Genomic DNA, 57,671 nt, shown 5'->3' with positions numbered 1-57,671 from the left:
CCGTTGTGGTAGACTGCAAGAATTATAGGACTTACGCAGTTGGACGATTTCTCGCGGGCTGCGCCCGCGAGAAATCGTCCGAAACCCAGCAAACTTATCGCAAGTGCGTAAGACCTAAGTTCCTTGGCTTCAGAAAAAATGAAATTCTGGCAGAAGAATGGCTGCCCTAATTGGAACCCAGCGCTGCTTCTATCTGGGGAATCAGGTTGTCCTGTCCAACGATATTAAACTTCCAAACCGCACTGAGCTGCTCAGTTTCATCAGGATCGAAGTCAAGAATCACTAGAAAAGCTCTCTCCGGTGAAATAGAGAGACGTTTTCGACGATCGGAAAACTTCTGATAAGCATCTCGATCTCTTCCTGTTTTGCACTCAATCAGCAATGGCTTGCCTTCAACCACATAGAATAAATCCAGTTCAAAACTGTCCCCGTTTGAGAATTGAATCAGCCGATTCATTAGACGAGAATAGGATAAATTTGAACGTTGCAGAAAATCAGAAACTTTGTATTCTATAAATCTCTCAAACCAGCCCCCTGTGAAAAAGCTCCGCGTATCTGGTCTATTCCGCACACTTGCACGAATGATCTTTTCGCCCGGAAAATACTTGTATCGAGAAAAGAATAGGGTGTCTTTGTCCAAGTCTTTACCAAATTGGGTGATCGTTCCAATTTGCTTTTGGGAGGCTCTACTGAGGTGACAGGTCAGATTTCTCTCATTTGTAATTGACCACTTGATTTGTCCTAATAAGCGAGATAGCTGGGGCTGACCATCTTCGTCCTTATACTTATTGCCTAATCTAACGGCGTGCTTATTAAAAATTTCTTCTGTGTGAGGGTCAAGCTCAGGTTGATCCATGACAGAAACGCCTCTATTCGCCAGCCATTTGATGGCAACCTCTTCACTTAAGCGTCCATCCAAAAGCTGAAGATTTTCAGCCTCTTCGGACGTGTCTTCTGTAGAAGGATTTGTAGAAGGATTTTCTATTAGGCTTGCTTTTGAGTTCTTATCTAAGACGGGTTCGCTAAAGGGCGTATGTTCTGCTGAATCTGATTCCTCTAGTACGTCTGAAACGTGTTTTTCTGACAATTCAGGCAACTGAGGATAGGCATTTTCTTCCGGCTCCTCTGATTTAGGTAAGAGGCGAGTTCTACGCCGAGCAAGAACCATTGAACTGGAGACTGCTCCCAAACTGCTGCTGGCGATGCTGGCAATAGAGTTTCTGGGGAATAGGGCTGAGGCTGTGCTACCCAGAACAATTGTTGCTAGCCCAACAAGCAGTCCATCGGCTACCCATTTCTGCATGAGCTACGTAAACCTTGCGCGACAGCAGTCTCTAATGTTGTATATCAATCAGGGATGTTCAGCAACTTATGATTTTTTTCGGAGATTAATTGAACGCCTTGCTCAAGCTTTTTAGTGACACTGCCTCAGGGGATCAATGACTTTTCATTAAGTCCTTACAAAACTTATTAAATAGAACTCCAAAGGATATGCCTAGAGAGAGGCGATCGCGCTCGATACTACAACCGAACAATCGGTTTAGGCACGTTTCCACTAAGCGCTTTTTCGCTCGGTCTGCTCTTTTTGCAATAGAAAATCTGGATCATCTTCTAAGAGGATGTTTGAAAAGTCCTACTGTTTGTAGCAAAGCGTGCAAGATCCGCCTAAATCCCCTTAAAAAGGGGGACTTTAAGGCGGTTTCCCCCCTTTTTAAGGGGGGCTAGGGGGGATCTCTGAGTGCTTAACATTACAGGCGATACCTTTTCAAACACCCTCTAATCAACTGGCTCTGCGGGCTAGTTGTTCAAAGTGTAACCTTGTGCCAGGAACTTTGACTTTCCATCTCTGGGTAAAGGCATTAGCGAGTAACGGGTTAGCTTTTCTTCTGCGATGATGGCATCTTGTGGCAGCAGCGCTCTTTAGCAATCTTTGAGCCTTCAACGCTCAGTCCTAAATATTTAGCCGCTGGTAGATCACGTCCAGATTTCTCAGGTGGTGGTTGGGATCAAAGCAGGCTTCGATTTCTTCTGGGGACAGGTGGGATTTGACCGTGGCATCGGCGGCAATTAGCGCATGAAAATCCCCATCGGGTGTATTCCAGGCTTGGTGGGCGCAGCTTTGCACGACGGCGTAGGCGGCTTCGCGGGCCAGCCCCTTTTCTACCAGCGTCAGCATCACCCGCTGGCTAAAGACCACGCCACCGTAGACGTTCATGTTGCGCTGCATGTTTTCGGGATAGACCTGGAGATTTTTCACCAAGTCGGTGATTTCCACCAGCATGAAGTGGGTGAGGATGCAGGCATCGGGCAGCGCGACGCGCTCGACGGAACTGTGGGAAATGTCGCGTTCGTGCCAGAGAGCCACGTTTTCTAGACCCGTCATGGCGTAGCCGCGAATCAGGCGGGCCATCCCCGTCAGCCGTTCCGAGCGAATCGGGTTGCGCTTGTGGGGCATGGCGGAGGAGCCTTTTTGCCCTTTGGAGAAGAATTCTTCCACTTCCAGTACGTCGGTGCGCTGGAGGTTGCGGATTTCTACTGCAAAGCGCTCGATGGAGGCGGCGAGGAGTGCCAGTACGTTGAAGAACTGGGCATGGCGATCGCGCGAAATGACCTGCGTTGAGGCAGTATCCGGCTGCAAACCGAGCTTCTGGCAGGCGATCGCCTCGATTTGCGGATCGAGATTGGCGTAGGTGCCCACTGCGCCAGAGATCTTGCCGACGGCGATTTCTTGATGCAACTGACAGAGGCGATCGCGCCCACGCAGCACCTCCGCCAGCCAGCCCGCCAGCTTAAAGCCGAAGGTAATGGGTTCTGCATGAATGCCGTGCGATCGCCCAATCATCACCGTTTCCCGATGCTGCTGCGCCTGAAAGCGAATGGCCTGGGCCAGCTTGTCTACGTGGGATTGCAGCACCTCTAGACTGGCGACCAGTTGCAGCGCCAGCGCCGTATCCAGCACGTCGGAACTGGTCATGCCCAGGTGAATGTAGCGCCCTGCGTCGCCGACGGACTCATTCACGTTGGTCAGAAACGCAATCACGTCGTGCCGCACTTCTGCTTCGATTTCCAGAATTCGCTTTGGATCAAACTGCGCCTTGGCCTTGATCGTCTCCACCGCGTCTGCCGGAATATAGCCCAATTCCGCCTGCGCCTCGCAGACTGCAATCTCCACCTGGAGCCACGTCTTGAATTTATATTCGTCCGTCCAAAGACTGCCCATTTCGGGCAAAGTATAGCGCTCGATCAAGGCTCTGCCGCTGAATACAACCCATTTATTGTATTGGAAAGCGCTAGTCTTTCGTGCGTCCTGCGCGAAAAATCCACGTCCCTCCTTCAACCCATTTGCCAGTCGCTAGAATGGTCATCTAGCCCCACGTCGCGCTCCACGAAGGCAAGGACGGCGGCGCGATATTCCCGCAGGGTTTCATCCACCCAGCCGCGATCCACGCTGTCGGCGTAGAGATGCACCAGCGGTTCGCCCGCATCGGGCAGCACCAAGATCCAGCTATCGTGCTGCGGGTTAAAGATTTTTACACCATCAATTAGCTCAAGCTGCTGCGCCGGGTGCGTTTCTACCAAATGGCGCATGAGAGACCCTTTGGCCGTCCAGGGACAGCGGACGGTAATCATTTTGTGGCAGACGCGGGGCAGGTCGAGGCGAATCTGGCCGAGGGTGCGGGGGGCGCTGCTGGCCAGGTCTTGCGATCGCAAACTCAGCATCTCGATCATCTTGGCAATGCAGAACATCGCGTCGAACCCCGGATGCAGTTGCGGAAAGATAAAGCCCATCTCGCCGCTGCCGCCCAGCACCACATTGGGATTGGTGTAGCAGGCTTCCATCAGGGCGGTGGGGTTGGCGCGGGTGCGGAGGATCTGGCCGCCGTGGCGACGGGCGATTTGTTCGGCAGCGCTGGAGGCATTCACGGGCACCACCACGGAGCCACGCGGATGCTGCGTCAGCACCATGTGAATCATCAGCGCCGTCAGCAACTCGCCGCGAATCGGGCTGCCTGCTTCGTCTACCAAAATCAACTGCTCGCCATTGGCAGACACCTGCACGCCGAAGTTGGCTTTCAGCGCCTCGACTACATGACCCAACTGGCTCAGCAGCGCTTCTCGGTCTTGGGCGCTGGGCACGGTGGGATTGAGGCTGGCGTTTAGCACCACCGCGTCGCAGCCAAATTTGGACAGCATTTGCGGCAGCACCGCGCCTGACACGGCATAGGCGTAGTCGATCACTACCTTGGAGCTGTGGCTGCGAATCGCATCTAGCCGCAGGTGTCGCTCAAAGCTGTCGCAATAGATATCGCTGGCTTGATGCACCGTCACTACGTTGCCGATTTCCTGAATTTGGGCGCGGCGAAAGTCTTCTTTGAAATAGGCTCCCTCGATCTTTTTTTCCTGGGCTTTGGACAGATTGATGCCCTTGTGGTTGAAGAATTCGATCAGGATGTGATCCGAGCGCTCTGGGTGAACGCGGACGTGGATTCCGGCGGCGACGTTGCGGCTGGGGGCGACGGCGCGGGCCACGGGAATCGCGGTGGCCTCCAGGTTTTGCACATGCACGCCGACGGACATTAGACCGGCAATGAGCGATCGCGACACCATGCGAGAGATATTGCGCTGGTCGCGAGATACCGTGACTTGGCTTCCTGGCTTTAGCGTCGAGCCAAAGGCCGCCCCCAGCCGCACGGCAAATTCTGGCGTGATGTCTACATTCGCCAGACCCGACACGCCCCGCTGCCCAAACAGGTTGCGGTGGGCGGCGTGGCCCCAGATCAGGTTCATGTTGAGAATGGCCCCCGGCTCGATGCGCTTGCTGGGCCAGATCCGCACGTCTGGGTTCACCAGCGCCTCTTCGCCAATCACCGAGAGGGAGCCGATAACTGCGCCCTCCAGCACATGGGCGCGGCGATCGACCCGCGTGCCTCTGGCGGCTACGCAGGCCCGCAGGTGGGCCTCGTCGCCGATGGTAACGCCATTCCAGAGGATGGGGCGCTTCAGGTCGGCATCGGCTCCGACGGTCACGTTGTCGCCAATAATCGTGCCTGCGGCGATCGCCGCTCTGGGGCCAATCCGGCAATTGCTGCCGATGATGGCAGGGGTGTCGATTTGGGCGGTGGGGTCGATGTGGGTGTTTTGCCCTACCCAGAGATTGGGCGATCGCTCTTCACTGGCAAACTCCAGCTTTACGCGCCGATAGAGCGCCGCATACTGTGCCTCGCGGTAGGCATCCAGATGCCCCACATCGCACCAATAGCCCTCCGCTGCATAGCCATACAGGGGCAAATCCTTTTCCAGCAGCAGCGGAAACAGATCCTTGGAAAAGTCTGATTCCTCATTGGCGGGCAAGTAGTCCAGCACCTCCGGCTCCAGGATATAAGTGCCCGTGTTCACTGTGTCGGAGAAAATTTCGCTGCTGGAGGGCTTTTCCAAAAATCGGCGGATGCGCCCGTCTTCGTCCGTAATCACCACGCCAAACTCTAGCGGGTTGGCAATGTGGGCCAGCACCAGCGTCGCCTTTGCGCCCTTTTTCTTGTGAAAGGCGATCGCCTCGCTCAGGTTAATATCCGTAATGCTGTCGCCGCTGATCACCAGAAAAGTTTCATCCAGCAGATCTGCCACGTTTTTGACGCAGCCCGCCGTTCCCAGCGGCTCGTCTTCCTCCACGGCATAGGTCATCTGCACGCCAAAATCGCTGCCGTCCTGAAAGTAATCCCGCATCACGTCAGGCAGATAGTGTAGCGTGGCGATGATTTCCGTAATCCCGTGCCGCCGCAGCAGGTTAATAATATGCTCGGCGATTGGGCGATTCAAAATGGGCACCATTGGTTTGGGCAAATCGCAGGTCAGCGGCCGCAGCCGTGTGCCCGAACCCCCTGCCATTAGCACTGCTCGCATAACGCCTCCATCAGCCCCTTATTTCAGCGATTCTAAGTCGCAGGCTATAGCTCTTACTGTGACAGATCAAGATGATGAGAGGGCAGCCGAAAAAGATTTCGTTTTGTTAAATTCCCGGCGCGGCGATTCCTGAATCCCTAGGGGACAGGCGTAGAGTCAGCCAATTGGCTCTCCCACTCGCGATTCGCCCGCTATTCACCTGCTACTCGATCAACACCTCGCCCTGCCCCGCAATGACTTCGCCCAAAGGCCACGCTGCGACGCTCTGGGCTTGGAAAAAGCGACAGGTTGCTTCAGCGCGATCGCCCGGAACCAGCACCACAAAGCCAACCCCCATGTTGAACGTGTTGAACATCTCAGCGCGGGCGACTGCTCCCGCCGATTCTAGCCAGGTGAATATCGGTGGAATCGTCCAGCTTGTGGGGTCAACGCGCACGCTCTGGCCACTGCCCAGACCACGGGGCAGGTTTTCGGGCAGCCCGCCGCCCGTGATGTGGGCCATGCCGTGGATGGGCAGACCGGAGCGCAGCGCCGCCAGCACGGGTGCAACGTAAATGCGGGTTGGTGTCAGCAAGACCTCACCGAGGGATGCCTTTCCCAGTTCCGGCAGGGATTCGCTCAATTCCAGACCGGCCTGGTCTACGATTTTGCGAACCAGGCTGAACCCGTTGCTGTGAATGCCACTGCTGGGGAGGGCGATCGCCACATCGCCGATTTGCACCTGCGACCCGTCGAGGATCTGGCTCTTTTCCACAATGCCCACGCAAAAGCCCGCCAGGTCGTATTCTCCCGGCAGGTAAAACCCCGGCATCTCCGCCGTTTCGCCGCCCAGCAGCGCACAGCCCGCCTGCTTGCAGCCGTCTGTGATGCTCGCCACCACGGCCGCGAGTTGGTCTTCATCCAGCTTGCCCGTCGCCAGGTAGTCCAGAAAAAACAGCGGTTCCGCGCCGCAGGTCAGCACGTCATTCACGCACATGGCCACCAGATCAATGCCTACGGTGTCATGGCGATCGCACTGGTGCGCCAGCTTTAGCTTTGTGCCCACGCCGTCTGTCCCCGACACCAGCACGGGTTCTCGATAGCCCGTCGGCAATTGAAACAGCCCGCTAAATCCGCCAATGCCGCCCATCACCTCTGGGCGATGCGTACTGGCAACCATTTCCCTGATCCGCCGCACGAAGGCGCGTCCCGCCTCTACGTCTACCCCTGCTTGCCGATAGTCCATGAGTTCCCGCGTGTGGAGTGCAAGGGAGTATTTTACAGGGATTGGGGGTCAGGAGGCAGGAGTCGGGAAGCCGACGCGCAAGCCCTCTTCCGGCTATCCCCGTATCATATTCCCGCATTCATATTCCCGCATTAACAATACGGCGTGACATCCTCGCCGCAGTCGTCTGCCAGATAAGATAGCGCCCGAAACCGCAGCCCGACCAACTGCTCATACAGCGGATTGAGCTTGCACATGGCGGGAATGTGGACGATCTTACGACCGAACAGCACCACGTCGCGCTCGAAGGGGCACTGCGGCGGGATCATTTTGCACAGGAAGCGGGCCAGTCGCGGATCTTGCACTTCCAGCCCGTCCAGCCACTCTTGCATCGGGGCCAGCACGGGGAGATAGTGGTCATTGCCCAGGCCAGCGAACCGATCCACCGGGCCGCCCTCGCTCATCTCGGTCAACGTGTGGCGCAGCGAGTCTAGCACGGCGGGCTGGAGATTCAGCGCGGTGCAATATTCTTGAAGCAGGCGGTCTTCGGCGGCAGAGTAGGTGCCATCGGCGATCGCCACCATCACGGCAGTCCGCAAAAAGTTTTCGGCCGTTTTGGGATCGTCTCCCAGACCTTCGGCGACGGCTTCTGGCATGATGTGGGCTGCGCCTTCTAGCTCGGTTTTGGGCGCAAGCTCGAGTTCCGTCAGGTCAGAAATCAGCGCCTTTTCCTGCTCGTCGAAATTGCCGTCAGCCCAGGCCAGGGCGAGCAGGCCGCGCAGCCAGACCGAAATCTGCTGATTGCTATAGGGGGATGGCACAGCGCCAGTCATACGAAGAGAAAATGGAAGGGAAAGCGTGAGGGTCATGGGGCGAAATCCATCACATTAGCTCCATGCTAGCGGGGCGATCGCCCGTGTAAGGCTGCCTCCTCGATGGGAAATCCCGAACCTGCATGGTAGAAATGACAGACTTGCAATCTGTCGCCTACGTAGCCAATATGATCCATTCCGCACGGCATCACTTTACCAAATTTCGAGAACCTGGCCCTGATGCCTGTTACGCTGACCTAGTTCGCCCAGGGCCTGCCCTTCCCCTGCGCGATCGCCAATCGACCGGGCGATCGCCAGTGCCTGTTCATACTGCTGACGAGCCGCCCGTAGATTGCCCATTGCGGCGTAAGCACTGCCCAAGACCTGCCGCAGGGCGCTCTCATTGGGACGATCTTCCAGTTGCGCGGTGATTTCAATCGCCGATTGCAGCAGCGGCACGGCCCGATCGGGTTCTGTGGTGCGGGCGTAGACGGTGCCCAGGCTGCCCAGCGTGTAGGCTTGCAGGCGGCGATCGCCCAGACCTCGCGCCAGCGCCAGCCCCTCCTCCAGCACGGCCACCGCCCGCGATAGATTGCCCAACCGAGTATACAATTGCCCCAATCGCTGCAAGACGCCGGCCTGCATTCCCCGATCTTGTGCCTGCTGAGCCAGTTCCAGCGTTTTTTGATAGCTCTCTAGAGCGGCCGGATAGTTGCCCTGCTCGGTGTAGGTGTTGCCCAGATTGCCCAGCACATTCGCCTGACCCCGACTGCTCTGCTCTGCTCTGCCTGGGCGATCGCCAAACTTTGCTGAAAGGCGGCGATCGCCTCGTCGTAGCGTCCCTGCGCCCGATGCACAATGCCCAACTGGTTCAACACGTCATACTCACCCTCGCGATCGCCCATTTGCTGCACCAGCGGCAGGGCTACCTGAAGACGGGCGATCGCTTCGTCATATTGCCCCAGCCGCGTGTGCAGGAACCCCAAATTAGACAGCGCAAAACTGATACCCCGGCGATCGCCCATTTCTTCTGCCACTGCCAGACTTTGCTGAAACAAACGCAGCGCCGCCTGCGGCCGCCCAATTGCCTCCTGAATTGCCGCCAAGTTGCCCAGCACACGCCCCTCGCCTACCCGATTGCCGGCCTGCCGATAGAGCCGCAGCGCCTCCTGCCACAGGTGTTCGGCCGTATCCCATTGGCGGCGCTGAAACTGACTTGCACCCTGTTGCAACTGTTCATCTGCTTGTTCTGTCAAACGGGCCTGAGCAGATGGATACACTTGGGCCAGCCGGGGCGGCGGCTCCGCAGCAGCACGGGACGGCAGCGCCGCCAGCGGCAACACCAGCAGCAGGCTCAGCCATAGATTTCGGGTTGAGCTAGACGAGCAGCGTGTAAATAATCGGCGTGGCATAGGGCGGCGTGGCATAGGGCGGCGTGGCATAGGGCAAAGTTTTCGTAGGAAGGGCTGTAGCAGATTACAGCGGTTGAACCTGCTATCCAGCAGGATTCCCAAAATCTGCCCAATGCTCAAAAGCTCCCAGAAGAGGCGTTTGCTACCACCTTACCTTTTGCCCTCAACCCATACGGGCACTCGCTTATAGCCCGGTGTGCCGCAGCGCTTGTCCGTTTTGGCGTGAAAAATTGCGTTCACTTCGGGATAAAACATCAGCGCCGCGCCGGGACGCACCGCACCGAAAATCACTTCCACGCCGTCTAGCTGGCCTGCCTCGCCCCGCACGGTGACTCTCTGGTGTTCCGCAAGTCCAGCACGGGACGCATCCAGCGGATTCAGCAAAATGCAGTGGCGATGAGGCATCCCTCGATAGCGATCGCCCTCCTTGTACACCACCGTATTGTGCTGCGAATAGCTGCGGGCCGTGATCAGCGCCAGCACCAGCCCGTTTGCGCCATTGGCCGCGCCAAAGTGACTGGGGTCGGGCAGCGACAGATCGGGCAGCGGTGTCAGCTTCATCTGCGCTTTGCCAGAGGGCGTTTTGAACTGCGGCTGGGTGAGGATGCGCCCTGAAATGGTGAACTCTTCACCGCCGTCGTCCAAAGCAGCAATCTTTTCGTAGCCAGGAATCGTTTTGGCAATCAACTGGCGAACATAGCGCGTATCTTGCAGCTTGCGCCAGTCCACCGGGTCGTCGCCCAGCAGCCGATGCGCCAGTTCCGTGAGAAACGTAATTTCGGCAATCAGGTCTGCCTGCTTCAGATGGGTCTGGCCCGGATCATTCATTCGCACAAAGTTGTTGCCCGATTCCACCGTGGTTTTATGCGGATTTTCAAAGCGGTTGAAGACCGGAATCACAATCGTATTCGTTTTGGCCAGCCCGTGAAAGTGTCCCGGATTGGGCTTGGTCGCCAGATAAATAATCGTGTCGATGTTGCCAAGGGCGCGTTTTGCCTGGGCGGTGTCGGGGTTTGCGCCGTAGAGGTTGCCGCCCAGCGCCAGCAGCGTGTCTACCTGACCTGCCTCTGCCGCGTCGATCAGGTCGCGAGTATGATAACCCGGTGGCAGGTTGAGCGATCGCCCCAGCAGTTTCTCTAGCGCCTGCTGAATCTCCTGCTTCAGCTTCACCGTCACGCCCATCGAGCCAAAGCCCTGCACGTTGGAATGCCCGCGAATCGGCATCACGCCTGCGCCGGGTTTGCCCAGGTTGCCCGTCATCAGAGCCGTGTTCACAATATTCCACACGTTGTCCACACTGTTTGCGTGGTGCGTAATGCCCATTGCCCAGGCAAATACGACGCGCTTTGCATTGCCGATGATCTCTGCCGCCGCCTCGATCTCCGGCTGAGACACGCCGCATCCCTGGGCGATCGCCTCCCAGCTTGTGCTGCGGGCCTGTTCCACCACTGCTTCCCAGCCTTCGGTGTGCGCTTTGAGAAAGTCCCAGTCCACCTGATTGCACTCCAGCAGCGCCTTTTGGATGCCTGTCAGCAGCGTCACGTCGCTACCGGGAATCGGTTGCAAATAGTGGGAGGAAATGTCTGAGCCGGGAATGAGAGACTTCAGCGGAAAGGCCGGCGAACCGAACTTGACCAGACCCACTTCCATGATGGGATTGATCACAATTACAGAACCGCCGCGATCGCGCAATTTGATTAGCTCATTCATCAAGCGCGGATGGTTATAGGGCGCATTGGAACCCATCAGCACGACGCAATCTGCCTGCTTCAGTCCCTCCAGGCTGACGGTCGAGGTACTGGTTCCCAGCACTTCTTTTAACCCCACGGTGGAAGGGGCGTGACACAGATTGGAACAGTCGGCGAGATTATTTGATCCCAGCGTCCGCAGCAGCAGTTGCAGCAGAAATGCAGCTTCGTTGGAACTGCGCCCCGAACTGTAGGACGCAATCCGTTCCGATGGCTTTTGGAAGGCAGCAGTGGCGATCGCGTACACCTCATCCCAACTGATGCGCTCATAGTGCGATCGCCCCGCCCTCCGGATCATCGGCACACTCAGCCGCCCCAGCCGATCGGCCGCCATCGAGGACAACTGCTGGAGTTCTGCCACGCTGTGGGTCTCAAAAAACTGCGGCGGCACGGCTGGCATTAGCTCCGCCATGATCGACTCGACGCTTTTCATGCAGCGCTGCATCGACTCGTCTAGCTCGTTGCGAAAACCGCCTTTTTGCCCCCCTGTGCCCCATGCACAAGATAAACAGGCGCTCTTGTGCATTAGCGTTTGCCAAAGCTGCGGCCCTGCTGGTGCCAGCGTTTGCTCTGCCCAATATTGCACCACGGAAAGCCCACCACCCTGGTCGGGCGTGTCGGCATTGGTCTGGCTGTGGGGCGGCTTGGGCTGGGGAGTTGGAGACATGAGCAGTTGTAAGGAGCGTGATAAAGAATTGCAATGGAACGGGATTTCTAACCCTTAACAAAAGGCTACCGCAGGACTGATTGCAGAGGATGTCTCTACAGAAGGAGTCATCAGAGGAGTCACCAGAAGGAGGCATCCGTCCTGGCTAAAAAGTTTAGGGCGAACCTCGCTCCAGATGGCTGAACTGCTATCTTGCGGCTACACCCTGCTGCCATACTCCACCGCCATGCTCCACTGCTATACAATGTGAGGGAACAATGTGAAGGGAATGATACAACCCGCAAGGTCTTGTAAGTTCCAATTGTGCACAAGGTGTTCACAAGACGGTTAGATAGTTACGAGATTACACACAGGACGAGAAACGATGTCAGTCAAAAAGGGCGATGTGGTGCGCGTGGTGCGCGAAAAGCTGGAAAACAGTCTGGAAGCAGCGGCGAGCGACACGCGCTTTCCGTCCTACATTTTTGAGACCAAAGGCGAAGTGCTGGATGCACGAGGCGACTACCTGCTGGTGCAGTTTGGCCATGTGCCGACACCAAATATGTGGCTGCGGGCCGATCAATTGGAAAAATTTGAGTAGATTCGCAGGATTCGCGGAGGGGATCGCGTACCCTACGCAATAGAACCCCAGCGGAACCGGGCGATTCTCTACGAGACGGCAAAGCCGAACGCACTTCACCAGTCTCGCTCGTGCCGCTCTCTCAGCGAGTCCTACAGCAATGTCTACAACGTCCCACGCACCCAACGCCTGCACCCCCACCCGTGTTGCCATCATCGGCTCTGGCAACGTTGGCAGTACGCTAGCCCAGCGAATTGCAGAGCGAAACTTGGCTAATGTGGTGCTGCTGGATATTGTGGATGGGCGACCCCAGGGCGTGGCGCTGGATTTGTTGGAGGCTCGCGGCATCGAGGGACACGATCGCCAGATTGTGGGCACGACGGATTACGCGATGACGGCGGGTTCTGATGTGGTGGTGATTACCGCTGGGCTGCCCCGTCGCCCTGGCATGAGCCGCGACGACCTGCTAAAGACCAATGCCGCGATCGTGATGGAGGCGGCCCAAAAGGCGATCGCCCACTCGCCCAATGCCATTTTCATCGTCGTCACAAACCCGCTGGATGTGATGACCTATCTGGCGTGGAAGGCAACCGGGCTGCCGCCAGAGCGGGTCATGGGCATGGCGGGGATTTTGGATTCGGCGCGGTTTCAGACCTTTATTGCGCTGGAACTGGGCGTGTCCACTGCCGACGTGAGCGCAATGGTGATGGGCAGTCACGGTGACCTGATGGTGCCGCTGCCGCGCTATTCCACGGTGAACGGCATTCCCATCACAGAACTGCTGGACGCAGACACCATCGCCCGTCTGGTTCACCGCACGCGCAACGGCGGCGCAGAAATCGTGGAGCTAATGCAGACGGGTGGCGCATACTATGCGCCTGCGTCTTCGACCTGCGTCATGGTGGAAACGATTTTGCTGAACAAGTCGCGTCTGCTGCCGATTGCCTCCTATCTGCGGGGCGAATATCGGCTCAGCGATATCTTTATCGGTGTGCCTACGCGGCTCGGCTGCGGCGGCGCAGAGAGCGTGCTGGAGCTACAGTTGAGCGACTCGGAACTGAAAGAACTGCACAGTTCAGCGGCGGTGGTGCGCCAAGGCATCGACCGGGCAATGGCCTTGCTTTAGCCGTGCTAATGTTGCAGCAGGCTAAGGCGTGCTTTAAAGCCCTTTGATCCCCCCTAACCCTCCTTAACAAGGGGGGAACTGGGCCAAGTCGCTCCGGAAGTCCCCCTTTTCAAGGGGGATTTAGGGGGATCGACTCAGGGCAATCAACGACGTAGAAAATCTAAAGTCCCCCTTTTCAAGGGGGATTTAGGGGGATCGACTCAGGGCAATCAACGACGTAGAAAATCTAAAGTCCCCCTTTTCAAGGGGGATTTAGGGGGATCGACTCAGGGCAATCAACGACGTAGAAAGTTTTAAAACAATGCCTAGCTTTGCAACAGGCTAGCTTTGCAACACATTGTCCTGCATCAGGCGGGCGACCATCGCGGCGCGAGATGACACGCCCAGCTTGCCAAAAATGCGGCGTAAATAAGTAGAAACGGTGCAGGGGCTAATTTCAAGCGTGCTGCTGATGGTTTTGTTGGGTAAGCCTTGGGCAATTAGGCGGGCGATCGCCAGTTCTCGCGGGCTAAGACAAACCGCCTTGGCATCTGTTGGTGTGCGACGAACCAGATAGAACTCGGTTTCGTCAATTTTTAGTTCAAAAATGACTTCATTAATCGTTTCCTTTGCATCCTGAAAGACCTTGATGGGCTTCCAAAATACGGCGGCTTGGCTGAGCAGGCGAATCAATACGTCCCGCTCAAGTCGATTCAGGTCGAGGGAGCCTGAAACGGGTTTATTACTGTTCTGGGTATTCATTATGTTCATTTAAGGACTGGAAAAAATTTCAGAACTGATGCTACTTTCCTGAAACTTAGAGCTAATTTGTAAAGGAGCCTGAAAGCCTTGTTAATCAAGGATTTCCGAGAAACCGCTTTTCCTGGGCAAACATGACCTCAAAGCCACACATGCCAAGAGTTTCAGGCTTCTTAAGATTTGCTTCATAAATTAGCTCTTAGCCTCCATACTTTGAGATAGGTTAACCGAGATTGAACGATTAAAGTTGCTCGGCGTGAATGAAATCTTTGGTCGAATAGCAGAAGTGTTGAATTGAGACATAAAACTTTACATTCAACCCTACGAAGCTCCTACGAGTGTCTCTGGCAGCAGATCGTAGCTCCAATGGACAATCGAACAACGACGACTCAATTCAAGTTGCAAATAGCGCAACTTATCTAGTAATTGATGACCATAAAACTCTGGAATTTCTATCAATTGCAGAATCAGATAGGCAATCAACACCATGTAGATTTGAATGGTGACTCCATTGACACTCTTAGAGATTAGTTTATCTAGCTTCAAGTGCATCTTTAGAAACTTCCACAGCACTTCTATCTGCCACCGATGGCGATAGACTTCACTAATCTCTTCATTCGTCATCAGTTCTACATTGGTCGCCAGCCGAAACTCCGTTTGGCTCTCTAAGTCACAAAACCAAACCACTCGATATCGCTCATGCTCAAACTCGGTCTTCATCGTGTTCTTAAGGCGGACAACAAAGCGAGTCTGATCCTGGCTTAATTGGTCAAGGAAATCCCAACTGGCAAAGCCTCTATCCATGACGCCGATGGCATCTTCAGGAATCATTCCTGTCACTCTGTCAGCAAATTTTGCGTCATGTCCTTGACCAAAATGAATCAGGCATTCACTGGGATTACCTTGCGTTAAGTTGACTCCATTAAGCAATTTGACTTGATGATAGCCTTGCATCCAGAACAACTTGCTTGTCAATGTGATGACCGTTGAATCAATGGAAAACAGCATCTGTGCTGTCGCTGGATTTTTTTGTTTTAGCTGTCTTATGAGCTCAGCGTAGATGCGACAAAAGTGTTCATCCTGTCGAGTCTTGCAGGCTTTAGAAAAGGTGGAAATATCAACCTTGATTCCTGCTTTGTTGAGACGATAAAACAGGCTTCTCATGCTCGTTAAACCCTGGTCTAAAACGAAGGTCAACCAGATTTCAAAGAATAAGCGAGAGTTCAAAACAGGATAGTTATGTGGGCACAACTGCTTGAGTATCGGTTTGACAAGCGCAGGAAATGACACTAGCATCTTAAACATTGTTTTTGTTTGCTGGGGGCTAGAATACAATATTCTGCCCCTATTTTTTGTATGTTGAGCTATCTTTCAACACTTCTGGTCGAATAGCTTTTATTTAAGCGGCCCTAGAGGGCGATCGCTATTCCCCCATTGGGTACTGACAGATCCGACCTGACAGAGCTGAAAGTACAAAGCCCAGGGACTCTCTCTGCCGCCATACTTCTAAATTCTAAAGTTTTGTTCAGAATTGCGTAACGCTTAACTGCATTCAAAATGTCATTCAAATCGATGACATCTATTTCCATGACCCTGCATGGATGTCATCAAAACGTGTGACTGCTCAAGCAATCTTTCTCAAGCTATAGCTAGAGATGAACTGCATTTCGATTGGAGTGATGCAATGTTGGACGGTGAAACTCTGCAACAGGAACTCACGAATGAGTTTGAAAGCGAATTTGAATATGAGCTGCAAAATGAATACGAAGTTCAGCATGAATACGAAGGTGAAGAATTTTTGGGTGGACTCATCGGCGGCGCAATGAACGCCCTCGGACTGGGCGAAGGTGAATACGAAGGTGAATACGAAGGCGAGTACGAAAGTGAGTATGAAAGCGAAGCCTTTTTGAGTACGGTGCGTCGTCTCGCTGGACGGCTCAAACCGATTCTGCCGAAAGTGATTCCTCATGCCACTCGTCTGATCGGCAATGCCATTGGTGGGCCGCAGCTTGGCGCAGCGCTGGGGCAGATGATGCGCGAAAGCGAGTACGAATTTGAGTACGAAACGGCTGGACAAATGGAATTTGAAGGAGGGTGGGCAGGAGAATTTGAATCCGCTGCTACGCCGCAAACAGAAGCCGTTGCTGAAGCCCTAGCGGGGGCTGCGGCCAAGGCCCAAAACGAAGCCGAGGCTGAGGCGTTCGCAGGGGCGGCCGTCACTCGCGTACTGCCGACCAAAGCGGCTGCGGTGCAAAAGCAGATTCCGGCGATTGTCAAAGCCAGCGCCCAACTGACACGGGGACTACGCCAAAACCCGACGACCCGCCCGCTGGTGCGAATTTTGCCGACGGTGGCGATGCGGACGGGGCAAGTGCTGACCCAGAAAGCCGCGCAGGGTCAGCAGATTACCCGCCCGGTCGTAGCCCAGGTGATGGCCGCCCAGACCCGCAAAGCGCTCAAAAATCCCATGACTGCTGCTCGAATTGTGGCTAATTCTGCCAAAGTCGCGCAGAAAGTGACCCAGCCTGCTCCAGTTGCCCGCAAGAAAGTGCGGGGCTAGTTCTGCTGGAGTCTCGCTTTGTTTTCAACCCAATACCTCAACTAAACATCGCTGAAAAAGGAGACCAAGACTCAATGTATCAGTACGAATTTGAAACCCTGGATCGGGAACTGGAATCGGAATTTGAATCGGCCATGCTGGGTGAAAGCGATCGCGCCTATGAGTACGAATACGAAAGTGAAGAGTTTCTGCCCCTGCTGGCTCCCATTCTCAAGGCGGCTGCACCGATGGCGATTCAGGCTATCGGTGGGCTGTTCCGTCGTCGCCGTCGCCGGGGCCAGCGCGAATTTGAGATGGAGTATGAAACACCCCTGAATGAGTTTGAACTGGAAGGCGAATATGAAGGCGATCCGTTTATCGGCAATCTGCTGCGGGGATTGGGCAGCGCCTTTGGGGGCGATGGCGAGTTTGAGTATGAGTTTGAGCAGCATCCTGAAGCGCTGCCCGAATTTGAAACCGCGCCAGCCAGCGAGTATGAGGTGATGGCCGAACACCTGGCCCACATGGCGGCTAACAGCCAGAGCGAAGCCGAAGCAGAAGCCTTCATTGGCGCATTGATTCCAATGGTGGCGCGGGGCCTCAGCGCAGCCGCACCCGTCATCTCTCGCGTGGTTCCCCAGGTCATCCGTCCCCTGGCCCAAGCTGGTCGGGCGCTGCTCCAGAACCCCCAGACCCGTCCGCTGGTTCGTACCTTCCCCACGATCGCCCGCAGCAGCATGGCAACCCTGGCGCAGCGCGTCGCTAAAGGACAGCCCGTAAACGCTCGCGTGGCAGCGCGGACGGTGGCTGGCAACGTGGCGCAGGTGTTGGGTAATCCGCGCCGGGCCTCTGCTGTGATGAAGCGATCGCGCCAGATTCACAGCCGCCAATGCACCTGCGGCGCACGCAAGCGGGCCCGCGTATAGGCAAAGGCATTGCAGCATCAGGGATGTCAGCGAAAAGTTGATGGGAATGCAATCGGGAGCTTTGGTATGAACGGGTTTACGAACGGATCGAAGAACGGGATAGACCCGTGTCGGGCAACGCGGCAGGCCCTCGCCGAGCTATATCAGGAGACTACGCCTGAATATTCAACCGCTCGCGCTGTGGAGCCGCCCAACCTCGACCCCTGGCTGCGGGCGCAGGCGGTGAACGTGGTGCGCCATGTGGAGGCGCTGCGTCCGTTTCGCCAGGGCGAGTTTGGCACCGATGCGGCCAGTCCCAGCGATGCCCATATCGACGCGGTGAACCAGCTTATTGCCAGGCTGCGATCGCACCTCCAGGGCGTGTCCAAAACGGTCTCTGGCAGCGCTCAGGCGGCGATCGCCCAGCCCGCAACGGCGCAGTTGCAGCAGATGATCGCTCGCAAAGACCAAGCCCACGACCTGGTTCGCAAAATCGAGCAAATCTGGGACTTTTACTTTGAGCTGTTTGGGCAGCGGCAGAGCCAGTTTGCGCCGTGGCTATTGGGGTGCGATCGCATCGCCCTCGACTGCTACCAGGACGTGTATATGGGCTTGGGCAAGGCAAAGTCGATTCCCGCACCGCCGCCGTTCTCCTACGTCAAAACCGGGTTTTCGCCTGCCACTTTCCGGCGCGGCATTCCCCTCACCAAGCTGAGCCAGCAGTTGAATCCGTTTCCGCTGATCCAACTGCCCTACCATCGTTTGGTGAATCCCTGGACCCTGGGGGCGATTTTGCACGAAGTCGCCCACAACCTGCAAACCGACCTGGGCCTGCGGCAAACCTTGCCCAAGGCGATCGCCCACCGTCTGCTGAAAGCGGGGTTCTCCCCGGACGTGGCGGCCGTGTGGACAAAATGGCACAGCGAAACCTTTGCGGATATGTCGGGGCTGCTGCTGGGTGGCCCCTACATCGTCGCCTCGCTGATGGACATTGCTTCGCGATCGCCCCAAAGCACCCTCTTCTTTCACCCCGGTGCGCCCCACCCCACCCCCTACTTGCGCGTGTTCATCAGCACGGAACTACTGCGGCGGATGGGCTTTCCGCAAATGGCGGACGACTACAACCGCATCTGGAAGCGTCTGTATCCCAATCCCCATGCAGGCACGATTCCGCCAGCCGTGCTGCAAACCTTCGACCGGGCCCACAAGCTCGTGGTCGATACGATTTGCTACACGCCCTATAGCGAACTGGGCGGGCGATCGCTGGCAGAAGTCACCGGCTTCAAACCGCACCACCAGCAAATTATCGAAGAAGCCGGACAGCGGCTGGCCAAAGGCAACGATCCGGGCATCGTTCCCGAACGCTTCCTAATCTGTGCCAGCCGCCACGCGCTGGATCGGCGGCTCGCCGCACCGGGACTTATTACTGAAAACTTCTATAAAGCTTTAGCAAGGAGATAGCGCAGCATGAAACGAGACAGGTACACGCTTCGCGGGCGTGTGGTCAAAAACCAAAGCCAATCCGAAGCTGGCATCCGCGTAGAACTCCACGACAAAGACCGACAATATGATGACCTGATCGGCGTTTCCCGGACGGATACCCAGGGCTACTTTGAAATCTCCTTTACCAAGGAAGACTTTCGCCAAGATCCCGGAGAAACAGAACCAACACCCGATGTGTATTTCAAACTCTTTCGGGATAGCGAATTTTTGGGAGAAACAGAGATTCGTCCCGATTTCTCCTTGGAGCCACTGAGAACCCCTGTCACTCCACCAGACCCCAGACAAGGCCCGCATCAGGTCAAGCTAGAGGGTCAGGCAACGTCCTACAGCATAGAATTAGTGGCGTTAGAGGTGCCGAGTCTTGAGCAATCCAAACGTCCGCCCGCCCAGCCTTCCAAAGACAAACCCGGCCAGTTGCAGGTGGTGGACGTACTGCCCAGCCTGGATCAAATCCACCGGACGGGCAGAATGGCATCTGTTTCGGCTCCGGCCAGCCCTGGCGGCGACCTGCAAGGCATTGTGGAAAGCGCCCTAGGCGGCATTTTGGGCCACATCCAGCGCACGGACAACCCAAAAACTCTGGTAGACACGCTGACGCAGACCTTCACCGCTCGTCAGGTCGATGGCCGCACGATCTACGACTGGAATCCGCAATCCGTCAGCGTCCGCGCCTCCGACCTGGGGGGCGGCATCACCGGGGCACAGGCCAGCCTCTATCACCGGGCAAAAACGGCGATTCAGGACGGTATTCGATTGCTAAATGCCCTCACACCGCTGAAGCCCTCTGCCGACCGCGAAAACATGGAAGCCACCCGCTCCATCATCCGCACGGAAATGCAGGAACTCTTGGTGGAACTGGGCGCACGGGGTGGCCCACGAATTTTGCGGGTGGATAACCTGTTTCAACTGCTGCTGGGTGAAGACGCGGACAGTGGCAATCAGCGCCCCGGTGGCCAACTCAAGAAACTGGCGGAATATTTTGGCCTGGTGCGTGGGCAAATCAACACGGTCGAAGAGGAGCAAAACTACAGCAACTTCCTGACGCTGAAAGACTATTTGCAATCGCTGCGGCGGAGCTGGGTAGACTACAAGCGCACTCAGGATTCCAGCGCTGGAGCCTACATTGGTACGCAGTTGGTGCGGCTGTCGCAGGCGCTGGCGGTGGTGGCCGAGTCGGTGCAGGAGGTCTACCGGATTATGGAGCTATTCTTCCTGGGGCCAGAGGAACGGCTGTCGGTCTATATCGACTTCACCCGCGCTGAGGCTGATGAAGAGGACATAGAGCTTTCCTACGGTGTTCCCCGCCCTGCATTTCCGCTGCCGGACGGCACTGGATATTCATTCGAGGACACCGCACAACTGCGCGACTCGATGAGCATAGAGGGGCTGCTGAATTGGGTCTGGCGATTTGCCTCTGAAGAGGGGCCGCTGCTGGCGAAATCGGGCGGCAAGCTGGGCATTCGGGTAATTTCCGAGACGAGCGATCGCCTCATGGTGCTAACCCAGGCCACTACCTATACGCCCATTCCCAACGCCGCCTTCCGCCGCGAAGGGGTGATTCGGGCGCTGCGCGATCTGGCTTATCAGCTTTATCAGGTGCGTCAACTGGCAGAGCAAGTAACATTGCCCTCTGGCGACACGCCCGACGATCTCGATTGATCTCCGATGACAGCAAACGCAATGGTGAATCGCTCGGTAAGCATGAATCGCAGCCAAGTCGATAGCCACAGCCAAAACCTGCGAAATCTAGGCTGGCAACAAGCCATCCTTAATCCACTCTACTCATCCCTGACTAAGCCCTTGTTCGAGGAGAAATTCCCATGACCACCACCGGAGAAAACCAAAGTTTACTCGACCGCATTGCCGCGCTAAAGGAAACGCTCGTCGATCAGCTCGGGCCGCAGTTGATCCAAAATCCCCAGCTTGCGGACGCACTGACTCAGCGCATCGAAGATATGTTAGCGCAGGCGATCGCCGCTAATGCTGCTGCGCCGATTCCTGCTGATGGCGGACTCGCTGATCTGATCGGCATTGGTAAGGATGCTGCCAAGGGCATCGACGAAACCCGCCTGCCCCAAGGCGTGGAAGATTATGACGAACAAGTTGCGAGCGATCGCATCTTATCTGTCGCCGATTTATATTATCTGTATCAGATGGAAACCGTCGGCGTGTTTCGTGCCATCCGCAAGCTGCAAGAGCTATTCGATGCCGGGGCAGTCCGCCTTTCGACGGGCGAAGGAGCCTACGGGCTGTATCGGTTTGACCGTCGCAGCATCCTCCGCTATGCCGAGCGCAACCGAATGCAGACCTACCGCCGCGTGTTTGGCTACACCACCACACCGCCCATGCCCAGCGCCAAGCCAAACGCCCAATTCCACGGGATGTTCACGCAGTTCATCAACAGCGTGGCCGCCTTCTGGCGCGACAAACGTATTTCCGACGTGATTCGCGAACGCGCCTACGATCCCAGCTTTGGCAGCATCGCCACCGTGCGTCGTGCCGGACTGGACTTGCGGAATAACCTGAAGTGGAATTCCTATGGACACGTTAACGTATTTCGCATTGAGACGCTGCAACTGCTCGACGAAGCCTTCCGCATTCTGGGGGCCGAAGACGTTCGCAAGCTGTTCGGTGCAGAAAACGCCTGGGATGTGGTGGAAGAAGTGATGCTGCGCTATTTCAACAAGCACGTCAACGCTTCGCAGCGTCACCGCATGGCAACTTCCGGGCGATCGGTCATTCGCTGGCTGGCACAAAAGTATATCCTCAACAGCTCGCGGGCGGAATTTGAAGCCCTGCTGCGGGAAATCGCTGATGTGTCCGAAGAATGGCTGACCAGTGCCGAGGTGCTGGGGATTGCCTTTCGCGGCCACACCCAGCGCGTCGTCCCCATCAATGCTGGCCGCAACGGCAACGTCGCGCCACTCAGGGCAGGGCAAGGTTAGAGGGCGATCGCCCCAGTCATGTGCCGCTTCAATTGGGTTGGATTTTAGATTTTGGATTTTAGATTTTGGATTGTGGATTGAACCGGACTGAGCGATCGCAATCCAAAATCGCCAATCCAGAATGTCTAGCCAAAATCGCCAACCTAAAATCCAAAATCAACACTATTCCCCTTCGATCACTATGAACTCGTTTTCAACTAAAGCGCTCCAGAACGGCTCGGCCGCTCCGGAGTTTGAAGATGAATTTGGCCGCCGGGGGCAAGCCGGACGCAGCATCGCTCAACGATTTGCCGCCTATCTCAAGCGGCAGGGCTTTTTACCCACTGTTCATTTCACCCAGCGCTTTTTGCAACGGCTAGCCTCCAAAGGCGTGCGGTTCGATCCGCGCACCTTCGTCCGCGAGTTTCGCGCGGCCAAGCACTATCGCCAAACCCGCCCCGGCTACAACACTCGTCTGACCGTGGTGCGGGGCGTACCAATTGTCTATCGGCCTGGCGGCGAAAACGGCAACCGGATTGTGCTGGTGACGGCGCTAGAGCAGGGGGCAGATTTGCCGCCTGTTGCCCGCACTGCTCCACCCAAACAGCGCGAAGCAGAATGGGAACTGGAATCTGAATTTGAATGGGAATTTGAATCTAAGCTGGAACAAGAATTTGAATCTAAGCTGGAACAGATAATTGTATCTAATACGCCACGCTCATTCGATGCGCGGGTGCAGCAGCAATATCTGGAAACTTTGCAAGAAACGGCGGCCGAACTTGAAGCCGATCCGTTCGTTGTGGAAGATATTAAACGCCGCATTCCGCCGGGGCATGAAACCCTGAATCGGGAGGCTGCCAAAGGACTACCCATCACCCCTGCTGAACTAAATGCCATGAATCGGGGCGTGCGCCGGGTGGATCTTGAAAAAATCACAAACCACTTTAAGCCCTCGCAACAGCGCCGCCACATGCTGCGCCGCCACAAGTGCCAGTCGCTAGAGGAAGCCCTCGCCGAAGCGCGACAGCAGCTTGTGGCTATCTACCAGCGAATCATGGCTGCCCCAACACGAGAAGCCGCCTTTGAGTGGCTGGGCGAGGCGCTGCACCTGATTCAGGATTCTTACTCATCTGCCCACACGGAGCGCGAAAATGGGGGAGCGGGAGCCATCCGGTTTATCCGCTACTTTGGGATGGGCGGGCTATCTTATCCGCACGAACATCGCGTCATGCCGATGCGTCAACCCAACGGGCGGGTTTTCTTTGGTGATCCGCGTGATTATATTAACCTGAGCAATATGCCCACCCGCGCGGCGATCGCCGCCAGTCGCCGCTTTATCCAACTGGTGCTGCGACACCTGCAAGCGGCCGTAAGTTCGCCAGCCCACCAGGCCGAGTTGAAACAGTTTATGGATTCGGTGCTGGTGCTGAGTCCCCGCCGCACGCCCACCAAGTCGCTCTATCCCAGGTGCCCGTGAGAGTCTAGCAGTTTGGCAACGGAGGGCGGTGTCAGTTCTCGGACAGTATTCACCACGCGGACTGCGCCTGCGGTGTGGAGCTTGTCGGTATAGGCGGCGGCGTAGTCGGCGGGGGACTGGGCATGGGGCGGCAGCACGCCCACACCTATCCAGGGGCGATCGCCCGCCACAGCTTTCGCCGCCGTCACCGTCTGCATATCCGCCACCGTATCGCCCACATACACCACCGGCAGCAGGTTAGACAACCCAAACCGAGCCTCGATTTGCGCCACCGTTTGCAGCAACCCCGTCGGGTCGGGCTTGCCGGGGGCATCTTCCATCGCAATTAAAATCGGATCGTGCAGTCCCAATCGGCGCTGCAAAACGTAGGTCGCCGATCCCCGCGTCGCCCCGCTAAAAAATCCCCAGGGAATTGCGTTGGCTTTCAGTTCAAGCAAGTGGGCCGCATCGACCAGCAGTGGCTCTTGGGTGATGTAGCCATCCCACCGATCGGGATCGTCTAGAATGGCTCCGCGATAGCGCCGCTGAAAGAAATCCACCACTTTTTCGTAGGACACATCAAGCTGCAATCGCTCGCTTCCCTGCCGTTTGTAGTAGCGGTAGATTAGCTCTTGAGACGCTTCCCAGTCGTTGTTCCACAACCCTTCGGCTTTGAGCTGATCGATCTCTGCCTGGGAGGGACGGAAATGACCGTTGGTAAAGGCTTCTACGGTGTCTGCTAGGGCGCGGCGGTAGGAATTGCTCACGTCGCGGATTACGCCGTCGATATCAAACACTAGAATGGCGATCGCCTGCTGCATAGGAATCGTTTGGGAAAAAATTCTAGAAAAAAAATTAGCTCAGGACAAATCTAACCAAGAATATTGGCGATCGCGCCAGTTCGTAATTTACTATAGAGGATTGTAGAGTTTTTGAAGGCAGCCCGGACTGTCCTGGAGGTGCGATTGTCGAAGTTCATTCTCAAGGTTCTCTGGCTAGATAACAACGTGGCTCTGGCAGTAGACCAAGTCGTCGGAAAGGGAACCAGCCCGCTGACATCCTATTTCTTCTGGCCCCGCAATGATGCGTGGGAACAGCTCAAGACCGAGCTAGAGGCGAAGCACTGGATCGCCGAAGCTGACCGGGTAGAACTGCTCAACAAAGCCACAGAAGTCATCAACTACTGGCAAGAAGAGGGCAAGAAAAAGTCCATGGCCGAAGCGCAAAGCAAGTTTCCAGAAGTTACTTTTACGGGAAGCGCCTGAGCATCTACCGCTATTTCATAAATGATTTGAGTACTGTAGGGTGCTGTTGGGCGTAGCCGTAGCGCACTGCCCCTCAGGGCTTTGGTGCATGATGCTGACGCTAACACATCCTGCGAGTGATGGTGTTCATTTGTTTGACCTCTGACTTCTTTGGGAGTTAGAGGTCTAAGTTTTTATCAAAATTCGCGGCGGGGCGTGCGGCGCTTGGGCGGTCGGCTACGGGGCTCTTGGCGAAAGCTATCAGCCTGACGGGGGCGACCAGAGCGCTCAGTCCGACGCGGCGGCGCTTCATAAAGGCCGGGGTCGTAGGCAGGGTCACTAGCACGGTCGCGGCGGCGCTTTGGGCTGGGTTCGCCAGCGCGACGGCTGATCTGCTGGCTGATGCCTGAAAACACCTCTCGATTCAGATAGGGATAGTCGCTGACCCACAGCCCGTAATCCGCCATGTAGACATCGGATAGCTCCAAAACGGGGTCGAGATCGGGGCGATTGGAGATGGCAACTAGTTGAGCGCGATCGCCCGGACGAATCACCCGATGGTCGCGCACCAGGGGCACCTTTACCTTGCCTAAGTAGCCTGCTTCATCGGCTAATTCTAGGTTCAGCCGTCGCTGCCGATTTTCGACGACCACCAGTTCGCCCTGCTTGTTGACCCGTTCTTCGGTGCCGACGAGATCTTCAGTAATGTAGACATCGGACACCTCGCCCTGCCAAAAGCCAGCGTAAGGAAAGCGGCGATATTCCGCATTGCGGCGGCCAGCCTGGTAAGCGGGCCCCCACAACCAGTACAGACCTGCAATAATCGCCACGCTGAATTCCAGAATTTCAAACCAAAAGTTGGGCGGCAAAATTGCCCGCAGCACCAACCCCAGCAGCGCCCCCACGACCGAAATCAGCACGCGACTCAGCACATCCTGAAACTTGCCCCAGTAGTAGCGATACTGCTGCGCTGTGGCGACAGCGGGAATCAGTTGCTTAAAAACGTCTTCGGTGATGGGGGTGAGCATGGTTGGATCGTGGCGATCGCCCTCAGCAGTTCTCTGGCGCAACGTCCTCTTTAACGCAGCACCTCAAAGCCCTGACAAGCAGCATTTTTTCGAGCCTAGCATTTGTCCGTCTGGAATGGTCATCCAAGCAGGAGCAGATTGATTCAAATTTTTAGACTCCTGAGTGCGTCAGGCTCATTTCTAACCCCCACTATCGGAAAACGGTTGATTGATTACCCGACAAATCACAGAATTGTCAATGGAAATTCCCGTATCCAATAGCACCTTTTCGCAAAACTGCCCCACAGAGTTCAGTAAAAATCTCAGGGAAATTGAATTCAAGAAATTGCAGAATATGGATAACTCTGGAGAACGCATTCGGAACACTAGCGATTAGGGGGCAATTGAATCGTTAGTGTTCCTGCTCAGAAGGCGTCCTTACAGGTGAACTGCCTGACCTTGGGGGCTTATAAGGTCAGGCATTTTTCTTTTAAAGATTCAGCTACAAGTCTGGTTACACGAGTCTGGTTACACAAGTCTGGTTACAATTTAGCAGCCGTCTTAGAGCTAATTTGTAAAGGAGCCTGAAAGCCTTGTTAATCAAGGATTTCCGAGAAACTGCTTTTCCTGGGCAAACATGACCTCAAAGCCACACATGCCAAGAGTTTCAGGCTTCTTAAGATTTGCTTCATAAATTAGCTCTTAGAGGGTGTTTAAAAAGGTATCGCCTGTAATGTCAAGCACTCAGAGATCCCCCCTAGCCCCCCTTAAAAAGGGGGAAACCGCCTTAAAGTCCCCCTTTTTAAGGGGGATTTAGGGGATCTTGCACGCTTTGCTACAAACAGTAGGACTTTTCAAACATCCTCTTAGCAGTCGTCAGACCAACCTTTTGCATCAGCAATACGATTCTTGCCGACGTGCCGTGAGCCACGGCAGAAATCTGCGGGATAAGGCCGGTAAGGTCTTACATAAGGTCTTACACTGGATAAGGCTCTTAGATGTTCTTCGGCTAAAGCAGGGCTTGACCCAAGTCCCTCTGTACGTTGCAACTCATTTCCAATCATTTCCACCCTTGGACTCATGTCTCCCGATCTTCTGCGCTCTCTAGTTTGGATGGACTATCGTTTGGCGGTGCTGTTTGCAGTGCTGCTGCCGCTAATTTTGCTGATCTGGGCAACGGTAAAGCAGGCTGAAGCCATGCAGCGGCTGCTGATTATTTACTGGCGCGTTTCCAGCCTGCTGGCGATTACGGTTTATCTGCTGATTGGCGATTTGAAGATCGGCTTTCTGGCATCGTTTTTGGCGCGGATTTTGATTCCCGTCGGGCTGTGGTTCTGGGTTGACCTGAATGAGGAAATTGACGACCAGCGCTCTAGCCCGCTTAAATTTGTGTTTAGTGCCTGGCGCTGGGCGCTGACGATCTACAGCACGCTGGGGGCGATCGCCACGATTCCCTTTTTGCAATGTGCCTTTTCGGACGCAAGCTACCCAACGTCTTTCTGCCAGGTGTGGCGCGAGGCCCCGCTGATTTACAAAGATATCCTCCATGCCAACTATCGTCTGCCTTTCCTGGGCTTTTTGGGTATTGTCGGGCTGGTAATTTATCTGATTTACTTTGGGCACTTTGTCATTGTGCGGTTGGGGCGGCAGGGTCGTTCTGCCATCGAGCAATAGCCTGTACTGCCAGTGCATAGCACTATGGGCAAAGTCTTGCCAAAACCAATTCTGGTGACGGGTTCCCATCGCTCTGGCTCGACCTGGGTAGGGCGGATGATCGGCGCATCGCCCCAAGTCGCCTATATTCACGAGCCGTTTCACCTAGATCACAACCTGGGCTTTTGCGGCGCACAGTGGGACTATTGGTTTCAATACATCTGCGCCGACAACGAGGCTCAATATCGGCGGTTTTTTGAGAAAACGGTGCGGCTGCAATACAACCTGATTCCCAGTTGGAAGCTGGTGAATGATGCAGAATATCGCCGCAAAGTGCAGGGCGATCGCGCGTTTTTTGCCAAAAGCCGTGCCGCGGGCCGTCGTCCTCTGCTGAAAGACCCGATCGCCCTCTTCTCTGCCGACTGGCTGGCAACCCGCTTCAACATGGACGTGGTGGTGATGATTCGCCATCCTGCTGCCTTTGCCTACAGCCTGAAAAAAGCGGGCTGGTTCCACAATTTCCGCCATTTTCTCGACCAGCCACTGCTGATGCGGGATCATCTGCATCCCTTTGCTGCCGAAATCGAGGAATTCGTCGCCGGAGACGAAGTACCCGGTGGCGGGCACGGGCGATCGATTCTGGAACACGCGGCGCTGCTGTGGAAGCTGATTCACTATCGCATCGCCACCTACCGGGAGCAGTTTCCCCACTGGCAGTTCGTGCGGCACGAAGACCTGTCGCTAGAGCCGCTGGCAGGCTTTCAGCAAATTTTTGACCAACTAGGGCTGGATTTTAGCGACACCGTGCAGCGCAAAATCACAGACTATAGCAACGAAAAAAATCCCTCGGTGGAGCCGTCGCTATTTGCCCTCAAGCGCAACAGCAAAGCCAATGCCTACACCTGGAAGGAAAAGCTTTCGGCTGAAGAAATTGCGTTTATTCGAGCGCAGGTGGGCGATTGGTCGGATCGGTTCTATCGTGCTGAAGAGTGGTGAAGAGTGGTGCAGTGATTCGCTCCTGGCTGCGGCCTAAGGGTTGCTGGCAAACACGATGCGGATTTTTGATGCAGATTTTTCCAGATCAGGGTAGAGTCATGGAAGATAGGAAAAAATTCTCAGAGCTGCCGGATTGCGGCGGAGGTTTTTAGAGATTTTTTCAGTTTGGGTGAATCTTCTGTCCGCCGTCGGAGCTTTTGTTTTTGCGCTCGTCGCGCCTTGCCCTCAGGCCATCCTGCATGATGCTATCGAGTCGATCGCCCCACTCCCAGTTTTCCACAAGGCTGAAGCAGCGACCGCTGGTTTGCTTGCTCAGCCTGGAGGAGTGTGTCCGCTAATCCGCCGCGATTTGAACGATCAGAGGCGGAGAGCGAATACTCTGCCTCGCTAGTTTCGATGCCTGAAAGTGTTAAATCTGACGCGAGTTTTCGACCGTCTGCGGAGACCTATACCAAACACTATTCGGGGCAATGTCCGGGGCAACAGGCTGGGCAATGCACCGGGCAATGCGCCGAGTCACACACGGAACAATACGCGGGGCAACATGCGGGCGATCGCCCGTCAGGGCCCTATCGCAGGCAGTTGATATTGCCAGCGCAGGGAGAACCCGCTGCACTTCACGCGGCTCTCAGTCCACATGCTCTCAGTCTGCATAATCCCAGTCTGCATAATCTGAGTCCGCATACGATCTGGCTCACGGACGAACTGCTGTTTAGCTTTCAGCGCTGCCATCGCCGCGCCTACCTCGACCGCTATGGCGACCTGGAATATTGCGATGCGCCCAGTGACTATCTGCTGAAGCTGCGGCAAGACAGCCTGGCCCACCGCCGCGAAATTTTGCAGGATGCGGTGATTCACGAAGCAGATTATCCCCGGTCAAACTGGGCGGCGGGCGCGGAGACCACGCTGACGCTGATGCAGCAGGGGGTAGAGCGGATTTCTCGCGGCGTGCTGCTGACGGAATACCGCGATGGCGTGATGCTGGTGAGTTGCCCTGATCTGCTGGTGCGGCATCCGGGCGAGTCGGTTTTTGGCGACTGGATGTATGTGCCGACGGATATCCGCCTGGGCAAACGCCCTAAGCTGGATTATCAGGTGATGGCGGCGTTTCATGCCTACGTGCTGGCGGCGGTGCAGGGTGCGTGGTGCGACACAAGCTGGCTGATGCTGCGGCAGCGTGGTCCCTATGCAGTGGATTTGGTGGATCTCGTGCCGCGCATGGAGGAAATTCTCTACGCCTGTGCTGAAATGCTGATCGCCCAGCGGGAACCAGAGGTGTTTATTGCCCACAACCGCTGCGACCTCTGCCACTGGTATAGCTTCTGCTATGGGCTGGCAACGGGCGATCGCCACCTCTCCCTGCTCCCCGGCGTTACGCCCAGCCGCTATGTTTACCTCAAGCAAATGCAAATCACCACGCTGGAGGCGCTAGCGGCCACGCCCGTCCGGGAGTTGGAAATGCTTCCTGGCTTTGGGCCGGCCGTGGCGCACAAGCTGGTGCATCAGGCCCAGGCAACGCTGAATCAGGAGGCGCTGCTGAATCCGTCGCTGTCTCATGGGGCGCTGCTGGAACTGGTCACTCATCGCCGCCTGCCCACTGCGGAGGTCGAACTGTATTTCGATATTGAGTCCGCGCCAGAGCAAAACGTGGTGTATCTGCATGGCGTGCTGGTGGTGGATCGGGGCCAGGGGCACAACACCTTCTACGCGCTGCTGGCGGAAACCCCAGAGGACGAGCGTCTCGCCTGGAACCAGTTGATGGAACTGTTTCAGCGCTATCCTGACGCGCCGATTTTTCATTTTTGCCCCTACGAGGTGCAGACGGTGCGCCGTTTGGGAGAATTGTTTGGCCCTGCCTCAGAGGTTGTGGAGGATTTGCTGACCCGATTTGTGGATTTGCACGACTGGGTGACGCAGGTGGCGCTGCTGCCCGTCGAGAGCTACGCGCTGAAGGCGATCGCCCGCTGGCTGGGGTTCAACTGGCGCGATGCAGAAGCCAACGGCGCACAGTCCATCTTCTGGTATGCACAATGGCTGCAAACGGGCGATCGCGCGTTTCTCGAATCGATTTTGCGCTATAACGAAGACGACTGCCGCGCCACCCACTGCGTCAAAGACTGGCTGGTGGCATTCATCACCGAAAAAGTGCAGGAAATTCAGGCGGATCAAGGGCATTAGGAACGAGCCTCAGCCTGTTCTCCAAAAAATATCCAAAAGTTTCTCAAAACATTTGACAAAAGGCTCCCAGACCTACACAATAGAGATTGCGTCTTTCAAAGGGCGCACAAAGCGCAAGGGACCGTAGTTCAATCGGTTAGAGCACCGCCCTGTCACGGCGGAAGTTGCGGGTTCGAGCCCCGTCGGTCCCGTTTTAGAGTTTTACTTGAGCAGGCATTTGATTTAAGCAGGTAGTGTTTGGGAGGCAATGTGGGCAAGTGCTATGCTGTCCAATCAAGCAACCCCAAGTGCAGACCAGGGTTCAGATCAAGGTGCGAACTCTTGTGCAGATTTACAAGCGACGCTGATCGAGTGTAAACACCTGCTGAGCCAGCATTATGGCGAAAGGCTAAAGTCTCTGATTGTCTTCGGCTCTGCCGTTAGAAATGAGTTGACCCCAACTAGTGATATTGATCTGCTGATATTGCTGGCTCCACCCATCAATTCCTTTCAAGAGCTGCGCGCCATTGTGGACTTGCTCTATCCGCTTCAGCTAGAAGCGCCATACTGGATTTCTGCAAAACCAGCCGACGCAACCGAGTTTGAGCAAGGCGTGAGTCGCTTCTACCGCAACATTTTGCGGGAAGGCCTCGTGTTGTAAACCATTCTGAAGAAGTTCAGGCAAATTTAGGTCGTGCTGACTCGTCATTGGAAGCGGCAAAGATGCTGCAAGATGCTGGCTTCTTAAACGAGGCGGCATCAAGAGCTTACTATGCTGCATCAGCCCTGCTGCTCTCTCAAGATCTGGCATTTGGTAGTCATACTGGTGTTCTGCGTGCTGTTAGCTTGCATTTTGTGAAACCAGGAATTTTGGATAGGCAGTATGGGCGTGACCTGAATTGGTTAGCCGAAATACGACAGATTGCAGACTATGGAGAATTGAAAACGATTGATACATCAGAGACTCAAGCGGCGATCGCCTGCGCGGAGCGCTTTCTCACACAGGTTCAAGAAATCTTGAGAAGTACTTGAAAAGTGAGATGTACACAACTCCTGCTAATACTAAGGTTCCATGAATCGCTAGAATCTTTAAGGTTGGTTGCTGAGTGTCACTGGGTGCTGCTGAGGCGATCGCCATCAATTCCCTCACTCCATCTCCTGTCGCCCACCTAACCCCCAATCCCTAACCCCTAACCCTTACAACATGTCCGTTCGAGTTCGCATTGCGCCCAGTCCCACCGGAAAGCTCCACATCGGCACCGCTCGTACTGCCGTGTTTAACTGGCTCTTTGCCCGTCACAATGGCGGCCAGTTTGTGCTGCGGATTGAAGATACTGACCTAGAGCGATCGCGCTCTGAGTTTACCGACAACATCCTCGACGGGCTGAAATGGCTGGGGCTGAATTGGGACGAGGGGCCCATCTTTCAAACCCAGCGCACCGAGCTATACCGCCAAAAAATTCAGGAATTGCTGGACAAGGGGCTAGCCTATCGCGCCTACGACACGCCCGCAGAACTGGACGCGATGCGCGAATCCCAAAAAGCCCGCAACGAAGCGCCCCGCTACGACAATCGCCATCGGGATTTAACGCCAGAGCAGGAAGCCGCTTTCATCGCCGAGGGTCGCCAGCCTGTCATCCGCTTCAAAATCGACGACGACCGGGAAATTTCCTGGACTGATCTAGTGCGCGGGATGGTCACCTGGAAGGGGCGCGACCTGGGCGGCGATATGGTAATTGCCCGCGCATCGGCGGCTGGCGAAATCGGCGCACCGCTCTACAACTTCGTCGTGGTGGTGGACGACATCGACATGGGCATTAGCCACGTCATTCGCGGTGAAGACCACATCGGCAACACGCCCAAGCAAATCCTGCTGTACGAGGCGCTGGGCGCGACCGTGCCAGAATTTGGGCATACGCCGCTGATCCTAAACCAGGCGGGCGCAAAGCTGTCGAAGCGAGACGGGGTTACGTCGATTTCCGACTTTCGCGACATGGGCTATACCCCAGAGGCGATCGCCAACTACATGACGCTGCTGGGCTGGTCGCCGCCGGAGGGCATGTCGGAGATTTTCACCCTGGAAGAAGCGGCGAAACAATTTAGCTTTGATCGAGTCAACAAGGCCGGAGCCAAGTTTGACTGGGACAAGCTCAACTGGATCAATAGCCAATACCTGCATCACAAGCCCCTCGGTGAACTGACCGACCTGCTGATTCCCCTGTGGCAAGCGGCGGGCTACGAGTTTGACCCGACGGGCGATCGCCCTTGGCTAGAACAAGTCGCCGCCCTCGTCGGCCCCAGCCTGGTGAAGCTGAACGACGCAGTGGAGATGACCCGCTACCTGTTCGTGCCGGATGTGGGCTTTACCGACGCAGCCACGCAGCAGCTTCAGCAGCCCAGCGTGGGCACGGCGCTTCAGGGCATCCTGACGGCGCTAGACACGACCGCTGTTACACCAGACACCGTGCAGGACGTGATTCAGCAGGGTGTGCAGGCGGCGGGCGTGAAAAAGGGCGTGGTGATGAAATCGCTGCGGGCGGCGCTGACGGGTGACTTGCAGGGGCCAGACCTGGTGCAATCCTGGTTGCTGCTGCATCAGCGGCAAATCGACAAAGCCCGCCTGAACCAGGCCCTGGCGATCGCCCAGTCCCCTGCCTAATCTGCGCCTGACCTGCGCTCTACCCTGAATCCCCTGGACTGTTTGCTGTTCAACGCTCAAATTGCCATGCCTCATTCTGCAACGTTGCGTCGGGTTTTGTTCTGGACAGCTCTGCCGCTGGCGATCGCCGCTTTGGGATCTGCTACTGGGGCGATCGCCCAGGCTCAGCCCACCCTGTCCGACCCGTTGCAGCCTGCGGTGCCGTTTCCGACGGAGGAGCCAGAGCCAGGTGAACCCGCGCCCGTCGAACCCCCCGCAGCTTCACCCAGTCCTGGGGTACGGCCTGAAGCACCTGTGCAGTCCGTGCCAGCGCCCCCCAGCCCCGCATCCCAGTTTCCCCGCAGCACCCAGCGGCGATCGCCCACTCCGTTTGGCGGCAGCACGATTTTTGAAAACCTCACCCTCACCCCCGGCGCAGACCCCAGCCCCAAAACGATTCGCGGCATCAGCGGCGGCCCCCTTCCAGCCAGCGACGTGGCCGGCCGCCCCGAAACCGCCACGGGGCCCTGCCTCGGCTTCGTAGACACCCAGCCCGACCACATTTTGACGCTCACGGCCCCCTTTGAGTTTCTCAGCCTCCAGGTGCAAAGCGCCGAAGACACGACCCTCGTCGTCAAAGGGCCGGGCGGAAGCTGGTGCAACGATAATTACCTGAGCCTCAACCCCGGCATCGCTGGACAGTGGCTCCCCGGTCGCTACGAAATCTGGATCGGCTCTCACCGCAATAACGGGTACTTTCCCTATGTGATTCGGGTGTTGCAGCAGCCGGAGTGAGGGCGTGTTGGCGCAATTCACCTGCCATAATGGGAAAAGTCGGGCGATCGCCCGTCGTTGGGTAAAGTGCCCTCTCAGCCGTTCGTCAACCGCCCATGATTACGCTATCGTCAGAACTCCAGCAACGCCTCGCCTCGCCGCTCAAGATCGGCAATTTTGAGGTGAATAGTCGCGTGTTGCAGTCGCCGCTGTCGGGCGTGACCGATCTGGTGTTTCGGCGGCTGGTGCGGCGATATGCGCCCGACTCTATGATGTACACCGAAATGGTGAACGCGACGGGGCTGCACTACGTCAAGCAGCTTCCCAAAATCATGGAAGTAGACCCCAGCGAGCGTCCAATTAGCATTCAGCTTTTTGACTGTCGCCCCGACTTTTTGGCTGAGGCCGCGCAAAAGGCCGTAGACGAAGGCGCAGACACCGTAGACATCAACATGGGCTGCCCGGTGAATAAAATCACCAAAAATGGCGGCGGCTCCTCCCTGCTGCGGCAGCCGGAACTGGCGGGCGAGATTGTGCGGTCTGTGGTGCAGGCGGTGAATGTGCCCGTGACGGTGAAGACGCGCATCGGCTGGAGCGACCAGGAAATCAACGCGGTGGAATTTGCCCGCCGCATGGAAGATGCGGGCGCGCAAATGCTGACGCTGCACGGCCGCACTCGCGCTCAAGGCTACAACGGCCCCGCCCGCTGGGAGTGGATCGGCAAGGTGAAATCAGCGCTGTCGATTCCGGTGATTGCCAATGGAGATATTTTTTCGGTGGAGGCGGCGGTGCGCTGCCTGGAGGAGACGGGTGCAGATGGCGTGATGTGTTCGCGGGGGACGCTGGGCTATCCGTTTCTGGTGGGTGAGGTGGATCATTTCCTGAAAACGGGCGAGGTGCGTCGGCCGCCGAATCCGGTGGAGCGGATGCAGTGTGCCCGCGACCATTTGGAAATGCTGTGGGAGTATAAGGGCGATCGCGGCATTCGTCAGGCCCGCAAGCACATGACCTGGTATGCCAAGGGGTTTCCCGATGCGGCGGTGCTGCGCGGCAAGCTGGCCGTCATCGAAAATCTGGAGCAAGGGCTGGAACTGCTAGACTGGGCGATCGCCCGATTGTCTGAGTATGATTGGAGCGACCTGCCCAGCGCTCCACCAGAACTGGTCGAAGTTTAGGGTCGAAATCGGCTCTAGAAAAAGCGAGTCAGATAGGCTAGCCCCAGGTTGGTTGCCCGCAGGCTGAAAAACGCAGGCGCGACGCAACAAAGCAATGAATAAAATGAATAGAGTAATAGAACAAAGTAACAAAAGATAATAAAAAGTAAATTGACGATGTGCCGTGGCAGCGCAAGTCTAGCCCAGCGCCGACTGAGGCTCCAGTTCACAGACCTGAACCTCTCGCCGCGAGACGATGTGCAGATCGCTGGGATAGCGGGGTCGCGGATCGCCCACCAGCCAAATTGGGGGAACCATCAGCGCTTCGTAGAATTCAATTTGATACAAAACGCCAGGTTTTTCCTTGAGTTCTACCATTGTTCCGGGCAGATACTCGAATAGCTCTTCCCAGTCAATTACAGAGTCCACTACAGGGTTCACAGCGTCGGTGTTCATCGTTGGTATTTGTAACGGTCTACGGCTCTGGTTCAAGCATTCAGATTCAAACCAGATTCAGCGGCGATCGCCCTAGCAGTAGAAATCGCTCCGGTCTAACACGACCTCACCATAATCCGGCACCCACGCCACCCAACTCCCAGAAGCCTCCTGGCACAGCAGCTTGGCTTCATTGAAGCTGTAGGCACTGAGCGGTTGCAGCAGATTGACCCACGTATCCCGGTTGTAGGTGATGCGACAGACTGGGTTCCAACCCTGGGCGATCGCCCGCTCTAGGTCTAGCGTCAGCCGCGCCGTGTCGGTCGGGTAAAGGGACATAGTTTCAGACTCCGGCTTAATGAAAAATCAGTGCAGAAAAAATCAACACAGAAGCGCTCTTCCCGCGCCGAAGCGAAAAAAAGCAGAAAAAATTTCTGTATTCATTTTTACAAATTACAGATGCCAGCGCTGGTCTGATGCCAATAAGTTAATAAACCTTGATGCAAATACCTTGGGTAAATCAGGGGTGAATCCCCCTAACCCTCGTCCCAGAGCCGATCTACGGCGATCGCCAGGTCAGGAAACTCAACGGAAGCGATCGCCTCGCCTGCGCCAAAGGTGCCGACTTCTCGATAGACGGTTCCTTCCAACGACAGCACCGTCAGCGTCTGCGCGATTGGGTCAATTAGCCAATATTCGGGAATGCCGACTGCTGCATACTGGGCCCGCTTTCGCACATCATCGCGATCGCGGTTTGTTTTGCCAGGGCTGAGGACTTCCACTACTAGGCGCGGTGGGGGCATTTCCAGCGTAATCGTCAGCCGTCGTTGCGTTAGCTTCAGATGTTCGGGACGCAGGACTACCAGGTCGGGATAGCGATTAGCCGAGTCCCGGGGCTGCAAAACAGGAACCTGAATTTCACACTTGCCAGGGTGGACAAGATCAACCGAAACACCCGCCGCGACCAGCACCAGCAAAATTCGCACGGCAATTGTGCTGTTGATCCTAGCTTCTGGCGGCAACTCGATTAGCTCCCCATCGATTAACTCATAGCGACCCTCCAGCGGCGCTGCATCGCTGTAGGTGAGGTATTCCTCAAAGCTGGCAAACGTGGTTCTGGCCTGGGTCATGGCAAGTTCCTACAAATTGAATGTCAGTGCTTCAAGGCTTGAAACTGATGCAACAGCCAGCGATTCACTGCACCGTGATCTTCCGTTTGGCTGCGGCGTAGTGCCTCCTCCACGATCGCCAGCGATAGATCTGGCAGCACAGTTGAAACTTGGATCTGGCGACTTCCACCACTCACAATTTCAAACGCGATGATTGCGGCTGCTTCCACATTCACCACCCAATATTCCCGTACACCTAGCCGCTCATACAGCAGCCGCTTCTGCCCCAAGTCATCGCTGAGCGTGCTGGAGAAAATTTCAATCGCCAGGGTCGGCGCACCCCAAACGGTTACATCCACAGGCTGATTATTTTTGGGTGGGCGGGCAGCATCTGTGCCAATGTAATACGCCAAGTCTGGCTGACACTCCCGCTCTCCCGGTTGCCGGAAGCTGGTGTTGATTAAAGCAGTATAGGCAAGGTCACGCAGGGTGCCATATAGCGTAATGACTGCCGCCAGAATCGAATTGTCTTGACCGTGTGCCGATCCCGTTGGCATCGTTTCAATCCTCATCCAGCCCGCATCGTAATAGCATTGGGCGTTTTCAACCTCTGGGCGATCGCAGCTTGCCAAAAACACTTCCCAGGTCGCAGGCACCCAGGCATCTGAGATCAGGCTTGGCGAAGATGACAGCGCATCAACCATGAATTAACCTGAGGATTTTCTCTGAAACTTCATCTCCTGACCTCCAGTGTATCGAATGGGGTCGGGAGAATCGTTTAGACTAAGTCAAGACCGACGACCTAAGCCAGGTAGTTGCGCTCAGGCTAGCAGCCATTCAGCGTTTCAGACTCTCTGCTCCTCAGACTGTTCTTCAGACGCTTTCAGAGTCTTTAAGATGGGCGGGGCGAGAATCGAACTCGCATACCCGAAGGTGCCACATTTTGAGTGTGGTGCGTCTACCAGTTTCGCCACCCGCCCTGGGATTTGGCTTTTTCATTATACGGGATTGGGCGCTGATGCAACAGCTTTTCATAATCCTGGCTGCTGGCCCAGCGATCGATTTCTCGGGCCCGCAGCACGGGAACCGGATGGGTGCGCTGGGCGGTCTGGGTTTCGCGCAGCATTTTGCCCATGTCGCTGAGGCTGAGGTCGTCGTAGGCGCGGGCCTGTTCCAGAAATGCGTCTAGGTTAAGCTGGCTGGCGAGGGTGGGGGAACCGCCCGTCAGCTTCATCAGCACCGAGGCCACTACGCGAGCATCTTGCGCGACCAATAACGCAGCGCGATCGCACGTAAATTCGGCACAGCGCACCCATTCCAGCAGCCGCTCTTGCAAGCCCTGCGCCACCAGCGGCCCCAGCGGCAGCCCCAGTTGCCCCGCCGCCAGCACCGCAATGTTCGCCATCGTCAGATAGACGCTGTGTTCGCATTTCAAATGCCCCAGTTCGTGGGCAATCACTGCCTGGATTTCTTCCGGGGTTAGCAGATCAATCAGCGAGGTGTGGAGAACCACAAACGGCTGCTTGCCGCGCATGGCAAAGGTGTAGGCGTTGGGCGTGGGGTTTTGCCGCACGTAGAGCTGCGGCGGCTCCAGGTCGAGGATCTGGCACGCCTCTCGCAGGAGTTCATGAAGCTGGGGCAACTGGCGATCGCTCACCAAAATCCCCGATGCTAGGTTCTCTAGCTGAAAAAACTGCTCTGCTACCGGCCCCATCAGCCCGCGAATCGCTAAGTCCAGCCCCGGAAGCTGCTGCAATGCCTGAGTTGCTTGCAAATCGAGCGGGTGGCGAAAGTGGGCGGATTGCAGACCAATGAGCGGCGTTTTGGCAGACATGGCAACAGGCAGAGAGCAATATTCCGCGCAAATCTTCGCTGAATGGGGCGATCGCGCTGGTTCTCTTCATTCTAGCGACAAGCCCGCCTGTAGATTGCTGGCTCGGCAGACTTTAGCCTGTGCAAATTGCCCTACGCAAACTGCCCTGTGCGATTTGCCCTGATTTGCCCTATGTAGATTAGCGGGTGAAAATTTTTTGCCTGGAAGGCTAGCCCCCCAACCTCCCAGGCTTGGAGCGCAAGAGTCTCCAGCTATAGAGGACGAGTGCGGAATGCTGACAAGTTCCCCAACGCGGAAACAATGCGGAAATGTGAGCGGCGGGCAATTAAATTTTATACTGGCATCAAAAGTTGAAAGCGCAGATTGCTTAATAAAAAAAGATTTTTGCTCAAAATATCTTGCTATGTTAAACCTATGAGCCTAGATGACATCGATTCCAAAGTGATTCGACACCTGATGCAGAACGGCCGCATGACCTGGGCCGAACTGGCGACGGTGCTGCAACTGTCGGCCCCAGCGGCGGGCGATCGCGTCCGGCGGCTAGAGGAACGCGGCGTGATTTTGGGCTACACCGCACAGGTCGATCCGGAGGCAGCAGGCTGTCACCTCACTGCCTTCATTGCCGTTACGCTGGAGCGCCCCGAACACCGCGCCCCCTTCCTCGAAAAAGTCCTGCAACTCACCGAAGTGCAGGAATGCCACCACATCGCCGGAGAAGATGACTACTGGCTGAAAGTCCGCTGCCAGCACACCAAAGATCTGGAACGCCTGGTTAGCGACGAACTCAAGAGCCTTCCTGGTATCCTCCGCACCCGCACAACGATTGTGCTGTCCACGGTGAAAGAGACGAGCGTTTTGCCCATTCGGGAGTGATGGGTCGCCCGACTATCCCGCCATCTCATCACGCAAATTCTCAACCGCAAACCCCCAACCGCAAACCTCCAATCGCGAACCTCCAAACTCATGAACGCCTCTCTCTTTATCCGGAGTCTACTAATAGGGTTTTCGATCGCCGCTCCGGTCGGCCCAATCGGCGTATTGTGCATTCGGCGAACCCTGGCTCAGGGGCAACTGGCGGGATTGCTATCAGGTTTGGGCGCGGCCACAGCAGACGCTATATATGGGGCGATCGCCGCGTACGGATTGACCCTGATCTCTGCTATCCTGATTGGTCAAGCCGGGTGGTTTCGGCTGATCGGCGGGCTGTTTCTGATTTACCTGGGGGTGCAGACCTTCCGCGCCCAGCCAGCCACAGAGGCCGCTTCGAGCGACGGCAAAATTCGGGCTGCTGGGCTATGGGGTGCCTATCTTTCGACAATTTTGTTAACGCTGACAAATCCGGCAACTATCATGTCCTTTGCGGCGGTGTTTGCTGGGCTGGGGCTGGCGAATTCTAGCGGTGACCCACTGGCGGCTACGGTAACGGTGCTGGGTGTGTTTTTGGGGTCGGCGCTGTGGTGGCTGCTGCTAAGCGGCGGTGTCAGTCTGTTTCGAGCATCCTTTTCTAAAACCAACAGCTTACAGTGGGTCAATCGAGGGTCTGGAATCGTCTTAATCGCCTTTGGCAGCGTCGCGCTGGCATCTCTTCTGCGGGGATAGCGCTGGTGCTGGCGGTGCTGCTGCTGGGAAGTGCGGGAATGCGAGTTTTGGCGCAATCTGCGGTGCTTCAATCGGGGACGGTTCAATCAAGTACAGTTCAATCGGGGACGGTTCAATCGGGGGCGATCGCCCTGCCCACGATCCTTGCTCAGGCATCGCCCTCCATAGACACACTCCGGCAACAGCGGCAGCAGGTGGAGCAAAAGCGATCGACCCTGAACCAGCAGCGCAACCAGCTAGAAAATCTGGAAAACTCTGCTCAGCAAAAGCTCGATGCACTGGAAGACAAAATCAACACGACGACTGCCCAAATTCAGCAGAATGAAAAGAAGCTAAAAGATGCCAACACGCGCTTGGTTCAGCTTCAGGCTGAATTGGAAAAAGCAGAGGAGCGTTATCAGCAGCAGCAGTTTGCCACTGTGGCGCGGCTGCGCTTCTTGCAGCGACAAAAGGACAGCAGCGGTTGGGCAGTGCTGCTCCAAAGTCAAAACCTGAACGAATTTCTAGAACGGCGCTATCAGCTTCGGCGAGTCTATCAGGCAGACAACCAGTTTTTGGTGGATCTCAAGCGGCAATCGGATGAGCTAGTGGCCCGGCATCGCGCCGTCGAGCGCCAGAAAAACGAGATTGCCCTGATTACTCAGGAACTCCAGTCTCAAAAGGCGGAATATCAGCAGCAGGCTGCCACGCAGGAAACGCTGATTACCCGGCTCAAGCAGGATCAGCAAGCGCTGGAAGAAGCTGAGGAGCAGTTGGCCCGTGATTCCGCCAGTCTGGCAAACCTGATTCGCCAGCGCCTTGCCGCCGCGTCGCGCAGCCGGATTGTGATTCGCGGCAATGGTATTATGAGTATTCCTGCCGATGGGCGGCTGACCAGTGGCTTTGGCTATCGCGTCCATCCAATTTTGGGCTATCGCCGCTTTCACGCGGGCATCGACTTCGGCGCACCGACGGGCACTCCGATTCGCGCTGCCAACCACGGCGTGGTGATTTATTCGGGCTGGTATGGCGGCTACGGGCGATCGGTGATTGTCGATCATGGCAACGGCATCACCACGCTCTATGCCCATGCCAGCCGTGTGTATGTATCTGAAGGGCAGGCAGTCAGCCGGGGAGAGGCGATCGCCGCTGTGGGTTCTACGGGCTTTTCGACCGGGCCGCACTTGCATTTTGAAGTCCGCAAAAACGGTGAACCCGTTGACCCGCTGAATTACTTGTGATCCTGGCCTTAGCTGGCGGGGCGACGGGCAGAACGACGGGAACCCGGAGAGCCAGGGCGAGATCGGCGGCGGCCGGGATCGGTGCTGTCTGTGTTGCTGCCGGGTTTAGGGCGATCGCCCCGTCCCGACAGGCCAGCCTTGGCAGCCGCACGACCCGGCGCTCTGTCAGAATGCGAACGAGCTTGCCCGCCGCCTGAGCCACTTCCTGACCCGCCGCCCGATCGCCCGCGCCCGCCCGCCTGACGATTGCGCCCGTTAGGGATGGGTTCCGGCTTGGCGTTCAGGTCGGGTTCAAAGCCGGGGACAATTTCCTGAGGGAGCGATCGCCGGATCAGTTTTTCGATATCCGCCAGCAGCTTTAGCTCGTCTACGCAGACCAGCGAGGCCGCCTCGCCCTCGGTGCCTGCCCGCCCCGTGCGCCCAATCCGATGCACATAGTCTTCTGGCACATGCGGCAACTCGAAGTTAATCACATGGGGCAGTTCGCTAATGTCGATGCCGCGAGAGGCAATGTCCGTTGCCACCAGCACTTGCAGGCTGCCGTCTTTGAACTGAGCCAGAGCGCGAGTGCGGGCGGCCTGACTTTTGTTGCCATGAATCGCCATCGCGGGAATCTGATGATTGCCCAGATGCTTTACTAGATGGTCTGCGCCGTGCTTGGTGCGAGTAAACACCAAAACTTGAAACCAGTTGTTCTGCTGAATCAGGTGGGTCAGGAGCTGGCGCTTTTTGTGGCGATCGACGGGATACACCTTTTGCGCCACCAGGTCAGCCGTGGCGTTGGGCGGTGCCACTTCAATCGTGACGGGATTATGAAGCAGCCCGCTGGCTAGTTTCTTGATTTCGTCGGAAAATGTGGCAGAAAACAGCAAATTCTGTCTCTGTTTGGGTAGTTGCGCCAGGATGCGGCGAATATCGGGCAAAAAGCCCATATCCAACATGCGATCGGCTTCGTCCAACACCAAAATTTCCACCCGCGACAGATCCACCGTGCCCTGCTGCACATGGTCTAGCAGTCGCCCTGGCGTGGCCACCAGGAGATCAACGCGGCCGCGTAGCCGCTGCACCTGGGGCTGCATTCCCACGCCGCCGTAGACAACGGTGGAGCGCAGCGGCAAAAACTGGCCATACTCCCGAATGCTTTCTTCAACCTGGGCGGCCAGTTCGCGGGTGGGCGTGAGGACGAGCGATCGCACGGGAACGCGCGGCATGGGCTTGCCAGGAGAAGCACCACGCCCCGATGCCGCCAGCAGGTGCAGAATCGGCAGCGTGAATCCAGCGGTTTTCCCTGTGCCCGTTTGGGCGCTGGCCAGCAGGTCGTGCCCTGCTAATATGGCGGGAATGGCTTGTGCTTGAATCGGAGTCGGCTGAGTGTAGCCGCGTGCAGTCACCGCACGGACGATTTCATCGGTCAGACCGAGATCAGAAAAGGACATTAAAACTCCAAAATAGATTCGATCTGCGCCGTTTGAAACGCCAGTCTGCCGCAAATCGAGAAAAGGGGTATTTCAGGACAGATTCTTGGCGCACTGGATTGAAACCTATTGGATGGAAACCCGTTGGATTGAAATCCGTTGGTTAAAACCAGTTGCTCTGAAACTAAAGGATCTGAGGAATGTTCTTAGAATTGCCCAGTGCGGCCTCAGACTGGAATAGCGTGCCGCGAACCTGCATCTTAACAGATCTACGGCAGAATCTATGTTTGGGCGTTTGCTTGTAGGTTGGAGATCTATAAATTGGCTGAACAAATCGGCTGAACAAATTGGCTGATAACTCCAACCCCTGACCCAAGCAGATCCCGCGATCGCCGCAAGCCAGCGTTTTGGTATCCGGTATCTGTCTGACAACTCGCAGACACCTCGTAGAATGGAAGGACTTGAGCGTAGTGCTGGTGTTGCGCTGCTGACCAAGAGCCTCAAGTTTCACAACGACTCCTATAAGTTCAGTAAGTTCAGAATGGCTGAAGCGATCGCCCTCACTCCTGCCCAGACTATTGCCGGATTTCACGCTCTGTCGGAACCGCTGCGCCTGCAAATCATCGACGCGCTGCGGACTCAGGAACTATGCGTGTGCGATTTGTGCGACGTGCTAGATGTGTCGCAATCCAAGCTGTCGTTTCACCTCAAGGCGCTGCGCGAAGCAGGGCTGGTCATCGCTCGTCAAGAGGGTCGCTGGATATACTACAGCCTGAATCTGCCGCAATTTGCGCTATTGGAGCAGTTTTTGGCAGATTTTCGCCGCTGCGGACAGGCTCGTCCGGGTCGTCCCTGTGCCTAGCAGCAGCAGGGTTCGCTGACGGAGGGCTAGGGGTCTTCTGGAGCGGTTTTTTGGCTCAGGCGCGTAATTTAATAAATCGTTGAAAGTTTCTGTGTTGTAGGCTACATTGCAGCTTGACTCATCGACTTTATTTGATGTATCAATATTTCTTAGTTTGTCTAGGTTTATTTCACAAGTTTGACTCAGGCTGCTGATTTGGCAGGTTGAGGACGATGGGCCGAACTGAGCAGAGGTTTTAGCTCCGGCGGATTTTCCAGTCAAGCTTTAGGTGGGCTGCTAACCCAGCCAAGTTAAGGTTTGAGACAAGTTTTTTGCAATTTTTTGCGATCGCTATAAACAAAACTTAAAGCGTCTGTGTTCCTGCCGACAAAGGTTTCCTGGCTGCACGATTGGACAATCGTGTTCACTAGCAGACCAACGTTGGTCTAGCCCTGGATGCAACTCAGGAGTAAGGCTACCCATGAAAGCAATTATCCAAGCGCTCAGCAATCTTTCTAAGATGCAAAAGATGCAAAATTCTTTGGTTCGATATTCTCTGGTTCGATATTCAGTGATGGCGATCGCCACCAGCCTAACCATCGCAGCCTGTAGCGTACCCACACCACCCGTCATCACAGAATCGCCCGGAGTGCCCGCCGCCACCGACACCACCGGAAAGCCCGTCGCCCCGGCCGAGGCAATCATCACCATCGACGGTTCCAGCACGGTCTATCCCATCACCGATGAAGTCGTTAAAGAATACGCCTTCGAGCGCAAAGATTATCCAGAAGTCAAAGTTGCGTTTTCGGGAACCTCAGCAGGCTTCCGAAAATTCTGTGCAGGCGAAACCGATATCAGCAACGCCTCTCGCCCCATCAACAGGCGCGAAATGGATGCTTGCAAAGCTGCGGGCGTTCGCTACTACGAGCTACCCGTCGCCTATGATGCGCTAACGGTGGCCGTTCATCGAGACAACAACTGGGTCGATTCGCTGACCGTCGCAGAATTGAAAAAAATCTGGGAACCCAGTGCCGAAGGCCGGATTACGCGCTGGAACCAGGTGCGCTCGACCTTCCCCGATCGCCCGCTAGAACTCTACGGCGCAGGCAGCGATTCGGGTACGTTTGACTACTTCACCGAGGCAATCGTGGGTGAAACCGGAGCCAGCCGCAAGGACTACACTGCCAGCGAAAATGACTACGATCTCGTGCGCGGCGTTCGCAACAACCCCAATGCCTTGGGCTATTTCGGTCTTGCCTACTTTGAAGAAAGCCGCACGCTGCTGCGGGCAGTGCCAATCGACAACGGCGCAGGCCCGGTCGAACCCTCCGCAGAGGCGGTTCGAGAAGGGACTTATCAACCCCTGGCGCGACCGCTGTTCATCTATGTCAACGCGGATTCGGTTGAAAAGAACCCCAAGCTCAAAGAGTTTGTAGAGTACTACCTCAACAACGGCCGATTTTTGGCCAGGGTGGTAGGCTACGTGCCCCTGCCCGATGAGGTCTACAACATTGCGCTGACCCATTTCCAAACGGGTAAGGTGGGCACTGTGTTTGGAGGGGCAGCCCCCACAGATCTAAAACTGGAAGACCTGCTGCAAAAAGAAGCCGCCTTCTAAGCAGCACTCGGCAAAACGCGGGCGCGGTTTAGTCTCAGGGCTAGGCTGTGCCCGCTTGATGTCAAGCTTTACTCTGCAATCTCCCACTCTCCTAACCCCGCATGACCGCTACACAAGCTTCTTCCATTAAAGTTGGCATCAATGGCTTTGGCCGAATTGGACGACTGGCGTTGCGGGCAGCCTGGGACTGGCCCGAACTGGAGTTTGTCCACATCAACGAGGTCAAAGGCGGGGCAGACTGCGCGGCGCATCTGCTGAAGTTCGACTCGGTGCATGGGCGCTGGGGGCATGAGGTGGTGGCGGAAAGAGATGACCGTATTCGCATTAACGACCAGTCCCTTAGCTTTAGCGAACACAGCAGCCCTAGCGAGGTGCCCTGGGAAGAGTATGGTGTAGACCTGGTGCTAGAAGCGTCGGGCAAGTTTCGCACGGTGGAAACGCTGGAGCCGTATTTCAAACGCGGTGTGCAGAAGGTGATTGTGGCGGCTCCGGTGAAAACGGGGGCGCTGAATGTGGTGATGGGCGTGAATGATCACCTCTACAACCCTGCTGAGCATCACCTGCTAACGGCGGCTTCTTGCACTACGAACTGCCTGGCTCCCGTAGTAAAGGTGATTCACGAAGGCATTGGGATCAGGCACGGTGTGATTACCACTGTCCACGACCACACCAACACGCAGACAATCGTAGACGCGCCCCACAAAGACCTGCGCCGCGCCCGCGCCACGGGGATGTCGCTGATCCCCACGACGACGGGTTCTGCAACGGCGATCGCCCTCATCTATCCCGAACTCAAAGGCAAGCTCAACGGCCTCGCCGTCCGCGTCCCCCTGCTCAATGCCTCCCTCACCGACTGCGTATTTGAAGTCGCCCGCCCCACAACGATCCAAGAGGTGAACCAACTGCTCAAAACTGCTTCCGAAACTGCCCCGCTGAACGGCATCCTCGGCTACGAAGAGCGCCCCCTCGTCTCCATTGACTACAAAGACGATCCCCGCTCCAGCATCATCGACGCGCTCTCCACAATGGTCATCGACGACACGCAGGTAAAAATTCTGGCGTGGTACGACAACGAGTGGGGGTATGCGAACCGGATGGCGGAACTGGCGAAGAAGGTGGCCGTCTTGCGGGCATGAGGAAGTGTCCTGAACCCATCGTCAGTAAAATACAGCCGTAAAATACAGCAGCGAAATACAGCAGCCTCACGGCCCATCCCCAAACCCCACTACCTCAAACGCTTTATGACTGCTACCCAAGCTGCCAACGTCAAAAACTACGCTCTTGTCACCTTGGCCTATTGGGGCTTTACGCTGACAGACGGGGCGCTGCGGATGCTGGTGCTGCTGTATTTCAACGAAATTGGCTATACGCCGCTGGAAATTGCGTTTCTGTTCCTGTTTTACGAAATCTTCGGCATTGTCACCAACTTTTTGGGCGGCTGGATTGGGTCGCAACTGGGTCTAAAGGTGACGCTGTATGCAGGCATTGCGTTGCAGGTTCTGGCGCTGCTGATGCTGTCGTTCTTGAACCGCGACTGGGCGCAGTGGTTTGCAGTGCTGTATGTGATGGTGTCGCAGGCGTTTTCGGGAATCGCCAAAGACCTGACCAAGATGAGTTCCAAGAGCGCGATTCGGCTAGTCGTGCCGCAGGAGGCGCAGTCGTCGCTGTTCAAATGGGTGGCAGTGCTAACGGGTTCCAAAAACGCGCTGAAGGGTGTGGGCTTTTTCCTGGGGGCGGCGCTGCTGTCGCTGTTTGGGTTTGAGCGATCGCTCTGGATCATGGCGGCGGGTCTGGCGCTGATCCTGCTGACGGGCTTTTTCCTGCCCAGCGGCATGGGCAAAATCAAGTCCAAGGTCAAATTTACGCAGCTTTTTTCCAAGAGTCGGGAAATTAATATCCTGTCACTAGCGCGGTTTTTCCTGTTCGGTTCGCGTGACGTGTGGTTTGTCGTGGGGCTTCCGGTCTTCCTGCGGAGCGTGCTGGGTTGGTCGTTCTTTCAGGCGGGCGGCTTCCTGGCTTGCTGGGTGATCGGCTATGGGATTATTCAATTCCTCGCGCCGACTCTGTTGCGTCGCTTTAATGGTGGACAGCCGCCCCGCGCCGTGACGATTCAGTTTTGGACGCTGATTCTGACGGCCGTTCCAGCGGCGATCGCCCTCGGTCTGACCACTAATCTTCCCCCTGATGCGGTGATTGTAGTGGGACTGATGCTCTTTGGCATCATCTTTGCGTTCAATTCAGCCGTTCATTCCTATCTCGTGTTGGCGTTCACCGATGATGACAAGGTAGCGCTGAATGTTGGGTTTTACTACATGGCAAACTCGGCGGGGCGACTAGCGGGAACGGTGCTATCGGGTTTGATCTATCAGCTTTTTGGGCTGGTGGGCTGTCTTTGGGTGTCGAGCCTGTTTGTGTTGGCGGCCTGGCTCATTGAGTTGCGCCTGCCCGACCCCAAGCCGATGCCGTCTGTAGCCTGGAAAGGCGGCGATGGAGATTAGCTCTGTCTCATCGCTAGGCAGTGTCTTAAAACTTTCTAGGTCGTTGATTGCCTTGAGTCGATCTCCCTAAATCCCCCTTATTAAGGGGGATCTCCGGAGTGATTCGGCTCGGTTCCCCCCTTTTTTAAGGGGGGCTAGGGGGGATCAAAAGGGCTTTAAAGCACGTCCTAGAATAAAGGCTTTAGAATAGAGGTTTTGCTGGTTTTTAGCGCGAATTCACTGCTCCTGCGCGTTTTCAACCTTTCTCTAACCTTTTTATAGTCTTTCTGGCGTTCCAGATATCGTGGTGGTCTATGTCATTTGAAAAGTCCTCCTCTCCTGCCAGTTCGGTTCGAGCTGGCAATCGTCTTAGCATCTTTGAGCGCTACCTGACGCTGTGGGTGTTTCTGTGCATTCTGGGGGGTATTGCGCTGGGCCGCCTGTTTCCCAATGTGGCGATCGCCCTCGACCGCATGAGTGTTTATCAGGTGTCCGTTCCAATTGCCATTTGCCTGTTCTTCATGATGTATCCCATCATGGTAAAAATTGATTTTTCGCAGGCAAAGCGGGCCGCTCGAACGCCGCGCCCGGTGCTGCTAACGCTGGTGGTGAACTGGTTCATCAAGCCGTTCACAATGGTCGCCTTTGCCCAATTCTTTTTGGGATACCTGTTCCGTCCGCTGATTACTGGAACAGAAGTGATCCGGGGCAGTGAAATCTCGCTGGCAAACTCCTACATTGCGGGAACAATTTTGCTGGGCATTGCGCCCTGCACGGCGATGGTGCTGATGTGGGGTTACCTGTCCTTTGGCAATCAGGGTTTGACGCTGGTAATGGTAGCGGTCAATTCTCTGGTCATGCTGTTTCTCTACGCACCGCTGGGCCGCTGGCTGTTGGCGGCAAACAATCTCTCGGTTCCGTGGGAAACGATTGTGCTGTCGGTGCTGGTTTACGTGGGGCTGCCGCTGTTGGCAGGAGCCATTTCGCGCACCTGGATCTTGCGAAACAAGGGCAAGGTCTGGTTTGAGCGCGTGTTTTTGCGTTATCTCAGCCCGGTGGCAGTGGTAGCGCTGCTGACGACGCTGGTGCTGCTGTTTGCCTTCAAGGGCGACTTGATCGTGCAAAATCCGCTGCATATTTTGCTGATTGCAGTGCCGCTGTTTGTGCAGACGAACTTTATTTTTCTGATTTCCTACGGGGCAGCCCAAAAACTGGGCCTCTCTTACGAAGACGCGGCTCCGGCAGCGATGATCGGTGCGAGTAACCATTTTGAAGTGGCGATCGCCACGGCCGTCACGCTCTTCGGCCTCAACTCTGGCGCGGCGCTGGCGACCGTGGTGGGCGTGCTGATCGAAGTGCCCGTCATGCTAATGCTGGTGGAAGTTTGCAAGCGCACAGCGTTCTGGTTTCCCCGTGAACCGGAAAAAGCGACGCTACCCGACCCTCGATGTATTCGGAATTTGCCGCAGAACCCGCTATGAAACCAACCCAGGAACCAACATAATGTCTGGTAAAGCTAGGTCACGGCCCAGAAGCGGCGATCGCCACGGTACAGGCCGTGCGATCGGGGGCGCTGTCGGTGGCGGCACAGCGGGAGTTTGTGCATCAGTTTGCCTAGCACTAGGTTGTGCAGGGTCAGGAAAGAGGGCGATCTCGCTAGCCAATGAAGCATCAGGGCTGTGCAGAGGGGAGAGGGCGCTGATCAGGGGCGATCGCCTTCTGGGTCGCTGCCCCACAATTCCGCCCGTCCCAGGCTGCGTTTAAGGCTTAAAATGGAGGGTACTTTCCGTTCCCCATCCCTGCAAACCAAGACATACAAGGAGTTGCGTTCGTGGAGTCCCGATACAACCCCGCCGAGATTGAGGAAAAGTGGCAAACTGCGTGGGACGCGCAAGGGCTAGACCAAACGCTGGAAGACCCTAGCAAGCCCAAGTTTTACGCGCTGTCCATGTTTCCCTATCCGTCGGGCAATCTGCACATGGGCCACGTCCGCAACTACACAATTACCGACGTGATCGCCCGCGTGCAGCGAATGCGCGGCTATCGCGTGCTACACCCGATGGGTTGGGATGCGTTTGGACTGCCTGCGGAAAATGCGGCGATCGATCGGGGCATTGCGCCTGCCAAGTGGACCTATCAGAACGTCGCCCAGATGCGCGCCCAGCTCAAGCGGCTGGGCCTGTCCTACGACTGGGACCGCGAAGTCACCACCTGCTCGCCCGATTATTACAAATGGACGCAGTGGATTTTTCTGCAATTTTTCCAGGCAGGGCTGGCCTACCAGAAAGAAGCAGCGGTGAACTGGGACCCCATCGACCAGACTGTGCTAGCGAACGAGCAGGTCGATAGCGAGGGCAAATCCTGGCGATCGGGCGCAAAGGTGGAGCGGCGTTTGCTGAAGCAGTGGTTTTTGAAAATCACCGACTACGCTGAACAACTGCTGCAAGACCTGAACCAGCTCGACGGCTGGCCCGAGCGCGTCCGCCTGATGCAGGAAAACTGGATCGGCAAGTCTACGGGCGCAGAGGTCGTCTTCAAAACCGAAGCAGGCGACGACCTGACGGTTTATACGACGCGCCCCGACACGCTGTGGGGGGCGACCTTTATGGTGCTGTCGCCGGAGCATCCGCTGGTGGACAAGCTAACAACCCCAGCCCAGTCTGCCGCCGTCGCCGCCTACAAAGCCGAGGCCGCTGACAAGAGCGAAATCGATCGCACGGCGGAAGATCGCGAGAAAACGGGCGTGTGGACGGGCAGCTACGCGATTAACCCGGTAAACGGTGAGCAGATTCCCGTCTGGATTGCTGACTATGTGCTGATGGGCTACGGCACGGGCGCGATTATGGCGGTGCCCGCGCACGACCAGCGCGACTTTGAGTTTGCCCGCAAGTTTGGGCTAAAGGTGAAGGTTGTGGTGCAGCCGGAAGGCGAGACACTGGATGGCGACACGATGACCGTGGCTCATGCAGGCGAGGGCGTGATGGTTCATTCTGGGCCACTGGACGGCATCCCGGCGGGCAAAGGCGCTGGGCAGAGCGTGGAAGCCGCCGTGAAATGGCTAGAAGCCAACGGCAAAGGCAAGGGCACGGCTAACTATCGCCTGCGGGACTGGCTGATTTCTCGTCAGCGCTATTGGGGCTGCCCGATTCCGGTGGTGCATTGCCCCAGTTGCGGCACAGTGCCCGTTCCCGATGACCAGCTTCCCGTGACGCTGCCAGAACAGGTGGAGTTTTCGGGGCGGGGGCCGTCGCCCCTGGCGAAGCTAGAGAACTGGGTGAATGTGCCCTGCCCTAGTTGCGGCGAACCCGCCAAGCGCGAAACCGACACGATGGACACGTTTATCTGTTCGTCGTGGTATTTCCTGCGCTATCCTGATGCGCGAAATGAAAGCGCTGCCTTTGACCCGGCCAAGACGAACGACTGGATGCCGGTGGATCAATACGTCGGCGGCATTGAACACGCGATTTTGCACCTGCTGTATTCGCGATTCTTTACCAAAGTGCTGCGCGATCGCCACTTGCTCAACTTCGACGAACCCTTCAAGCGCCTGCTGACCCAGGGTATGGTGCAGGCGGCCGCCTACAAGAACCCGGTGACGGGCAAATACATCGCTCCGGCGGATATTGCCGACCTGTCTGATCCCCGCGATCCTGCCACGGGCGACAGGCTGGAGGTCGTCTTCGAGAAAATGTCGAAGTCGAAATACAACGGCATCGACCCGAAGGACGTGCTGGAGAAATACGGCGCAGACACCGCCCGCATGTTCATTTTGTTCAAAGCACCGCCAGAGAAGGATCTGGAATGGGACGATGCCGATGTAGAGGGGCAGTTCCGCTTTTTGAACCGGGTCTGGCGCTTGGTTACGGAATTCCAGGCATCAGGGGCGAAGCCGCAAGGTTCTGGCGAACTGACCAAGCCCGAAAAGGATCTGCGGCGGGCGATTCATACAGCAATTAAGGAAATCACCGAAGACCTAGAGGGCGACTATCAGTTTAATACGGCAGTGTCGGAGCTAATGAAGCTGAGCAATGCGCTGAATGATGCTCCCTGCAAGGAGTCTCCAGTTTACGCCGAAGGAATTGAAACGCTGCTGGCGCTGCTGGCTCCCTTTGCGCCACACATTGCTGAGGAACTGTGGCACCTGCTGGGACATGCCGACTCAGTGCATCATCACGCCTGGCCTGTGGCCGATCCAGAAGCGCTGGTGGTGGATGAGATTCCGCTGGTGATTCAGATTATGGGCAAGACGCGGGGCACCATTCAGGTGCCTGCGGGAGCCGATGCCCAAACGCTAGAACAACTGGCCACAGAGTCCGAACTGGCCCAGCGCTATATCGAGGGCAAGACCATCAAAAAAGTGGTTGTCGTACCGGGCAAGCTGGTAAATTTCGTGGTGCAGTAAGCCACAAAAAAGTCCCCCTTGCCAAGGGGGATTTGGGGGGATCTAAAGTACTGGTTCGACCGAAGTCTTAGCCACCATTGCTGCGGGCAAGGACGCGCTCAGCAACTTTATCGGGCACTTCTTGCAGGTGGTCGAACTGCCAGCGGAAGAAGCCGACCCCCATTGTGAGCGATCGCAATTCGACAATTAGATCATGCATTTCCGCCTGGGGCAGGTAAGCCGACACCTCATCCCAGCCGCGCCAGTTGCTCTTGGCATCGTAGCCCAGTACTTGACCGCGCCGCCCGCTCACCAGCCGCAGCACCTTGGAAGTGAACTCGCTGGGAATGGAAATGGCGATCGCCAAAATCGGCTCTAGCAACTGCGGTTCGCATTTGGGCAGTCCCTCCTGCATGGCCAACCGCGCCGCCTGCTTAAATGCCTGCTCTGAGCTATCGACGCTGTGGTAAGAGCCGTTCGTCAGCGTCACTGCCACATCCACCACCGGGAAGCCCAGCGGCCCGTGGGCGAGGTATTCCCGCACGCCAATTTCCACGCCGGGGATGTACTGCCGGGGCACTACGCCGCCCACAATTGTTTCGCTAAACTGGAAGCCCTCACCCCGCGCCAGCGGCTGGATGTCGATATACACATCGCCAAACTGACCGTGTCCACCGGTCTGGTGTTTGTAGCGTCCGTGGACATTCTTACCGGGGCGGCGGATCGTTTCCTTGTAGGGAATTTGCGGCAGGTGCGTACTCATGGGCAGGCTGTATTTGCGGCGCAGGCGATCAAGCGCCACCTTCAGGTGAATGTCGCCTTGGCCCCAGAGGATCACTTCCCGCGTGTCGCCGTGCTGCTCCCAATAGAGCGATGGGTCTTCTTCCAGCAGTTTCGTCAGGGCGCTGCTCAGCTTCACTTCGTCGTTGCGGTTTTCGGCGGTGAGGGCGAGGGCATACACCGGGGCGATCGCCTCTGCCTTGGGCAATGCATCGACCGCGACCCCATTAGCGCTCAGCGTATCACCCGTTTTCACCCCTTCCATCCGCGCCAGCGCCACCACGCAGCCCGCATAGGCCCGCTGCACGCTCTGCTGCTGCTGCCCCATCAGGCGATACATGCCGCCCATCCGCACGCCGTTCAGGGTCATGCCGTCCGTCAGCATTCCGCGCCAGACGCGCACCAGCGACAGCTTGCCGCCCTGGGGCGTGTAGTAGGTCTTTAGCACCTGGGCCAGCGGCTCGTTGCCCGCAGGGATGCCGCGATGTTCTGCCATGACGCTGGGTTCAGGACACTCCCGCAACAGCGCTGCCAGCAGCGGCCGCACGCCAAAATCTTTCTCGGCCACGCCGATGAACACGGGCACAATCAGGTCTGCGCCCAGTTCCATTTTCAAATCGGTGATAATTTCCTCTTCTGGCGGCTCAATTTCTTCCAGCAGTTCCTCCAGCAGGTGATCGTCAAAATCAGCCAGCGTTTCTAGCATTTCAACACGGGCGGCGTGTTCAGCTTCACGTAGTGCCTCCGGCAGCGGCACCGGATCGGCGGGCGCACCCGGATGATAGTGATACGCCTGCTCCGTCACCAAGTCGATAAAGCCCTGCAAGGTTTCGCCCTGACCGATGGGATATTGATGCAGCACCAAAGGTCGGCTCGACACCTGCTTCAGCGCGTTCAGGATGTCGGCAAAGCTGTCGTTGGCTCGATCCATCTTGTTGATAAAGACTAGGTGGGGGATTTCCCAGTCGTCGAGGAATTGGAACAGCGGAGCCAGCGTCAGCACTCGCGCCTGATCTGGCTCGCAGACTACCACGGCGGCATCTACGCCCATCAGCGCGTTGCAGGTTTCCTGAGCAAATTCCACCGAGCCAGGGCTATCGAGAAAGGTAAACAAAATGCCGCCCTGCTGAGTGCTGGCGGCATTAATTTCAACGGTCATCTGGCGATCGCGGGCTTCGGGTGATGCATCCCCGACCGTGTTTTTATCATTCACGCTGCCCTTGCGGGAAATGGCTCCAGTGACAAACAGCAAGCTTTCCAGAAGCGTCGTTTTGCCGCTGAGATAGGGCCCCACGATCGCCACGGTTCTAGTACGGCTTTCTGCATTTGTGCTAACAGTTTCAGACATAGAAAATTCCTCCTGATATTTCAGCTTGATGACTCACCCTGGTCGGGTTCAAGCAGTTGAAACCAGAGGATTTCTGCCGATGCGGTTAAGAAGGTTTGAAACGACGGGCCGGGCGTTTTACTCGGTCATCTGAAGCGCTCTAGTCTTGATCAATCTCTCGATGATTTGAATCTCGATGATTTGAATCAGAGATGATCAAGAATCAACCGTTCCCACAGGTTTTTCAAACGGCACTTCATGTATTAAGAAGCGGTATAAAACGACTCATGCTTGTGTAGAGAAGCATGAGGGCGATCGCCCCATGTCAACTGAACCGACTCCAAAGACTTTGCTGGTATTTCGCAGGTGGATTAAGGCAGGAATCCTTAGATACGACCAGATATGACCTGATCTGAGTTGAGCTTAATTTGAGATTAAATGAGTAGAGAATGACTGATCCCAACTGCATTAGCTTCAGATTAACCTGACCATAATCTACGGAGGATCTCCAGTTAAAAAAATTCACCGATGGTAACAGTTCGCATTAGCTATGTCTGAGCCAACAGTCCTGGGGAAACATTGCCTCGTCCAAACCAACAGACTTGGGGGACGCTTCGTCCCCTGCAAAAGGGGGTTTGGGGGATATCCCCCAAGGCTGTTGGCTCGAAGCCAAAACTTCTCATACAGCAGGAATCAGAAGCTAGCGCCTTTACTCAATTCCCTCATTCACCGGGAAGCGATCAATCAGGGCGATCGCCCGTCGAGCATTATCCCGCAAGCTAGACGGCAGGTACGGCACATGGGGAAGTTGCGACATAAAATCCAGCGTCCGCCGCAGCACGCGGACGATATCGCCCTCATCCAGGCTAGTATTGGCGCACAGTTCCGGCCATTCCACCCCCAGCGCCCACTGCTCCACCAGCGGAATAAAGTCATATTCCATCCACACAGGCAGCGCCACCTGATACTGGTGCTGGAGCTTGAACAACTGGCGGCGCGTGCTGCGGAGTCCTTCCAGCGCCGACTCTACCCTGGCAGACACCTGATAGCTTGTCCACACATCAGGGCGAGACACCTCCGTCGTCAGCGCCGCGCAGACGGTCACCAGTTCATGGGGATCGAGGTCGTCTAGTTCACCCGATGCCATCGCCAGCCCCAGCCACAGTTCATTATCGCCCCGGATGGCGGCGGCAATTTGTCCCAATTCCGTTGGCACCACGCCATCCAGACAGCCAAACCGCCGCAAGATTTCCATCAGGTTGACAAATTCCTGCCAGTAGCGGTGGGTGTGGCGCTCTAGCTTGGCGCGGCGATCGCCCAGTTCCTCCAGCAGCCGCTCGACCTGCTTGCGCCGCTTCAAAATGTGTCCCGGATTGCCAAACTGACGCGCCGGGTGTCGCTGTAGCTCTAGGTCTAGCTCCCGCACCTTTGCCTGCTGCTCGACCACTTCGGGAGCCTGCTCGGTCGGGGCGGGGATGGGGGGAATCTGCTGGGCGATCGCCGCCGATTCTTCTGAGCCAGAGCGAACCTGACCAGGCTTTGGCGGCAATTCTGGCGGCACGGTTAAATGATCCACCTGCGCCATGCGGGGCAGTTCGGCATGAAGGCCCACCACGTCGTTCGCCGTCACCACGCGCCAGCGGTTGTCTTGCCCCAGGCAAACAAAATAGGGCAACTGCCCACCCCCCTGTGCCTTAGCCACCAGCACCGCAGGCAAGGGCTTGGCAACGGGTACGTATTTCCCTTTGAGTGAGAGAATACTTCCGGCGATCGCAAACGGCAGCGCCGCGTGCATGTCCTTCACTTGCAACTCTTGCGCCTGCTGCTGGAGATATTTCAAAATGCGGCGCTCTTCTTTGATCCGGTCGTGCAGCTTTTCGTAGCTGTTGAGAATTTCGGCATCGACATGGGCGATCTGGGCCTGCTGCTGCTCGACCTCGGCTTCTAAATCGGCGATTGCCAATTGCTGCGGCCGCAGATACAGCGTAGATAGATACTGCCCAAAGCTGCGCTCGATCAGATCCCGCGCCTCCTCCTCCGAGTGCGTTTGCAGCAGATTCAGCACCATGCCGTAGCTGGGGGTAAACTGGCTCACCAGTGGATCTGCGCCCTGCGTCGCCAGATACGCCGCCTCCGTAGCTCCTTCAAACGGCGTTTGCACCGTCACCACATAGCCCCGGTCGTCCATGCCGCGCCGCCCGGCCCGCCCCGCCATCTGCAAAAATTCTGAGGCCGTTAGCAGGCGATGCCCCCGATCCGTCCGCTTTGACAAGCTGGAAATGACTGTGGTGCGGGCAGGCATGTTGATTCCGGCAGCCAGCGTTTCGGTCGCAAACACAACCTTGATCAGCCCCCGCTGAAACAGTTCCTCCACGAGCACCTTCCAAGCCGGGAGAATGCCTGCGTGGTGTGCCGCGATGCCTCGATACAGCGGCTCGATCTGGCTGGCGCGGACGGCCTCTGGGTTGCGCTCCAGAAACAGGTCGATGAAGGTTTTTAGCTGAGCTTGTTCAGCCTCATTCACCAGCGACAGGGTTTCGATTTCCTGCACTGCCTGGTCGCAGCCCCGGCGGCTAAAGATGAAGTAAATGGCTGGTAGCATATCGCGCTGCTGAAGCTGGCTAACCAAAAAAGAAATTTTGGTTGGCTCTTGCCGTACCCTGGGCTGTTTGCCGCGTTTTTTCTTGAAGCGAGGGTTGACGGCGGTTTTTTCTTCATTGAGCAGGGGAAACAGACCCTTGGGCGACCCAAAGTAAAACTCTAGGGGCACAGGGCGAAAGTCCGAGTAGATCAGCGTGGTGGGGCCGTGAACCCGGTCGATCCAGTCGGTGAGTTGGTCGCTGTTGGCGACGGTGGCAGATAGCGCCACCAACTGCACCTCTCTGGGGCAATAGATGATGGATTCTTCCCAGACCGTGCCCCGCTGGCGATCGTTCATGTAGTGGCACTCGTCCAGCACGACCGCATCTACACCCTCCAGCGATGTGCCTACTTCACCGATGGGCGTGCCGTAGAGCATGTTGCGAAAGATTTCGGTTGTCATCACCAGAATTGGCGCGTCGCGGTTGATCGATACATCGCCCGTGAGCAAGCCAATATTTTGCTCCCCAAAGCGATCGCGGAAATCGCGCAATTTCTGGTTTGACAGGGCTTTGAGCGGGGTGGTGTAGAACACGCGCCGGGGGCACAGTCTGCCGCCTTGAGCGGCTAGTTCTTCGTTCTGCTTCAGCGCTCGAATAATGGCGTATTCCCCGATCAGCGTTTTGCCCGAACCCGTCGGCGCACAGACCACCACAGATTTTCCGGCATCTAGGGCGGCGATCGCCTCCCGTTGAAAGGCATCCAGCTCAAATGGGAATACTTGATTTAAATCGAGCTGAAATGGGGCAGAAGAAACATCCACGGGTTTTGCCTGGGAACGTAGGGTAGGTCTAGGATGGGAAACAATTGTATCGGCTATTTCATCGAACGGTTCCAGTGTTTCGGAGAAATTGTGGATTTGCCCAACTTCAACCGGA

At 56.3% G+C, this 57,671-nt stretch carries 45 protein-coding genes, 2 tRNA genes and 1 pseudogene; 27 read left to right on the top strand and 21 right to left on the bottom strand.

Annotated elements, in window-relative coordinates; translation table 11 throughout:
- Nucleotides 1-166 precede the first annotated feature (166 nt).
- The 8 genes from HPC62_RS11255 to HPC62_RS11220 form a co-directional block, all read right to left on the bottom strand.
- Nucleotides 167-1,303, bottom strand: a complete 1,137-nt coding sequence (locus tag HPC62_RS11255; protein ID WP_172355697.1) for a hypothetical protein — start codon at nt 1,301-1,303, stop codon at nt 167-169.
- Nucleotides 1,304-1,951: 648 nt separating this feature from the next.
- Complete coding sequence (gene purB, locus HPC62_RS11250) at nt 1,952-3,247, bottom strand: adenylosuccinate lyase (protein ID WP_172355695.1); 1,296 nt, start codon at nt 3,245-3,247, stop codon at nt 1,952-1,954.
- Between the two features lie 86 nt (nt 3,248-3,333).
- Complete coding sequence (locus tag HPC62_RS11245; protein WP_172355693.1) at nt 3,334-5,901, bottom strand: mannose-1-phosphate guanyltransferase; 2,568 nt, start codon at nt 5,899-5,901, stop codon at nt 3,334-3,336.
- A gap of 202 nt (nt 5,902-6,103) precedes the next feature.
- A complete protein-coding gene (purM, locus tag HPC62_RS11240) occupies nt 6,104-7,126 on the bottom strand; it encodes a phosphoribosylformylglycinamidine cyclo-ligase (protein ID WP_172355691.1) in 1,023 nt (340 codons plus the stop codon).
- A gap of 131 nt (nt 7,127-7,257) precedes the next feature.
- Nucleotides 7,258-7,938, bottom strand: a complete 681-nt coding sequence (locus HPC62_RS11235; RefSeq protein ID WP_172355689.1) for a Mo-dependent nitrogenase C-terminal domain-containing protein — start codon at nt 7,936-7,938, stop codon at nt 7,258-7,260.
- 192 nt (nt 7,939-8,130) lie between these two features.
- Nucleotides 8,131-8,670 (bottom strand): tetratricopeptide repeat protein, encoded by a 540-nt coding sequence (locus tag HPC62_RS11230; protein ID WP_172355687.1) that lies wholly within the window; start codon nt 8,668-8,670, stop codon nt 8,131-8,133.
- Nucleotides 8,613-9,329 (bottom strand): tetratricopeptide repeat protein, encoded by a 717-nt coding sequence (locus HPC62_RS11225; protein ID WP_172355685.1) that lies wholly within the window; start codon nt 9,327-9,329, stop codon nt 8,613-8,615. Before HPC62_RS11225 ends, HPC62_RS11230 begins: the two co-directional genes overlap by 58 nt.
- 150 nt (nt 9,330-9,479) lie before the next feature.
- Nucleotides 9,480-11,744 carry an FdhF/YdeP family oxidoreductase gene (locus tag HPC62_RS11220; protein ID WP_172355683.1) on the bottom strand — a complete coding sequence of 755 codons (2,265 nt, stop codon included), beginning with the start codon at nt 11,742-11,744 and terminating at the stop codon, nt 9,480-9,482.
- A gap of 364 nt (nt 11,745-12,108) precedes the next feature.
- On the opposite strand from HPC62_RS11220, the gene ndhO reads away from it, so the two are divergent.
- Both ndhO and mdh read left to right on the top strand, forming a co-directional pair.
- Nucleotides 12,109-12,324, top strand: a complete 216-nt coding sequence (gene ndhO, locus HPC62_RS11215) for an NAD(P)H-quinone oxidoreductase subunit O (RefSeq protein WP_172355681.1) — start codon at nt 12,109-12,111, stop codon at nt 12,322-12,324.
- A gap of 139 nt (nt 12,325-12,463) precedes the next feature.
- The gene (gene mdh, locus HPC62_RS11210; protein WP_172355679.1) at nt 12,464-13,429 is read left to right on the top strand and encodes a malate dehydrogenase; all 966 of its coding nucleotides are present in this window, start codon (nt 12,464-12,466) and stop codon (nt 13,427-13,429) included.
- Between the two features lie 321 nt (nt 13,430-13,750).
- Here the strand turns inward: mdh and HPC62_RS11205 are convergent, their stop codons facing one another.
- Nucleotides 13,751-14,179 carry a response regulator transcription factor gene (locus HPC62_RS11205; RefSeq protein ID WP_205369627.1) on the bottom strand — a complete coding sequence of 143 codons (429 nt, stop codon included), beginning with the start codon at nt 14,177-14,179 and terminating at the stop codon, nt 13,751-13,753.
- Nucleotides 14,180-14,488: 309 nt separating this feature from the next.
- Nucleotides 14,489-15,463: a transposase gene (locus HPC62_RS11200; protein WP_172358810.1), complete on the bottom strand. Its 975-nt coding sequence runs from the start codon at nt 15,461-15,463 to the stop codon at nt 14,489-14,491.
- Nucleotides 15,464-15,851: 388 nt separating this feature from the next.
- On the opposite strand from HPC62_RS11200, the gene HPC62_RS11195 reads away from it, so the two are divergent.
- From HPC62_RS11195 to HPC62_RS11170, 6 genes are all read left to right on the top strand, one after another.
- Nucleotides 15,852-16,727 carry a hypothetical protein gene (locus tag HPC62_RS11195; protein WP_172355677.1) on the top strand — a complete coding sequence of 292 codons (876 nt, stop codon included), beginning with the start codon at nt 15,852-15,854 and terminating at the stop codon, nt 16,725-16,727.
- A 74-nt stretch (nt 16,728-16,801) separates the two neighbouring features.
- On the top strand, nt 16,802-17,632 hold the full coding sequence (locus tag HPC62_RS11190) for a hypothetical protein (RefSeq protein ID WP_172355675.1): 831 nt from the start codon (nt 16,802-16,804) through the stop codon (nt 17,630-17,632).
- Nucleotides 17,633-17,698: 66 nt separating this feature from the next.
- Nucleotides 17,699-19,072 (top strand): hypothetical protein, encoded by a 1,374-nt coding sequence (locus HPC62_RS11185; RefSeq protein WP_216655355.1) that lies wholly within the window; start codon nt 17,699-17,701, stop codon nt 19,070-19,072.
- 6 nt (nt 19,073-19,078) lie between these two features.
- The gene (locus HPC62_RS11180) at nt 19,079-20,773 is read left to right on the top strand and encodes a transthyretin-like family protein (RefSeq protein ID WP_172355673.1); all 1,695 of its coding nucleotides are present in this window, start codon (nt 19,079-19,081) and stop codon (nt 20,771-20,773) included.
- Between the two features lie 161 nt (nt 20,774-20,934).
- Complete coding sequence (locus tag HPC62_RS11175) at nt 20,935-22,059, top strand: hypothetical protein (protein WP_172355671.1); 1,125 nt, start codon at nt 20,935-20,937, stop codon at nt 22,057-22,059.
- Nucleotides 22,060-22,240: 181 nt separating this feature from the next.
- On the top strand, nt 22,241-23,515 hold the full coding sequence (locus tag HPC62_RS11170) for a hypothetical protein (RefSeq protein WP_172355669.1): 1,275 nt from the start codon (nt 22,241-22,243) through the stop codon (nt 23,513-23,515).
- Here HPC62_RS11170 and HPC62_RS11165 read toward each other — a convergent pair.
- Nucleotides 23,497-24,315: a TIGR01548 family HAD-type hydrolase gene (locus tag HPC62_RS11165; RefSeq protein WP_172355667.1), complete on the bottom strand. Its 819-nt coding sequence runs from the start codon at nt 24,313-24,315 to the stop codon at nt 23,497-23,499. The two genes, HPC62_RS11170 and HPC62_RS11165, sit on opposite strands and share 19 nt — an antisense overlap.
- 144 nt (nt 24,316-24,459) lie before the next feature.
- Between HPC62_RS11165 and HPC62_RS11160 the strand changes: the two genes are divergently transcribed.
- The gene (locus HPC62_RS11160) at nt 24,460-24,759 is read left to right on the top strand and encodes a 30S ribosomal protein PSRP-3 (RefSeq protein ID WP_172355665.1); all 300 of its coding nucleotides are present in this window, start codon (nt 24,460-24,462) and stop codon (nt 24,757-24,759) included.
- A 176-nt stretch (nt 24,760-24,935) separates the two neighbouring features.
- Here the strand turns inward: HPC62_RS11160 and HPC62_RS11155 are convergent, their stop codons facing one another.
- Nucleotides 24,936-25,808: a phosphate ABC transporter permease gene (locus HPC62_RS11155; RefSeq protein ID WP_216655354.1), complete on the bottom strand. Its 873-nt coding sequence runs from the start codon at nt 25,806-25,808 to the stop codon at nt 24,936-24,938.
- A 1,017-nt stretch (nt 25,809-26,825) separates the two neighbouring features.
- Here HPC62_RS11155 and HPC62_RS11150 point away from each other — a divergent pair.
- The 9 genes and pseudogenes from HPC62_RS11150 (at nt 26,826) to dusB (ending at nt 35,138) form a co-directional block, all read left to right on the top strand.
- A complete protein-coding gene (locus HPC62_RS11150) occupies nt 26,826-27,419 on the top strand; it encodes a DUF3177 family protein (protein ID WP_172355663.1) in 594 nt (197 codons plus the stop codon).
- A gap of 36 nt (nt 27,420-27,455) precedes the next feature.
- Complete coding sequence (locus HPC62_RS11145) at nt 27,456-28,394, top strand: sulfotransferase (protein ID WP_172355661.1); 939 nt, start codon at nt 27,456-27,458, stop codon at nt 28,392-28,394.
- Nucleotides 28,395-28,790: 396 nt separating this feature from the next.
- The gene (locus HPC62_RS11140) at nt 28,791-30,572 is read left to right on the top strand and encodes a TM0106 family RecB-like putative nuclease (protein WP_225910631.1); all 1,782 of its coding nucleotides are present in this window, start codon (nt 28,791-28,793) and stop codon (nt 30,570-30,572) included.
- Nucleotides 30,573-30,689: 117 nt separating this feature from the next.
- A tRNA-Asp gene (locus HPC62_RS11135) sits at nt 30,690-30,763 on the top strand.
- A 71-nt stretch (nt 30,764-30,834) separates the two neighbouring features.
- Complete coding sequence (locus HPC62_RS11130; protein WP_172355659.1) at nt 30,835-31,212, top strand: nucleotidyltransferase family protein; 378 nt, start codon at nt 30,835-30,837, stop codon at nt 31,210-31,212.
- Between the two features lie 38 nt (nt 31,213-31,250).
- A pseudogene (locus HPC62_RS11125) lies at nt 31,251-31,583 on the top strand (HEPN domain-containing protein); the annotation flags it as partial.
- 172 nt (nt 31,584-31,755) lie between these two features.
- Nucleotides 31,756-33,210, top strand: a complete 1,455-nt coding sequence (gene gltX, locus HPC62_RS11120) for a glutamate--tRNA ligase (protein ID WP_172355655.1) — start codon at nt 31,756-31,758, stop codon at nt 33,208-33,210.
- Nucleotides 33,211-33,276: 66 nt separating this feature from the next.
- Entirely contained in the window at nt 33,277-33,984 is a 708-nt protein-coding gene (locus HPC62_RS23425) for a hypothetical protein (protein ID WP_225910630.1), read from the top strand.
- 95 nt (nt 33,985-34,079) lie between these two features.
- Nucleotides 34,080-35,138, top strand: coding sequence for a tRNA dihydrouridine synthase DusB (gene dusB, locus HPC62_RS11110; protein ID WP_172355653.1), 1,059 nt, complete (start codon nt 34,080-34,082; stop codon nt 35,136-35,138).
- Between the two features lie 177 nt (nt 35,139-35,315).
- On the opposite strand, the gene HPC62_RS11105 is transcribed toward dusB, so the two are convergent.
- From HPC62_RS11105 to HPC62_RS11080, 6 genes are all read right to left on the bottom strand, one after another.
- Entirely contained in the window at nt 35,316-35,573 is a 258-nt protein-coding gene (locus HPC62_RS11105) for a hypothetical protein (protein ID WP_172355651.1), read from the bottom strand.
- A gap of 72 nt (nt 35,574-35,645) precedes the next feature.
- Nucleotides 35,646-35,891, bottom strand: coding sequence for a hypothetical protein (locus HPC62_RS11100; protein WP_172355649.1), 246 nt, complete (start codon nt 35,889-35,891; stop codon nt 35,646-35,648).
- Between the two features lie 197 nt (nt 35,892-36,088).
- Nucleotides 36,089-36,682 carry a Uma2 family endonuclease gene (locus HPC62_RS11095; protein WP_172355647.1) on the bottom strand — a complete coding sequence of 198 codons (594 nt, stop codon included), beginning with the start codon at nt 36,680-36,682 and terminating at the stop codon, nt 36,089-36,091.
- Nucleotides 36,683-36,705: 23 nt separating this feature from the next.
- Nucleotides 36,706-37,365: a Uma2 family endonuclease gene (locus tag HPC62_RS11090; protein WP_172355645.1), complete on the bottom strand. Its 660-nt coding sequence runs from the start codon at nt 37,363-37,365 to the stop codon at nt 36,706-36,708.
- 194 nt (nt 37,366-37,559) lie between these two features.
- Nucleotides 37,560-37,641, bottom strand: a tRNA-Leu gene (locus tag HPC62_RS11085).
- A complete protein-coding gene (locus HPC62_RS11080) occupies nt 37,620-38,495 on the bottom strand; it encodes a M48 family metallopeptidase (RefSeq protein ID WP_172355643.1) in 876 nt (291 codons plus the stop codon). The genes HPC62_RS11085 and HPC62_RS11080 overlap by 22 nt, the downstream gene beginning before the upstream one ends.
- A gap of 414 nt (nt 38,496-38,909) precedes the next feature.
- Between HPC62_RS11080 and HPC62_RS11075 the strand changes: the two genes are divergently transcribed.
- The 3 genes from HPC62_RS11075 to HPC62_RS11065 all read left to right on the top strand — a co-directional run bounded on the left by HPC62_RS11075 (nt 38,910) and on the right by HPC62_RS11065 (nt 41,314).
- The gene (locus HPC62_RS11075; protein ID WP_172355641.1) at nt 38,910-39,368 is read left to right on the top strand and encodes an Lrp/AsnC family transcriptional regulator; all 459 of its coding nucleotides are present in this window, start codon (nt 38,910-38,912) and stop codon (nt 39,366-39,368) included.
- Between the two features lie 90 nt (nt 39,369-39,458).
- Complete coding sequence (locus tag HPC62_RS11070) at nt 39,459-40,094, top strand: LysE/ArgO family amino acid transporter (protein ID WP_172355639.1); 636 nt, start codon at nt 39,459-39,461, stop codon at nt 40,092-40,094.
- Nucleotides 40,019-41,314 carry a murein hydrolase activator EnvC family protein gene (locus tag HPC62_RS11065; protein WP_172355637.1) on the top strand — a complete coding sequence of 432 codons (1,296 nt, stop codon included), beginning with the start codon at nt 40,019-40,021 and terminating at the stop codon, nt 41,312-41,314. The genes HPC62_RS11070 and HPC62_RS11065 overlap by 76 nt, the downstream gene beginning before the upstream one ends.
- An 8-nt stretch (nt 41,315-41,322) precedes the next feature.
- On the opposite strand, the gene HPC62_RS11060 is transcribed toward HPC62_RS11065, so the two are convergent.
- A complete protein-coding gene (locus tag HPC62_RS11060) occupies nt 41,323-42,750 on the bottom strand; it encodes a DEAD/DEAH box helicase (RefSeq protein WP_172355635.1) in 1,428 nt (475 codons plus the stop codon).
- Nucleotides 42,751-43,270: 520 nt separating this feature from the next.
- Between HPC62_RS11060 and HPC62_RS11055 the strand changes: the two genes are divergently transcribed.
- The 6 genes from HPC62_RS11055 to leuS all read left to right on the top strand — a co-directional run bounded on the left by HPC62_RS11055 (nt 43,271) and on the right by leuS (nt 52,067).
- The gene (locus tag HPC62_RS11055) at nt 43,271-43,591 is read left to right on the top strand and encodes an ArsR/SmtB family transcription factor (RefSeq protein WP_172358903.1); all 321 of its coding nucleotides are present in this window, start codon (nt 43,271-43,273) and stop codon (nt 43,589-43,591) included.
- 508 nt (nt 43,592-44,099) lie between these two features.
- Nucleotides 44,100-45,188 carry a PstS family phosphate ABC transporter substrate-binding protein gene (locus HPC62_RS11050; protein WP_205369636.1) on the top strand — a complete coding sequence of 363 codons (1,089 nt, stop codon included), beginning with the start codon at nt 44,100-44,102 and terminating at the stop codon, nt 45,186-45,188.
- A 101-nt stretch (nt 45,189-45,289) separates the two neighbouring features.
- Complete coding sequence (locus HPC62_RS11045) at nt 45,290-46,324, top strand: ArsJ-associated glyceraldehyde-3-phosphate dehydrogenase (protein ID WP_172355633.1); 1,035 nt, start codon at nt 45,290-45,292, stop codon at nt 46,322-46,324.
- Between the two features lie 105 nt (nt 46,325-46,429).
- The gene (arsJ, locus tag HPC62_RS11040) at nt 46,430-47,686 is read left to right on the top strand and encodes an organoarsenical effux MFS transporter ArsJ (protein ID WP_172355631.1); all 1,257 of its coding nucleotides are present in this window, start codon (nt 46,430-46,432) and stop codon (nt 47,684-47,686) included.
- A 293-nt stretch (nt 47,687-47,979) separates the two neighbouring features.
- The gene (gene arsB, locus HPC62_RS11035) at nt 47,980-49,146 is read left to right on the top strand and encodes an ACR3 family arsenite efflux transporter (RefSeq protein ID WP_172355629.1); all 1,167 of its coding nucleotides are present in this window, start codon (nt 47,980-47,982) and stop codon (nt 49,144-49,146) included.
- 350 nt (nt 49,147-49,496) lie between these two features.
- On the top strand, nt 49,497-52,067 hold the full coding sequence (gene leuS / locus HPC62_RS11030) for a leucine--tRNA ligase (protein WP_172355627.1): 2,571 nt from the start codon (nt 49,497-49,499) through the stop codon (nt 52,065-52,067).
- A 67-nt stretch (nt 52,068-52,134) separates the two neighbouring features.
- Here the strand turns inward: leuS and HPC62_RS11025 are convergent, their stop codons facing one another.
- Nucleotides 52,135-54,174, bottom strand: a complete 2,040-nt coding sequence (locus HPC62_RS11025) for an elongation factor G (protein WP_172355625.1) — start codon at nt 54,172-54,174, stop codon at nt 52,135-52,137.
- Between the two features lie 688 nt (nt 54,175-54,862).
- Nucleotides 54,863-57,556: a DEAD/DEAH box helicase gene (locus tag HPC62_RS11020; protein WP_172355623.1), complete on the bottom strand. Its 2,694-nt coding sequence runs from the start codon at nt 57,554-57,556 to the stop codon at nt 54,863-54,865.
- Nucleotides 57,557-57,671 lie beyond the last annotated feature (115 nt).

The sequence above is a fragment of the Thermoleptolyngbya sichuanensis A183 genome, from assembly GCF_013177315.1.
In the GTDB taxonomy this organism is placed as follows: Bacteria; Cyanobacteriota; Cyanobacteriia; order Elainellales; family Elainellaceae; genus Thermoleptolyngbya; species Thermoleptolyngbya sichuanensis.
This window is presented reverse-complemented; position numbering and strand designations above follow the sequence as displayed.

Coding starts and splice junctions, on each gene's coding strand:
- HPC62_RS11025 (WP_172355625.1), bottom strand. CDS start 54,174: ATGTCTGAAACTGTTAGCACAAATGCAGAAAGCCGTACTAGAACCGTG.
- HPC62_RS11200 (WP_172358810.1), bottom strand. CDS start 15,463: ATGCTAGTGTCATTTCCTGCGCTTGTCAAACCGATACTCAAGCAGTTG.
- HPC62_RS11220 (WP_172355683.1), bottom strand. CDS start 11,744: ATGTCTCCAACTCCCCAGCCCAAGCCGCCCCACAGCCAGACCAATGCC.
- HPC62_RS11130 (WP_172355659.1), top strand. CDS start 30,835: ATGCTGTCCAATCAAGCAACCCCAAGTGCAGACCAGGGTTCAGATCAA.
- purM (WP_172355691.1), bottom strand. CDS start 7,126: ATGGACTATCGGCAAGCAGGGGTAGACGTAGAGGCGGGACGCGCCTTC.
- arsB (WP_172355629.1), top strand. CDS start 47,980: ATGTCATTTGAAAAGTCCTCCTCTCCTGCCAGTTCGGTTCGAGCTGGC.
- ndhO (WP_172355681.1), top strand. CDS start 12,109: ATGTCAGTCAAAAAGGGCGATGTGGTGCGCGTGGTGCGCGAAAAGCTG.
- HPC62_RS11165 (WP_172355667.1), bottom strand. CDS start 24,315: ATGCAGCAGGCGATCGCCATTCTAGTGTTTGATATCGACGGCGTAATC.
- HPC62_RS11075 (WP_172355641.1), top strand. CDS start 38,910: ATGAGCCTAGATGACATCGATTCCAAAGTGATTCGACACCTGATGCAG.
- arsJ (WP_172355631.1), top strand. CDS start 46,430: ATGACTGCTACCCAAGCTGCCAACGTCAAAAACTACGCTCTTGTCACC.
- HPC62_RS11080 (WP_172355643.1), bottom strand. CDS start 38,495: ATGTCTGCCAAAACGCCGCTCATTGGTCTGCAATCCGCCCACTTTCGC.
- HPC62_RS11180 (WP_172355673.1), top strand. CDS start 19,079: ATGAAACGAGACAGGTACACGCTTCGCGGGCGTGTGGTCAAAAACCAA.
- HPC62_RS11245 (WP_172355693.1), bottom strand. CDS start 5,901: ATGCGAGCAGTGCTAATGGCAGGGGGTTCGGGCACACGGCTGCGGCCG.
- gltX (WP_172355655.1), top strand. CDS start 31,756: ATGTCCGTTCGAGTTCGCATTGCGCCCAGTCCCACCGGAAAGCTCCAC.
- HPC62_RS11170 (WP_172355669.1), top strand. CDS start 22,241: ATGAACTCGTTTTCAACTAAAGCGCTCCAGAACGGCTCGGCCGCTCCG.
- mdh (WP_172355679.1), top strand. CDS start 12,464: ATGTCTACAACGTCCCACGCACCCAACGCCTGCACCCCCACCCGTGTT.
- HPC62_RS11045 (WP_172355633.1), top strand. CDS start 45,290: ATGACCGCTACACAAGCTTCTTCCATTAAAGTTGGCATCAATGGCTTT.
- HPC62_RS11185 (WP_216655355.1), top strand. CDS start 17,699: ATGAACGGGTTTACGAACGGATCGAAGAACGGGATAGACCCGTGTCGG.
- HPC62_RS11175 (WP_172355671.1), top strand. CDS start 20,935: ATGACCACCACCGGAGAAAACCAAAGTTTACTCGACCGCATTGCCGCG.
- HPC62_RS11055 (WP_172358903.1), top strand. CDS start 43,271: ATGGCTGAAGCGATCGCCCTCACTCCTGCCCAGACTATTGCCGGATTT.
- HPC62_RS11095 (WP_172355647.1), bottom strand. CDS start 36,682: ATGACCCAGGCCAGAACCACGTTTGCCAGCTTTGAGGAATACCTCACC.
- HPC62_RS11105 (WP_172355651.1), bottom strand. CDS start 35,573: ATGAACACCGACGCTGTGAACCCTGTAGTGGACTCTGTAATTGACTGG.
- HPC62_RS11100 (WP_172355649.1), bottom strand. CDS start 35,891: ATGTCCCTTTACCCGACCGACACGGCGCGGCTGACGCTAGACCTAGAG.
- dusB (WP_172355653.1), top strand. CDS start 34,080: ATGATTACGCTATCGTCAGAACTCCAGCAACGCCTCGCCTCGCCGCTC.
- HPC62_RS23425 (WP_225910630.1), top strand. CDS start 33,277: ATGCCTCATTCTGCAACGTTGCGTCGGGTTTTGTTCTGGACAGCTCTG.
- HPC62_RS11050 (WP_205369636.1), top strand. CDS start 44,100: ATGCAAAATTCTTTGGTTCGATATTCTCTGGTTCGATATTCAGTGATG.
- HPC62_RS11195 (WP_172355677.1), top strand. CDS start 15,852: ATGTTGGACGGTGAAACTCTGCAACAGGAACTCACGAATGAGTTTGAA.
- HPC62_RS11190 (WP_172355675.1), top strand. CDS start 16,802: ATGTATCAGTACGAATTTGAAACCCTGGATCGGGAACTGGAATCGGAA.
- HPC62_RS11140 (WP_225910631.1), top strand. CDS start 28,791: ATGCCTGAAAGTGTTAAATCTGACGCGAGTTTTCGACCGTCTGCGGAG.
- HPC62_RS11235 (WP_172355689.1), bottom strand. CDS start 7,938: ATGACTGGCGCTGTGCCATCCCCCTATAGCAATCAGCAGATTTCGGTC.
- HPC62_RS11205 (WP_205369627.1), bottom strand. CDS start 14,179: ATGAACATAATGAATACCCAGAACAGTAATAAACCCGTTTCAGGCTCC.
- HPC62_RS11225 (WP_172355685.1), bottom strand. CDS start 9,329: ATGCCACGCCGATTATTTACACGCTGCTCGTCTAGCTCAACCCGAAAT.
- HPC62_RS11090 (WP_172355645.1), bottom strand. CDS start 37,365: ATGGTTGATGCGCTGTCATCTTCGCCAAGCCTGATCTCAGATGCCTGG.
- HPC62_RS11255 (WP_172355697.1), bottom strand. CDS start 1,303: ATGCAGAAATGGGTAGCCGATGGACTGCTTGTTGGGCTAGCAACAATT.
- HPC62_RS11060 (WP_172355635.1), bottom strand. CDS start 42,750: ATGTCCTTTTCTGATCTCGGTCTGACCGATGAAATCGTCCGTGCGGTG.
- HPC62_RS11070 (WP_172355639.1), top strand. CDS start 39,459: ATGAACGCCTCTCTCTTTATCCGGAGTCTACTAATAGGGTTTTCGATC.
- HPC62_RS11150 (WP_172355663.1), top strand. CDS start 26,826: ATGTCTCCCGATCTTCTGCGCTCTCTAGTTTGGATGGACTATCGTTTG.